Source organism: Agaribacterium sp. ZY112 (assembly GCF_041346925.1).
Taxonomy (GTDB): domain Bacteria; phylum Pseudomonadota; class Gammaproteobacteria; order Pseudomonadales; family Cellvibrionaceae; genus Agaribacterium.
The window spans coordinates 171,928-229,598 of the sequence record NZ_CP166840.1 but is presented as its reverse complement, the minus strand read 5'-3'; the positions used below and the strand labels follow the sequence as shown (position 1 = coordinate 229,598).

50 protein-coding genes (2 of these 50 only partly in view) are annotated in these 57,671 nt (G+C 46.3%); 39 read left to right on the top strand and 11 right to left on the bottom strand.

All coding sequences use genetic code 11. The annotated features are described in order from the left end of the window. The 6 genes from aroB to AB1S55_RS01020 form a co-directional block, all read left to right on the top strand. Positions 1 to 874, top strand: partial view of a 3-dehydroquinate synthase gene (aroB, locus tag AB1S55_RS01045; RefSeq protein WP_370979920.1) — the 3' portion only. Its footprint begins 218 nt before the window's first position; the window shows 874 of its 1,092 coding nt (coding positions 219-1,092); its start codon lies off the left edge, out of view; it ends in the stop codon at positions 872 to 874. A gap of 5 nt (positions 875 to 879) precedes the next feature. Beyond that, complete coding sequence (locus AB1S55_RS01040) at positions 880 to 2,268, top strand: SPOR domain-containing protein (RefSeq protein ID WP_370979919.1); 1,389 nt, start codon at positions 880 to 882, stop codon at positions 2,266 to 2,268. Between the two features lie 212 nt (positions 2,269 to 2,480). After that, positions 2,481 to 6,947, top strand: a complete 4,467-nt coding sequence (gltB, locus tag AB1S55_RS01035) for a glutamate synthase large subunit (RefSeq protein WP_370979918.1) — start codon at positions 2,481 to 2,483, stop codon at positions 6,945 to 6,947. A gap of 45 nt (positions 6,948 to 6,992) precedes the next feature. Further along, positions 6,993 to 8,411, top strand: coding sequence for an FAD-dependent oxidoreductase (locus tag AB1S55_RS01030; RefSeq protein WP_370979917.1), 1,419 nt, complete (start codon positions 6,993 to 6,995; stop codon positions 8,409 to 8,411). Positions 8,412 to 8,820: 409 nt separating this feature from the next. After that, positions 8,821 to 9,888: a uroporphyrinogen decarboxylase gene (gene hemE / locus AB1S55_RS01025; protein WP_370979916.1), complete on the top strand. Its 1,068-nt coding sequence runs from the start codon at positions 8,821 to 8,823 to the stop codon at positions 9,886 to 9,888. Positions 9,889 to 10,024: 136 nt separating this feature from the next. Continuing rightward, positions 10,025 to 11,389 carry an HD-GYP domain-containing protein gene (locus AB1S55_RS01020; protein WP_370979915.1) on the top strand — a complete coding sequence of 455 codons (1,365 nt, stop codon included), beginning with the start codon at positions 10,025 to 10,027 and terminating at the stop codon, positions 11,387 to 11,389. A 27-nt stretch (positions 11,390 to 11,416) separates the two neighbouring features. Here the strand turns inward: AB1S55_RS01020 and asd are convergent, their stop codons facing one another. From asd to rsgA, 3 genes are read right to left on the bottom strand one after another with little or no spacing between them, the layout of a single operon-like run. Continuing rightward, positions 11,417 to 12,259 (bottom strand): archaetidylserine decarboxylase, encoded by an 843-nt coding sequence (asd, locus tag AB1S55_RS01015; RefSeq protein ID WP_370979914.1) that lies wholly within the window; start codon positions 12,257 to 12,259, stop codon positions 11,417 to 11,419. Then, positions 12,259 to 13,071, bottom strand: a complete 813-nt coding sequence (locus tag AB1S55_RS01010; RefSeq protein ID WP_370979913.1) for a sulfurtransferase — start codon at positions 13,069 to 13,071, stop codon at positions 12,259 to 12,261. The genes asd and AB1S55_RS01010 overlap by 1 nt, the downstream gene beginning before the upstream one ends. Continuing rightward, the gene (rsgA, locus tag AB1S55_RS01005; RefSeq protein ID WP_370979912.1) at positions 13,068 to 14,084 is read right to left on the bottom strand and encodes a small ribosomal subunit biogenesis GTPase RsgA; all 1,017 of its coding nucleotides are present in this window, start codon (positions 14,082 to 14,084) and stop codon (positions 13,068 to 13,070) included. The genes AB1S55_RS01010 and rsgA overlap by 4 nt, the downstream gene beginning before the upstream one ends. Before the next feature lie 138 nt (positions 14,085 to 14,222). On the opposite strand from rsgA, the gene orn reads away from it, so the two are divergent. Then, on the top strand, positions 14,223 to 14,771 hold the full coding sequence (gene orn, locus AB1S55_RS01000; protein WP_370979911.1) for an oligoribonuclease: 549 nt from the start codon (positions 14,223 to 14,225) through the stop codon (positions 14,769 to 14,771). Positions 14,772 to 14,887: 116 nt separating this feature from the next. Beyond that, positions 14,888 to 15,133, top strand: coding sequence for a hypothetical protein (locus AB1S55_RS00995; RefSeq protein ID WP_370979910.1), 246 nt, complete (start codon positions 14,888 to 14,890; stop codon positions 15,131 to 15,133). Here AB1S55_RS00995 and queG read toward each other — a convergent pair. Beyond that, on the bottom strand, positions 15,117 to 16,283 hold the full coding sequence (gene queG, locus AB1S55_RS00990) for a tRNA epoxyqueuosine(34) reductase QueG (RefSeq protein WP_370979909.1): 1,167 nt from the start codon (positions 16,281 to 16,283) through the stop codon (positions 15,117 to 15,119). The genes AB1S55_RS00995 and queG overlap by 17 nt on opposite strands. A gap of 73 nt (positions 16,284 to 16,356) precedes the next feature. Between queG and AB1S55_RS00985 the strand changes: the two genes are divergently transcribed. The 14 genes from AB1S55_RS00985 (at position 16,357) to AB1S55_RS00920 (ending at position 30,367) form a co-directional block, all read left to right on the top strand. Further along, a complete protein-coding gene (locus AB1S55_RS00985; protein WP_370979908.1) occupies positions 16,357 to 17,901 on the top strand; it encodes an NAD(P)H-hydrate dehydratase in 1,545 nt (514 codons plus the stop codon). Continuing rightward, positions 17,888 to 18,367 (top strand): tRNA (adenosine(37)-N6)-threonylcarbamoyltransferase complex ATPase subunit type 1 TsaE, encoded by a 480-nt coding sequence (gene tsaE / locus AB1S55_RS00980; protein WP_370979907.1) that lies wholly within the window; start codon positions 17,888 to 17,890, stop codon positions 18,365 to 18,367. The genes AB1S55_RS00985 and tsaE overlap by 14 nt, the downstream gene beginning before the upstream one ends. Positions 18,368 to 18,416: 49 nt before the next feature. Then, positions 18,417 to 19,736, top strand: coding sequence for an N-acetylmuramoyl-L-alanine amidase (locus tag AB1S55_RS00975; RefSeq protein ID WP_370981618.1), 1,320 nt, complete (start codon positions 18,417 to 18,419; stop codon positions 19,734 to 19,736). Then, on the top strand, positions 19,733 to 21,619 hold the full coding sequence (mutL, locus tag AB1S55_RS00970) for a DNA mismatch repair endonuclease MutL (RefSeq protein ID WP_370979906.1): 1,887 nt from the start codon (positions 19,733 to 19,735) through the stop codon (positions 21,617 to 21,619). The genes AB1S55_RS00975 and mutL overlap by 4 nt, the downstream gene beginning before the upstream one ends. Continuing rightward, the gene (gene miaA / locus AB1S55_RS00965; protein WP_370979905.1) at positions 21,619 to 22,596 is read left to right on the top strand and encodes a tRNA (adenosine(37)-N6)-dimethylallyltransferase MiaA; all 978 of its coding nucleotides are present in this window, start codon (positions 21,619 to 21,621) and stop codon (positions 22,594 to 22,596) included. Before mutL ends, miaA begins: the two co-directional genes overlap by 1 nt. Positions 22,597 to 22,717: 121 nt before the next feature. Beyond that, on the top strand, positions 22,718 to 22,975 hold the full coding sequence (hfq, locus tag AB1S55_RS00960; protein WP_370979904.1) for an RNA chaperone Hfq: 258 nt from the start codon (positions 22,718 to 22,720) through the stop codon (positions 22,973 to 22,975). An 11-nt stretch (positions 22,976 to 22,986) separates the two neighbouring features. Beyond that, positions 22,987 to 24,327 carry a ribosome rescue GTPase HflX gene (gene hflX / locus AB1S55_RS00955; RefSeq protein ID WP_370979903.1) on the top strand — a complete coding sequence of 447 codons (1,341 nt, stop codon included), beginning with the start codon at positions 22,987 to 22,989 and terminating at the stop codon, positions 24,325 to 24,327. 89 nt (positions 24,328 to 24,416) lie between these two features. After that, positions 24,417 to 25,586, top strand: coding sequence for an FtsH protease activity modulator HflK (gene hflK / locus AB1S55_RS00950; RefSeq protein WP_370979902.1), 1,170 nt, complete (start codon positions 24,417 to 24,419; stop codon positions 25,584 to 25,586). A 1-nt stretch (position 25,587) separates the two neighbouring features. Then, positions 25,588 to 26,460 (top strand): protease modulator HflC, encoded by an 873-nt coding sequence (gene hflC / locus AB1S55_RS00945; RefSeq protein WP_370979901.1) that lies wholly within the window; start codon positions 25,588 to 25,590, stop codon positions 26,458 to 26,460. Between the two features lie 186 nt (positions 26,461 to 26,646). Next, positions 26,647 to 26,832 carry a DUF2065 domain-containing protein gene (locus tag AB1S55_RS00940; protein ID WP_370979900.1) on the top strand — a complete coding sequence of 62 codons (186 nt, stop codon included), beginning with the start codon at positions 26,647 to 26,649 and terminating at the stop codon, positions 26,830 to 26,832. Between the two features lie 20 nt (positions 26,833 to 26,852). Beyond that, positions 26,853 to 28,043 (top strand): ATP phosphoribosyltransferase regulatory subunit, encoded by a 1,191-nt coding sequence (locus AB1S55_RS00935; RefSeq protein WP_370979899.1) that lies wholly within the window; start codon positions 26,853 to 26,855, stop codon positions 28,041 to 28,043. 15 nt (positions 28,044 to 28,058) lie between these two features. Continuing rightward, on the top strand, positions 28,059 to 29,351 hold the full coding sequence (locus tag AB1S55_RS00930; protein ID WP_370979898.1) for an adenylosuccinate synthase: 1,293 nt from the start codon (positions 28,059 to 28,061) through the stop codon (positions 29,349 to 29,351). A gap of 131 nt (positions 29,352 to 29,482) precedes the next feature. Beyond that, complete coding sequence (locus AB1S55_RS00925; protein WP_370979897.1) at positions 29,483 to 29,827, top strand: PilZ domain-containing protein; 345 nt, start codon at positions 29,483 to 29,485, stop codon at positions 29,825 to 29,827. A gap of 111 nt (positions 29,828 to 29,938) precedes the next feature. Further along, the gene (locus AB1S55_RS00920; protein ID WP_370979896.1) at positions 29,939 to 30,367 is read left to right on the top strand and encodes an Hsp20 family protein; all 429 of its coding nucleotides are present in this window, start codon (positions 29,939 to 29,941) and stop codon (positions 30,365 to 30,367) included. 48 nt (positions 30,368 to 30,415) lie between these two features. Here the strand turns inward: AB1S55_RS00920 and AB1S55_RS00915 are convergent, their stop codons facing one another. After that, entirely contained in the window at positions 30,416 to 30,967 is a 552-nt protein-coding gene (locus tag AB1S55_RS00915) for a YfaZ family outer membrane protein (RefSeq protein WP_370979895.1), read from the bottom strand. A 202-nt stretch (positions 30,968 to 31,169) separates the two neighbouring features. Here AB1S55_RS00915 and rnr point away from each other — a divergent pair, with 202 nt between their 5' ends. The 9 genes from rnr to AB1S55_RS00870 all read left to right on the top strand — a co-directional run bounded on the left by rnr (position 31,170) and on the right by AB1S55_RS00870 (position 40,045). Then, positions 31,170 to 33,692: a ribonuclease R gene (rnr, locus tag AB1S55_RS00910; protein WP_370979894.1), complete on the top strand. Its 2,523-nt coding sequence runs from the start codon at positions 31,170 to 31,172 to the stop codon at positions 33,690 to 33,692. 2 nt (positions 33,693 to 33,694) lie between these two features. After that, positions 33,695 to 34,435 carry a 23S rRNA (guanosine(2251)-2'-O)-methyltransferase RlmB gene (gene rlmB / locus AB1S55_RS00905; RefSeq protein ID WP_370979893.1) on the top strand — a complete coding sequence of 247 codons (741 nt, stop codon included), beginning with the start codon at positions 33,695 to 33,697 and terminating at the stop codon, positions 34,433 to 34,435. A 57-nt stretch (positions 34,436 to 34,492) separates the two neighbouring features. Further along, positions 34,493 to 35,479: a 2-hydroxyacid dehydrogenase gene (locus tag AB1S55_RS00900; protein WP_370979892.1), complete on the top strand. Its 987-nt coding sequence runs from the start codon at positions 34,493 to 34,495 to the stop codon at positions 35,477 to 35,479. Positions 35,480 to 35,623: 144 nt separating this feature from the next. Continuing rightward, positions 35,624 to 36,049, top strand: a complete 426-nt coding sequence (rpsF, locus tag AB1S55_RS00895) for a 30S ribosomal protein S6 (RefSeq protein ID WP_370979891.1) — start codon at positions 35,624 to 35,626, stop codon at positions 36,047 to 36,049. A 3-nt stretch (positions 36,050 to 36,052) separates the two neighbouring features. Further along, entirely contained in the window at positions 36,053 to 36,283 is a 231-nt protein-coding gene (gene rpsR / locus AB1S55_RS00890) for a 30S ribosomal protein S18 (protein ID WP_370979890.1), read from the top strand. 32 nt (positions 36,284 to 36,315) lie between these two features. Then, positions 36,316 to 37,185, top strand: coding sequence for a hypothetical protein (locus tag AB1S55_RS00885; RefSeq protein WP_370979889.1), 870 nt, complete (start codon positions 36,316 to 36,318; stop codon positions 37,183 to 37,185). Between the two features lie 26 nt (positions 37,186 to 37,211). After that, positions 37,212 to 37,658 carry a 50S ribosomal protein L9 gene (gene rplI, locus AB1S55_RS00880; protein ID WP_370979888.1) on the top strand — a complete coding sequence of 149 codons (447 nt, stop codon included), beginning with the start codon at positions 37,212 to 37,214 and terminating at the stop codon, positions 37,656 to 37,658. Between the two features lie 155 nt (positions 37,659 to 37,813). Beyond that, positions 37,814 to 39,220: a replicative DNA helicase gene (dnaB, locus tag AB1S55_RS00875; protein WP_370979887.1), complete on the top strand. Its 1,407-nt coding sequence runs from the start codon at positions 37,814 to 37,816 to the stop codon at positions 39,218 to 39,220. A gap of 120 nt (positions 39,221 to 39,340) precedes the next feature. Next, complete coding sequence (locus tag AB1S55_RS00870; protein ID WP_370979886.1) at positions 39,341 to 40,045, top strand: DUF6445 family protein; 705 nt, start codon at positions 39,341 to 39,343, stop codon at positions 40,043 to 40,045. Between the two features lie 17 nt (positions 40,046 to 40,062). Here AB1S55_RS00870 and AB1S55_RS00865 read toward each other — a convergent pair whose 3' ends face one another. Then, positions 40,063 to 40,749: a helix-turn-helix transcriptional regulator gene (locus AB1S55_RS00865; protein WP_370979885.1), complete on the bottom strand. Its 687-nt coding sequence runs from the start codon at positions 40,747 to 40,749 to the stop codon at positions 40,063 to 40,065. A gap of 6 nt (positions 40,750 to 40,755) precedes the next feature. Beyond that, positions 40,756 to 41,370 carry a glutathione S-transferase family protein gene (locus tag AB1S55_RS00860; RefSeq protein ID WP_370979884.1) on the bottom strand — a complete coding sequence of 205 codons (615 nt, stop codon included), beginning with the start codon at positions 41,368 to 41,370 and terminating at the stop codon, positions 40,756 to 40,758. Positions 41,371 to 41,586: 216 nt separating this feature from the next. Here AB1S55_RS00860 and panC point away from each other — a divergent pair, with 216 nt between their 5' ends. The 7 genes from panC to traF all read left to right on the top strand — a co-directional run bounded on the left by panC (position 41,587) and on the right by traF (position 49,728). After that, positions 41,587 to 42,456: a pantoate--beta-alanine ligase gene (panC, locus tag AB1S55_RS00855; RefSeq protein WP_370979883.1), complete on the top strand. Its 870-nt coding sequence runs from the start codon at positions 41,587 to 41,589 to the stop codon at positions 42,454 to 42,456. 7 nt (positions 42,457 to 42,463) lie between these two features. Further along, a complete protein-coding gene (gene panD / locus AB1S55_RS00850) occupies positions 42,464 to 42,844 on the top strand; it encodes an aspartate 1-decarboxylase (protein ID WP_370979882.1) in 381 nt (126 codons plus the stop codon). A gap of 121 nt (positions 42,845 to 42,965) precedes the next feature. Further along, entirely contained in the window at positions 42,966 to 43,784 is an 819-nt protein-coding gene (locus AB1S55_RS00845; protein WP_370979881.1) for a universal stress protein, read from the top strand. 106 nt (positions 43,785 to 43,890) lie between these two features. Further along, positions 43,891 to 45,828 carry an acetate--CoA ligase gene (gene acs / locus AB1S55_RS00840; RefSeq protein WP_370979880.1) on the top strand — a complete coding sequence of 646 codons (1,938 nt, stop codon included), beginning with the start codon at positions 43,891 to 43,893 and terminating at the stop codon, positions 45,826 to 45,828. A gap of 367 nt (positions 45,829 to 46,195) precedes the next feature. Next, the gene (gene ppnN / locus AB1S55_RS00835; RefSeq protein WP_370979879.1) at positions 46,196 to 47,560 is read left to right on the top strand and encodes a nucleotide 5'-monophosphate nucleosidase PpnN; all 1,365 of its coding nucleotides are present in this window, start codon (positions 46,196 to 46,198) and stop codon (positions 47,558 to 47,560) included. 9 nt (positions 47,561 to 47,569) lie between these two features. Further along, the gene (smrA, locus tag AB1S55_RS00830) at positions 47,570 to 48,148 is read left to right on the top strand and encodes a DNA endonuclease SmrA (protein WP_370979878.1); all 579 of its coding nucleotides are present in this window, start codon (positions 47,570 to 47,572) and stop codon (positions 48,146 to 48,148) included. Between the two features lie 101 nt (positions 48,149 to 48,249). After that, entirely contained in the window at positions 48,250 to 49,728 is a 1,479-nt protein-coding gene (gene traF, locus AB1S55_RS00825; protein ID WP_370979877.1) for a conjugal transfer protein TraF, read from the top strand. A gap of 20 nt (positions 49,729 to 49,748) precedes the next feature. On the opposite strand, the gene AB1S55_RS00820 is transcribed toward traF, so the two are convergent. From AB1S55_RS00820 to AB1S55_RS00810, 3 genes are all read right to left on the bottom strand, one after another. After that, on the bottom strand, positions 49,749 to 51,053 hold the full coding sequence (locus AB1S55_RS00820; RefSeq protein WP_370979876.1) for a hypothetical protein: 1,305 nt from the start codon (positions 51,051 to 51,053) through the stop codon (positions 49,749 to 49,751). A gap of 91 nt (positions 51,054 to 51,144) precedes the next feature. After that, positions 51,145 to 52,863 (bottom strand): lysophospholipid acyltransferase family protein, encoded by a 1,719-nt coding sequence (locus tag AB1S55_RS00815; protein ID WP_370979875.1) that lies wholly within the window; start codon positions 52,861 to 52,863, stop codon positions 51,145 to 51,147. A gap of 121 nt (positions 52,864 to 52,984) precedes the next feature. Next, a complete protein-coding gene (locus AB1S55_RS00810) occupies positions 52,985 to 54,139 on the bottom strand; it encodes a hypothetical protein (protein ID WP_370979874.1) in 1,155 nt (384 codons plus the stop codon). Between the two features lie 141 nt (positions 54,140 to 54,280). Here AB1S55_RS00810 and serB point away from each other — a divergent pair, with 141 nt between their 5' ends. Further along, positions 54,281 to 55,495, top strand: a complete 1,215-nt coding sequence (gene serB / locus AB1S55_RS00805; protein WP_370979873.1) for a phosphoserine phosphatase SerB — start codon at positions 54,281 to 54,283, stop codon at positions 55,493 to 55,495. A 100-nt stretch (positions 55,496 to 55,595) separates the two neighbouring features. Here serB and pta read toward each other — a convergent pair whose 3' ends face one another. Continuing rightward, positions 55,596 to 57,671: the 3' portion of a phosphate acetyltransferase gene (gene pta / locus AB1S55_RS00800; protein WP_370979872.1), read on the bottom strand. It continues 72 nt past the right edge of the window; the window shows 2,076 of its 2,148 coding nt (coding positions 73-2,148); its start codon lies off the right edge, out of view; it ends in the stop codon at positions 55,596 to 55,598.

Below are 57,671 nucleotides of genomic sequence, written 5' to 3'. Positions count from 1 at the left end.
AAGCTATAAGAACCTCGATACCTTAAGTTTGATCTTCGATCGTCTGCTCGAGCTTCGCTTTAATCGCAATGCGACACTACTTGCCCTGGGGGGCGGAGTAGTTGGTGATATGTGTGGCTTTGCTGCAGCTTGTTATCAGCGCGGTGTCAATTTTGTTCAGGTTCCTACTACGGTTTTATCTCAAGTAGATTCCTCTGTTGGTGGGAAGACAGGGGTTAATCACCCGCTGGGCAAGAACATGATTGGGGCATTTTATCAGCCGCAAGCGGTTCTGATTGATTTGGATGTGCTTGATTCTTTGCCATCTCGCGAGTTGTCTGCAGGCTTGGCGGAAGTGATTAAATATGGGCTTATCTATGATGAGTCTTTTTTTGAGTGGCTTGAGGTTAACATGCCGAAGCTGATTGCTTTGGATAAGACTGCCTTGGAATATGCAATTGAAGAAAGTTGTGCGATTAAGGCTCGGGTTGTTGCGCAAGATGAGCGTGAAGGGGGGCTTAGGGCGATTCTCAATTTAGGGCATACATTTGGGCATGCTATCGAGGCGCATCAAGGTTACGGTAAATGGTTGCATGGTGAGGCTGTTGCGGTTGGCATGTTGATGGCGCTTGATTTAAGCGTACGTCTAGGCTGGATTGAAAGGGCTGTGCTGGTACGTGCTAGGGCTTTAAATGAGGCGGCGAATCTGCCTGTTGATGGTCCCAGTAACATGAGCCCAGATGATTACCTTGGCTATATGGCTGTTGATAAAAAGGTCTTGGATAAGAAGCTGCGTTTAGTGCTGCTGAGTGAGCTTGGTAAGGCTTTGGTGACAGAAGATTTTGATCATGACAAGCTGTTGGCGTGCTTAAATAGCTTTTGCACGGAAGTGTAAAGATCATGACCGGCGGGCATGAACAAACTGTCGAATACTTCTCAACCCCTGCGCTCGCGGGGGTTTTACAGCAATTAAAACATCTCTGTTTTTTTGGTTCAGACGTTCTTCTTGTCGAAGGCCCCACTTTTTCAGGAAAAACGGCGCTTAAGCAGGAGCTTTCAAGGCAGTTACAGTCGCAGGACTCTGAAGCGGTACTGACTCTCGCCTGCTGGTCCGCTGTGGCTGGGCTTGAGCTTGAGCATGTTGTTTTTGAGTTGCTGGATTTGTTAGGTTTGCCTAAAGCTCAGAGTGCAGGGCAGGGCTTACAGTTCTTGCGCTCCTTTATTCAGAGTATATTGAGTGAGCAGAGGCTAGTTGTCATCTTGGTGGATGATGCTCACCTGTTGTCTGATGAGGTGCTCAGCGCTTTGCTTGGTGTATTGCAAAGTAGTACAGCAGCCTATGGTTTGCGCTTTGTGCTGTTTGCCGAGCCTAAGTTCTCTCGTAGAATAGACGAGTTCATTCAGTTGGATCTTCAGGCCTATGATTTCCATTTGCCGAGTTTTTCTGTTGATGAATTACAGCGCTTTCTAGACTTTAGCTTACCTAGTTTTTCAGATGTTGCAGATAAGACGAAATTGTCTTCGATTTCGACACTTTGGTCGCATTCAAAGGGGCTTCCCGGTGTGGCTTTGTGTGTGGCAAAAAAAGAGCTTGAAAATCTACAGGTGGAGCTTGCTGGGGCAGGCGGTAAGAGAGGCTTTTTGCCGTTGATTCATATTGTCGCTCTTTCGCTATTGGTTGCATTGTTGTTGCTCCTGTTTTTATATCGAGGCGCCCAAAAAGAAGAGGGGTCAGTAGAGATTGAGATGTCACCAGGGCAGTTTGAACTTGAATCGCCAGCGCGTTTATTGGTGTCCCCAAGCCCTGAGGTGGTGAATGATTCGGCAGAGCAAGTAAGTCCTGAGCTTGTGCTTGTGGAATTAAAGCCTTCGCCGGAGCCTAGTTTAAGTCAGATTCCTACTGACATGAGTCCATCTGCGGAGCAGCTTCCAGAGCAGGCTGTGTTGGAGTTCGTCTCAGACTCTCAGCCCACAATGACTTTGAGTGATGATGAGCAGTTACTTTTGTCCTTGGATGGTAATTCTTATGTTTTACAGGTGTTTGCTGCGGGTGAGCTGGCCAATCTGAGGCGTTTTTTGGCGAAGGCGAAGACACCTAATGTCTTAAGCTATAGGCGTAAAAGGTCTGGAAAAGCCCCTTTGAATATTGTGGTTATAGGCCCTTATGAGGATTTAACAAAAGCAAAATCCGCTCTAAAATTGCTGCCTGAACACTTTCGGCAGTCTGGCGCATGGCCTAAAAAGGTTGATCTCGTACAGCGAGAGATTACCGATTTCTCTGGCTTGTAGCCTATTTCGGAGCTTTTGGTGCATCATTGGTGGCCCTGCTTCTGGCGCGCTTATCTTGCCAAAATTCCCACTTGCGGTTAATATTCAGCGCCATTTTTACACTAGCCCCTCTTCTCTGGGGCTTTTTTGTCTTGGTGGGCCGGAAGGTTCCGGTAATATAGTTAGAGCTGCATTGTCCGCAATGCACGGTGTCCAAGTAGTGCGCGTTCCCTATGATGAAAGCAACTGAAAATAAAACTGGTTTATACCGGTTAGATGAATTCAAAGATAACTGCGGTTTTGGTTTGATTGCCCATTTAAAAGGCAAGCCTAGCCACGATCTATTAGCTAAAGGTATTGAGTCATTAACATGTATGACTCATCGTGGCGGTATCGCAGCAGACGGTAAGACCGGTGATGGCTGTGGCTTGCTTATTAAAATTCCCGATAGCTTTATGCGCAGAGTCGCAAAAGATGAGCTGGGTCTTGAACTAAGCCCTAACTACGGTCTAGGTGCGTTTATGCTGCCCAAAGACCCAGTTGCTGCTGAGCTTGCTAAAAAAGTGATTGCTGAAGAGCTGGCAACGGCTGGTTTGGCTGATGTTCATTGGCGTACTGTGCCAACGGATGACAGCTGTTTGGGGCCTATTGCCCTAGAAAGCTTGCCCGATTTTTTCCACGTCTTTATCAATGCGAAAGATTTTGAGCTAAAAGACCTTAACGCTAAGTTGTTTGTCGCGCGCCGTAAGATAGAGATTCGTCTTGCGCAGGACGATAACTTTTATATCGCTAGCCTCAGCGCAACGACGTTAAGCTACAAAGGCTTGATGATGCCGGTGGACTTACCTAAGTTCTATACGGACCTTGCCGATGAGCGCTTGGAAACCGCTATTTGTGTATTCCACCAGCGTTTCTCTACCAATACCTTGCCTAAGTGGCCTCTGGCTCAGCCGTTTCGCTTAATTGCGCACAATGGTGAAATTAATACCATTATGGGCAATCGTAACTGGTCCGTGGCTCGTACAGCAAAATTCCAGACAGATATCCTACCGAACCTGCACGAAATAACACCTTTAGTGAATCGTACAGGTTCAGATAGTTCTAGCTTAGATAACATGCTTGAACTGTTAATGATTGGTGGTATGGATCTACATCGAGCAATTCGTATGTTAGTGCCCCCTGCTTGGCAGAATGTTGAGAATATGGATGCTGACCTTAAAGCGTTCTTTGAATATAACTCGATGCATGTTGAACCGTGGGATGGCCCTGCAGGCCTTGTAATGACAGATGGTCGTTACGCGGTTTGTACGCTTGATCGCAATGGTTTACGCCCTTCTCGTTGGGTTATCACTAACGATGACATCATTACCGTTGCATCTGAAATTGGTGTTTACGACTACAAGCCTGAAGATGTTGTGGCTAAAGGTCGTTTAGGGCCTGGCCAAATTCTCTCCGTTGATACTGAAACAGGAGAGCTGCACCACACCGATGATGTTGATCGTCAGCTTAAAGAAAGTAAGCCTTATCGTAAGTGGTTGGCAGAGCGAGCTTTACGCTTAGAGAATCATCTTGAGGCCGATGCGTCTGAGAACGGTTTGACTGAAGATGAAGTCGAATCAGCAATGAAGCTTTATCAGATTAGCTTTGAGGAGTGTGATCAGGTATTACGTCCTCTTGCCGAAGCGGGCCAAGAAGCGACCGGTTCAATGGGGGATGACACTCCTATGGCCGTACTTTCTAAAAAGCAACGTTCGATCTTTGATTACTTCCGCCAGCAGTTTGCTCAGGTGACTAACCCGCCAATTGACCCATTACGTGAAGCTATCGTGATGAGTCTTGAGACCTGTGTTGGGCCGGAGTTGAGTGTCTTTGATGAGACAGCAGAGCATGCTGATCGAGTGATCTTAACAAGTCCAGTACTAACGCCAGCTAAATATCGTGCATTAACCACTCTAGATCGCAAGGGTTATAAGTCAGAGAGCTTTAGTCTGCACTATGACGCTAGCAAGTTGAAGTTAAAGCAGGCGATCGAGCTATTGCTTGAGACTGTTGCTGAAAGTGTTAAAAATGGTACAAGCATTGTTGTGCTTAGTGACGCAAATCCTGATTCAGGCTTGCTACCTATTCCAGCGTTAATGGCTTGTGGTGCTGTTCATCACCACCTCATTAAAGAAGGTTTACGTTGTGACGCCAATATTGTGGTTGAGACGGGCACAGCTCGAGACTCTCACCATGTTGCAGCGCTTATCGGCTTTGGTGCTACTGCAGTTTACCCGTATTTGAGTTATTACGTTTTCAATCGCTTGATCGAAAGTGGTGAGCTTTTGATTGATGCCGGTACGGCTTATAACAACTACAAAAAAGGTATCGATAAGGGCTTATTGAAGATTCTTTCTAAGATGGGGATCTCTACCGTTGCATCCTATCGTGGTGCTCAATTATTTGAAGCGGTAGGCCTTAATGATGATGTGATTGACACTTGTTTTTCTGGCACGGCTAGCCGAGTTAGTGGTGCTAGCTTTGAGTTGTTAGAGGCTGATCAAAAAGCCTTGGCAAAAGATGCCTGGAAGAAGCGTAAAGCCATTAGCCCTGGGGGGCTGCTTAAGTATGTACACGGTCAGGAGTATCACGCTTTTAACCCAGATGTTGTTCAAGCTTTACAAAAAGCAGTGCAGAGCGGTGATTATGCCGCATGGCGTGATTATGCTGGTTTGGTCAATGACCGCCCCGTAGCTACGTTGCGTGATTTGTTAAAGTTCCGCAGTGAAGTTAAAGCCATCCCTCTTGAAGAGGTTGAGTCTGCAGAGTCTATTGTTCGCCGCTTTGACTCCGCAGCAATGAGCTTGGGTGCTTTAAGTCCTGAAGCCCATGAAGCGTTAGCGGAAGCGATGAATACGCTAGGTGGCCGCTCAAACAGTGGTGAGGGTGGTGAAGACCCTGCTCGTTTTGGTACCAACAAAATGAGTAAGATCAAGCAGATCGCTTCTGGTCGTTTTGGTGTTACGCCTCATTATTTAAGCAATGCAGAAGTGTTGCAGATTAAAGTTGCTCAAGGTGCTAAGCCTGGAGAAGGCGGTCAGCTACCAGGGCAGAAGGTAAATGAATTAATCGCAACCTTACGCTATAGCGTACCTGGCGTGACGCTCATTTCACCGCCTCCACATCACGATATTTATTCTATCGAAGATTTGGCTCAGTTGATTTATGACCTTAAGCAGGTGAACCCTAGCGCTCTAGTTAGTGTGAAGCTCGTAAGTCGCCCAGGTGTAGGTACGATCGCGGCAGGTGTTGCAAAAGCGTATGCTGACTTAATCACGATCAGTGGTTATGACGGTGGTACGGCTGCGAGCCCACTTACCTCGATTCGTTACGCAGGCTCTCCATGGGAGCTTGGTCTTGCGGAAACGCATCAGACTTTACGTGCTAATGATTTGCGCGGCAAAGTGCGTGTGCAGACGGATGGTGGTTTGAAAACGGGTTATGACGTTGTTAAAGCCGCTATGCTTGGTGCGGAAAGCTTCGGCTTTGGTACAGCACCGATGGTTGCCTTAGGTTGTAAATTCTTGCGTATTTGTCACTTGAATAACTGTGCGACAGGTGTTGCTACTCAAAACGACAAGCTGCGTGAAGAGCACTATAAAGGAACTGTTGAGATGGCCATGAACTTCTTCCGCTTTGTAGCAGAAGAGGCCCGTGAGTGGATGGCTAAATTGGGTGTGCGCTCTATTGATGAGCTTGTTGGTCGTGTTGATCTGCTTGAGCAGGTTGAAGGTAATACTGCTAAGCATCAGCGCTTAGACCTAAGCCCTATGCTCTACACCGATGAATTACTTGATAGTAAGCCTCAGACTTGTGAGCAGCCTCAAAATGACCCATTTGATCAAGGGTTAACTGCCGAGCACATGGTTGAAACCTGTTTGTCTGCAATTGAAAATAAGGCTGGTGGCGAGTTCGAATTTACAGTAAATAACTGTGACCGAAGTATCGGTGCTCGATTAAGCGGTGAGATTGCCAAGCGTCACGGTAACCAAGGTATGGCTTCTACGCCTATTAAGTTGAAGCTTAAGGGTGTTGCAGGTCAAAGCTTGGGCGTGTGGAATGCCGGTGGTTTGGATATTTACCTTGAAGGTGATGCTAACGACTATGTTGGTAAAGGCATGGCTGGCGGTAAGATTGTTTTGAGTCCTCCACAGTGTTCAAGCTTTAAAACTAACGAAACCAGCATTATTGGTAATACTTGTCTCTACGGAGCTACAGGCGGTAAGTTGTTTGCGGCCGGTCGAGCAGGTGAGCGCTGTGGTGTTCGTAACTCGGGGGCTCACGTTGTTGTTGAAGGCGCGGGTGATCACTGTTGCGAATATATGACTGGCGGTATGGTGACTGTACTGGGTTCAACTGGTGTGAACTTTGGTGCGGGCATGACCGGTGGTTTTGCTTACGTACTTGATGAAGATAATGGTTTTGTCGATCGTTATAACCACGAGTTGGTGGAAATTACTCGTATCAATACTGAAGCGCTGGAAGCGCACCGCAATCATTTGCGTTCAGTTATTGAAGAGTTTGTCAGCGAGACTGGCTCTGCTTATGGGCAGAGTATTCTTGATGATTTTGATAACTTTATCGGTAAGTTCTGGTTGGTCAAACCCAAGGCCGCTAACTTGGGAACTTTGCTAGAAAGCGTTAAGCAGCGCGGCGAATAAGCACTGCTTGCCAGCTAAAGAGTAAAAGAGAATAGGTTGATAGTTATGACTGAACGTTTGAAGAACAACTTTCAGTTTATCGATGTCGGTCGTAAAGACCCGTCTAAAAAAGACGTCGGTGTACGAAAAAAAGAGTTTGTAGAGATCTACGAGCCGTTTGATAAAGATCAGGCTGCGGAGCAGAGTCATCGTTGCTTAGAGTGCGGTAACCCGTACTGTGAGTGGAAATGTCCTGTGCACAATTACATTCCTAACTGGTTAAAGCTAGTCAGTGAAGGCAATATCATTGAAGCTGTTGAGTTGAGTCATGAGACCAATTCGCTACCTGAAGTGTGTGGCCGCGTATGTCCTCAAGACCGTTTGTGCGAAGGCGCGTGTACGCTTAATGATGGTTTTGGTGCTGTAACTATTGGTAATGCTGAGAAGTACATCACCGATACGGCCTTTGCTCTTGGCTGGGAACCAGACATGAGCAAGGTGGTGAAGACTGATAAGCGCGTTGCGGTTATTGGTGCTGGGCCTGCGGGTTTGGCTTGTGCCGATGTCTTGATTCGCAATGGTGTTACACCGGTTGTGTTTGATCGCTACCCTGAAATTGGCGGTTTGTTAACCTTTGGTATTCCTGAGTTCAAACTTGAGAAAAACGTGATGGCTAAGCGCCGTGAAGTTTTTGGCAAGATGGGCGTTGAGTTTCGTTTGGAAACCGAGATTGGTAAAGACGTTAGTATCGAAGAGTTATTGACTGACTTTGATGCTGTCTTTATGGGCATGGGTACTTACAACTATATGAAAGGCGGTTTCCCTGGTGAAGATTTGCCTGGTGTTTACGACGCCTTGCCTTTCCTTGTTTCTAATGTAAATCGCAACTTGGGTTTTGAAAAAGACCCTGCTGATTTTATTAGTGTTGAAGGCAAAAAAGTTGTAGTGCTTGGTGGTGGTGATACCGCGATGGACTGTAACCGTACCTCTATCCGCCAAGGTGCCGACACCGTAAGTTGCGCTTACCGTCGTGATGAAGCAAATATGCCTGGTTCTGTGCGTGAAGTACAAAATGCGCGCGAAGAAGGCGTTGAGTTTTTGTTTAATCGTCAGCCTATTGCCATTGTTGGTGAGAGCAAGGTTGAGGGTGTTAAAGTTGTAACGACACAACTGGGTGAGCCTGATGAGAATGGTCGCCGTCGCCCAGAGCCTATTGCCGGCTCAGAAGAGGTTCTTCCTGCTGATGTGGTGCTTGTGGCCTTTGGTTTTAAACCAAGTCCGCAGCCTTGGATGCAAGAACAGGGTATCGAAATAAACAATTGGGGCGGTGTGGTTGCACCAGAAGAGCAAGAGTTTAAGTTCCAGACCACTAATCCTAAGGTATTTGCTGGTGGTGATATGGTGCGCGGTTCTGACTTAGTTGTTACTGCGATCTGGGAAGGTCGTGAAGCGGCTCAGGGTATCCTCGATTATCTGGATGTTTAATCCCTGATTTGATTTTCTAAGCGCCCCTTTCGAGGGGCGTTTTTGTATGAGTTATTTGATAACGGTATTTCGGTCGGGTGAAGGCAAGGGCTTTCTCGGGACGCCGTGAACCCGTCCATGGGGGCTTGGCCGTGGCATCCATGCCACAGACACCCGTTCAAGCTCTTGTCTTCGCCCGACCTAGTTTTGTGCCGATTTGCAGCATCGATAGTTCGCTCTATTGTTTCGACTGTGTTGCATTTTGTTTTGGCACATAGGTAGGTGTTGTAGTGATATTGCTTTGACTGGCCATCTGCGTCATAGATGACGCGGTTGAGCCCCCAAGGATGGGTTTACGGCGAGCCAAGAAAAGTAATATCACTGCAGCGCCGGAATGTACACTTCCTGAGCAACTGGCTGTTGGATAGCAATGACTGAATTAAAAAATGATCGTTTCTTAAAAGCTCTGCTGCGTGAGCCAGTAGACCGAACTCCTGTATGGATGATGCGCCAGGCTGGGCGTTATTTGCCTGAGTATCGCGCAACTCGTGCTCAAGCGGGTGATTTTATGAGCCTGTGTAAAAATACCGAGCTCGCCTGTGAAGTGACCTTGCAGCCTCTGCGTCGATACCCGATTGATGCGGCGATTCTGTTCTCAGATATTCTCACGATTCCCGATGCAATGGGTTTAGGTTTGTATTTTGAAACAGGTGAGGGGCCAAAGTTTAAAAAACCTTTGCGTAGCGCTGAGGATATCGAAAAGCTCGAAGTGATTAAAACGGCTAAAGACCTAAGTTACGTCACTGATGCGGTTAGCATGATTCGCAAAGAGCTAAATGGTTCAGTGCCACTAATTGGTTTTAGCGGCAGTCCTTGGACTTTAGCTACGTATATGATCGAAGGCGGCTCAAGTAAAGATTTCCGCCGAGCTAAAGGCATGCTCTATGATCAGCCTGAATTAGCAGAGCTGTTATTAGATAAGCTGGCCGATTCGGTTATTGATTATCTGAATGCTCAAATTGATGCTGGCGCGCAAGCGGTGCAGATTTTTGATAGTTGGGGTGGGGCTTTGGCTCACGATGCTTATCAGCGCTTTTCTTTAAAGCCCATGAAGAAAATTATTGCAGGGTTAAAACACGAAAATGAAGGTCGAAAAGTACCAGTTATCATGTTTACCAAAGGTGGTGGACAATGGTTGGAGAGCATGGCTGATGGCGGTGCGGATGCTCTTGGTTTGGATTGGACGACAGATATAGCATTGGCACGTCAGCGTGTTGGCGATAAAGTGGCTTTACAGGGCAATATGGATCCAGCGGTATTGTATGCGAGCCCAGAAGCCATTAGAGCTGAAGTTGAGCGTATTTTAAAAGCTTATGGTCAAGGTACAGGCCATGTCTTTAATTTAGGGCATGGAATCACGCCCGATGTAAAACCAGAGAATGCGGGCGCCTTTTTTAATGCTGTTGCTGAAATGTCCGAACTATATCACACTGTATAAAAAATAGGCTAAAGCCAGCTCGACAGAAGGCTTACTGGCATTATAATAAACGATTCGGCTGGAAGAAGGCTAAGAGGATGTGTTTCTGGGGCTTTATTGCCTCTTTAGCGCCTCCTTGTTAAGACTGAGGTGGGTTTTGAAAGCAGTAAAGCAGATAAAAATTGATACCAATGAGCTAACTATTGGTATGTATGTATCTGGCCTCGACAGGCCTTGGACCCAGACGCCGTTCCCACTTCAGGGCTTTTATATTCGCGATCGCGAAGAGATCAAACAGCTTAAAGTGCATTGTAATTATGTTTATATCGATGTACTTAAAGGCTCTGCCCCCGTTAAAACCGATTTGCGAAAGCTTTCGAACATGGGGGTTAAATCTAAGAAAAATTTGCGAGCAGAGAGCTCAGCCACTGCTGTTAGTGCGAGCCCTATTCGCGTTCGCGATGATGTCTACACCGAAATTACTCCTATCGGCCGGGAAATTGGTGAAGCCAAAGCCTTGCATCAGCAGGTTTACCGCGCAGTAGGTACTGTGCTTAGCCAAGTTAATGTGGACAACCAGCAGGTACCCATTAAAGAAACTAAGCGGGCGGCTTCGGCCATGGTTGATAGCATTGTGCGAAATCCCGATGCTTTTACGTGGTTAGCAAAAGTAAGAGAGAAGGACGAGCACACCTATAGTCATGCCGTTCGTTCCGCGGTATGGGCGCTTCTATTTGGTCGTCACATAGGTTTACCCAAGCCGGAGCTTGATGTATTGGCTATGGGAGTATTGTTAAAAGATATCGGTAAAACTCGTTTACCTCGAAAGCTTATCGAGGCAACGGAGCGTACAGCAGAAGAACAGCGAGAGTATGAACAGTTTGTTGTTTATGGTCTTGATATTCTCAAGAAATTACCAGAAGTTAAACCTCGTGTTATCTCCGTTGTAAAAACGCATTGTGAACGTGTTAATGGCAGTGGCTTTCCTTCTCACTTGCGTGGTGACAAGGTGCCTCTTTTGGGGAAGATTGCAGGCATTGTGACTTTTTACGATGAAACAACCAACCCTCGGAATAAGAATCCCCTGTCGCCATCTAAAGCTGTATCCATGTTATACGAAGCTCGTGGAACAGGCTTTCAAGATGATTTAGTCGTAGAGTTTATTCGAGCTATAGGTTTGTATCCAACGGGCACCCTCGTTGAGCTTAATACGGGTGAAGTTGGTGTTGTGGTTGAGCAAAATTTTGAGCGGCGTTTAAAGCCAAGGGTGATGGTTGTATTAGATGCAACTAAGCAAGAGTTATCTACTCCACGTTTAATCGATTTGTCTGAAGATGAAAAGCAAAAAAGGGCAATGATAGACAGTGGTAAATATGTGGCAGGTGAAATTGAGTATGTTGAAATATCTCAAGATTTAAAGCCGGGCACTTACAATATTGATATCACTAATATTCGTGATGAATATATTGAAAGCACCCAAGCTAAAGGCTTACTTGCACGGCTAAAGGAAAAACTTTTTTAGTAAAGTCGCTACCTTAGGTTGGTGGTTTTATTCTGCGAGAGTCGCAATGGCCTCGCCCATTTTAATCGGGCTGGATGCCTTAAGATCTGCTTCCCAATTAAGTGTCTTTTCTGGGTATAATAAAATCACGGTTGAGCCAAGTTTAAAGCGCCCCATTTCTTCGCCTTTCTTAAGTTCAATGCCATCGTCGTAGCTTTTGTGGCTCACTCCTGACTTTGATGGGGCTATCGTACCGGCCCAAACAGTTTCTATCGAGGCAACAATCATTGCTCCGACTAAGACCATAACCATAGGGCCTTTTTCTGTATCAAAATGGCAGACTAAGCGCTCATTTCTTGAAAACACGCGCGGTACATTTTCAGCTGTGATTTGGTTAACCGAGAATAAATCACCAGGGATAAAAGTCATTTTTCTTAGCTTGCCATCTACTGGCATATGCAGGCGGTGGTAGTCTTTGGGAGATAAGTAGATGGTCGCAAACTCTCCCTCTTTATAGGTTTCAGCATCTGAGTCGCAGGCTAACAACTCTTCGCAGGAATAGGTTTGGCCTTTGGCTTGAAAAATTCGCCCTTCTTTAATAGGGCCTAATTGGCTGAAAGCGCCATCGGCAGGGCTTGTGACCTTTTGCTTTTCTTCTGCAATTGGGCGAGCGTCGGTATCAAGTGCACGACAAAAGAAATCGTTAAAGCTTGTATAGTCTTGAGTATTTTTACGTTCTGCTTGTGCGAGGCTGATACCAAACTTCCATTTAAATATATTAATAAACGTGCTTTTAATAAAACCGATTTCGCTGGCTGCAAGTTTGCCTACGACTCGAGATACAAAGTGCTGCGGCAGTAAATACTGCAGAGCGATAAAAAAGTTTGTCATTATTGTTCCACCGGTGTGTCGGGATGGTTACCCCATTCATTCCAAGCGCCGTGATAGGCTTCAATTGTTAAACCAAGTGTTTTACCTACTAAGTAAGTAAAACCTGAGCGATGATGACCTTGGCAGTGGGTGATAATTGTTTTGCTGCCGTCAATGCCTAAAGAGGCTAAGTATTCTTTAGCGTCTTTGCGAATAATGAGGCCATTATTGCTATCCATAAGCTCAGTCCATTCGCAGTTAATTGCGCCGGGCATATGTCCTGCTTTCGCGGCAAGGGCTCGTGAACCATCATATTCTGAAGGGCTGCGAGCATCCCAAATACAGATGTTTTGTTTCTCTAGCCCCTGTAAAATATTAGGGATTTCAATTAATAGGTCTTGATTGACGTCGATACTAACTGCTTTTTCTGGGCGTTGATTGATATCGGTCTCAAGTGCGAAACCTGCTTTGTTCCAAGCGTGTAGCCCGCCGTTTAGGTAGCGATAGTTGCTGTGACCGATGACATCAAGCGTCCATATAAAACGCCCGGCCCAACCGCCTCCTTCATCGTCATAGACAATAAATTGAGTGTCTGAGTCTAGGCCAAGCATTGAAAATACTTGCTCGAGTTGTTCTTTGGCGGCAATTTTCCCTGGAATAGGAGGCTGTCCCCAAAGTAGGGCCTGAAAAGGTAAGAATACCGCCCCAGGTACGTGGCCGTTTAGGTAATTTTCACGGCTACTTAAATCTACTATGCATATATTGGATGCAAGGCCTTGTTCGATTTGGCGTTGTAGTTCTTCAACGCTAATAAGAATGTCTGAAGCGCTCATCGATTTTTGATTCCACTTTGAGTTTTAATGGTTACATCATTTAGCTGTTGCAGGATAAGTTGGTAATTTGCGTAGCGTTCGCTATTAATTTTACCCTCATCCAGTGATTCTTGTACGGCACAGCCGGGCTCACCTTTGTGTTTGCAGTCTCGAAAGCGGCAGTGTTGAGCCGCATCAGCAATTTCAGAAAAGGCGTCTAAGATTTGTGAGGCGTTGGCGTGCCAGAGTCCAAACTCTCGAATACCTGGTGAGTCGATTAATTCACCGCCATCGGCAAATTGATAAAGTTGGCTGTGGGTTGTTGTATGGCGACCTTTAGCAGCCGCTTCACTGAGCTTGCCTATACGTATTTCTTTTTCTTTTGGTAGTAGGGCTTTAATAAGTGAGCTTTTCCCCACGCCACTCTGTCCAACAAAAATACTGGTGTGTTCTTTTAGTTTATCCGTCAGCAAGCTTAGGTCTTGACCTGTTTCAGCCGAGACTTCGATGCAATCAACACCTAGATGCTTATAGCGAGAAATAAGCTGTTTCAGTTTGTCTTGCTGCTCATCTAATAATTCACATTTGTTTAGTAAAAGGAGTGGCTGCAGCTGGTGCAGTTTGGCGGCTACTAAATAGCGATCGATTAAAGAACTGTGAGCTTCAGGTTCAACAGCAATGCAGATGACCAGCTGGCTGACATTGGCGGCAACGGTGCGCAATTTGCCGTAGCTGTCCGGTCGCTGTAGCTCACTTAAGCGCGTGTGAATGCTCTCTAATACTCCCGTTTCTTTGCCTTCGCGCCAAGTAACGGTATCGCCGGTAACAGGATCGAGGTTCGCGCGCAAATAACAGCGTTGGATCGTTTGTTTGCCCTGAACCAAAACTTGGGTACCGAAGTTTGCGGTTACGCGGCCTTCTTGCAGGGGGCCAAGTTCACCATCCTCAGGTAAAACGACGTTTTTAAGTTTTTTTTCTGCTCGCTGCTCGGCTATACGTCTGCGCTGTTGCAAGCTTAATTTACGTTTAGCCATGAGTGTTGTTGACTCCAAGAGCATGAATTTGCGGCTTATTCGCGGGTGTAGCGCTTGTGCTCGTGAAGATAGGAGGCATACTTGTTACTATTGCAGTGGTGGAATACCGCATTATACCCAATGGAGTAAGCTTTCGTTATGGCCCTTAGTGATACAAACCTAATTTGGATAGACCTTGAAATGACCGGGTTGTTGCCAGAGCGAGATCGAATCATCGAAATAGCAACGATTGTTACCGATAAAGATTTAAATGTTTTGGCTGAAGGCCCTGTCATTGCTGTTAATCAGAGTGAGCAGGCGCTGGCTGCAATGGATGAGTGGAACACCACTCAGCACGGTAAATCGGGTCTGACTCAGCGTGTGCGTGACAGTAAAATAAGCTGCCAACAAGCAGAGCAGGAGACGATTGCTTTCTTAGAAAAGTGGGTGCCAGCGGGTAAAAGCCCAATTTGTGGCAATTCCATTTGTCAGGATAGGCGCTTCTTAGCGCGTTGGATGCCCGATCTAGAGTCGTATTTTCACTACCGCAATTTAGATGTGAGTTCCTTGAAAATCCTTGCTCAGCTCTGGGCACCTGACGTAGCGACGGGTTTTAAAAAGCAAGGCACTCATTTGGCCATGGACGATATCAAAGAGAGCATTGCTGAGCTCAAACACTATCGTGAGCATTTATTGAATCTCGCTTAATGGCGTTTCGCATAAGTTATATTACGCGCCACTTTATATTCCTAAGTCGTTTTTGACTGTGCTCAAAACTGGTCCAAGCTAATAAAGAGAGTTCTTTATTTTGGGAGTGCCGTGTTATGACCACCAGTGAGCGTCGCAAAGGCAGTGCAGCTATTCCTCTTAATTTGGGGCAATTTTTAAACGATGAGCAGCGGCAAACTTTAAGCTATTTAGAGGGCTTTGGTTGGTCGCTCGCTTTTATACGGCGCCCTCTGTTTCAAAAGCCAATGGTGATAGTGCGCAATCCTGATTCAGATGATTTTAGTATGCTGGAAGTGGATGGCACCTTACTGGAACAGCCCGATATTATTCTTCGGCATTAGTGGGCCGATCGGGCCAGTAGGCCATCTCTTCTATTTTATTGCTGTTGCGGGCTTTGCGCTTGCGCCTTTTGCCGCTTGCTTGGCGCTCTAGCGCCCAGTTTATATGTTCGGCAACAAGTGGGCTTACTTTACCGAGAGCCTGCTTAAGTGCTTCATCGATACGAAGGTCGGGCTCGGCATTACCAAGAGCAACAGCAATATTCCTTTGCCATTTCTCATAGCCTGCGCGGCGAATGGCCGATCCTTCGGTATTTTTCAAGAATTCAGCTTCCGTCCAGTTAAAGAGCTCTAATAGCTCTTGAGCAAATAAATTGCTTCGAGGTTGGAAATCACTCTCTTTGGTGGTGGCTGCATCTTTGTTCCATGGGCAAATAAGCTGGCAGTCATCGCAGCCATAGATGCGATTCCCAAAGGCTTGTCGTAATTCCTCGGGAATGGGGCCGTCGTGTTCAATGCTTAAATATGAAATACAGCGTCTTGCATCAAGTACCCAAGGTTTAATAAACGCATCGGTTGGGCATACCTTTAAACACGCTTCACAGTCACCGCATTGATTCTTGGCTTCATGCTCGTTAATAGGCAGGGGAATATTGGTAAACAGCTCTCCCAGAAAGAACCAACTGCCATCGTCTTTATTGAGTAGAAGGCTGTGCTTGCCTGTCCAGCCAAGGCCTGCTTTTTGCGCCAAAGGCCGTTCTAGCACCGGCGCACTGTCAACAAAGGCTCGGCCTTGAGCTAGATCTGGCTCGGCATGTTCTTCTACATAATGCTCGATATTTTTAGCCAGTTTGGCTAAGCGCTTGCGCATCAATTTATGGTAATCACGGCCAAGGGCGTAACGGCTTATATATGCTTGCTTGCTGTTTTTAAGGTTGTCGATAGGCTGGGTATCTGCCGGCAGGTAGTTTAGACGTACGCTAATTACTCTGCAGCTACCAGGTACAAGCTGAGGTGGGTCTAAGCGTTTGTCTTGGTTCTCTGCCAGCCAAGCCATTTCACCGTGGTAGTTTCTTGACAGCCAGCGCTCAAAAGCGTGTTTTTCACTGCTTAAATCAAGATCACAGACACCGCACTGATTAAAGCCGAGCTCTTTGCACCAAAGATGGATTTGTTGTAGCAAATTATCATAGAGTTTAGGGCTAAGCTGCATAGTTGCCAAACGACTTTGGGGCTGATGATAGGCTGTGTATGATACTTAATGTCTAGCAGAAAGGGAGAAAACTGTGTTGCCACTAGAAGTGAATTTTCCTTTATTTAGCGCAGAGCAAGTGAAGCGTTTAGATGCGGAAGCAATTCGTTTAGGTACGCCAGGCTTTGTGTTGATGAAGAGGGCGGGGCAGGCACTGTTTGATTTAGCGTGTAAGCAGTGGCCGGCTCATAAGCAGTTTGTTGTTTTGTGTGGCGCCGGTAATAACGGTGGCGATGGTTGGCTCTTTGCTGCTTTGGCTCATGTTCAGGGCTTTCAGGTTCAGCTTTATTATTTGAAACCGCCAGAAGAGTTAACTGCTGAGGCAAAAGATGCGGCGGATTTTGCTTTGGGCAAGGGCGTTGATGCTCGTGAATTTGATTCAAGTCTTAACTTAGAAAATACAAAAGAGCTTGTTTTAGTTGATGCCTTATTGGGTATTGGTATAAACGGGCTTTTATCGGAGCGCTATAAGTCGGCGATTGCTTGGCTGAATTTGTGCGCGATCAGTGCAAATAGTGCTGGTGATGATGTGAAAGTGTTGAGTGTTGATCTTCCTTCGGGGATAAACGCAACGACGGGAGAGTGCAAAGAGTTAGCTGTTAAAGCCGATCTCTGTCTAAGTTTTATTGGTCGTAAGCAAGGTCTATATACCGCAGATGCACCCAATTACTGCACGGAGCTTCATTTTGAACAGCTTGGTGTTGCTGATTATGTGATTGAGGCTGAAACTCAAAGCCAGGCTCAGTGTCATTATTTAATGAATAGAGTTGACGCTGGGGCTTTAAAGCGAGCGCCTGTATGTCATAAAGGACGTTTTGGTCACATTGCTGTTGTGGGTGGTGGCTCAGGTATGAGTGGGGCTGCTCTGTTGGCAGCTGATGCTGCATTGCATGCAGGTAGTGGCTTAGTGAGTCTGTACAGTCAAGAAGAAACTCTGCAAGCGGCCAGACAGCGCTTACCTGAATGTATGAGCCACATAATCGATTTTGAGCCTGATCCAAAGGGCGAGTATTTTAAGCGCTGCAATGTCCTCGTGGTGGGACCGGGCTTAGGGCAAGATGAGTGGGCTCGTCATGCATTTAAGCTTGCTTTGTCGGCATCGCTTCCATTGCTGCTTGATGCTGATGCGCTTAATCTTCTTGCTGGCGCACCTGTAAAGCTAGGGCGAGCTGGTAAGAGCTGTGTTATAACGCCTCATCCTGCGGAAGCTGCGAGGCTATTAGCTACGACAGTGCAAGTCATTCAAGCAGATCGTTTTGCAGCTGCTCGAGCTTTGGTTGCACGTTATGATGCGGTTGTTGTATTAAAAGGGGCCGGTACTTTAGTTGCCTGTTCCGATAAGATTTGGCTTTGCCCTTTGGTTTGCCCTTCGTTAGCGATAGGTGGTGCCGGTGATGTACTAAGTGGTGTCATTGCGGCCCTCTTGGCTCAAGGCTTAGAGGCTGAAGAGGCTGCTCGTTTAGGGGTGTGGTTGCATGCTAGTGCGGCTAAGTACTTTGAAGGGCAAGTTGGTGTAATAGGGCTTAAAGCCGGTGAACTACCCGGCATTATTAGAAAGATGGTAAATGAACTTCTCTAGTTATTTGGATAATGAGCAAGCGACCCTAGCTTTTGCAGAGCGTTTAGCGAGCGCTTTATATAAGACTATAAAGCAGCGGGCTCAAGGTTTGACCGTATACCTAAACGGTACGCTCGGTGCAGGTAAAACCACACTAAGCCGAGGGGTGTTGCAGGGCTTGGGGCATAAAGGGGCTGTTAAAAGCCCAACTTATACTCTCGTTGAACCCTATGAATTTTCAGACTTATCGGTTTATCACTTCGATTTATATCGTATGGCTGATGCCGAAGAGCTTGAATACATGGGGATTCGGGATTATTTTGATTTACCAAGTTTGCGCTTGATTGAGTGGGCGCAGCGAGGAGAGGGGGTGCTGCCTGAGGCCGACCTTCTTATTGACTTGGTCGTGCAGCTGCCGGGACGTACTGTTACTATACAGGCCAATTCAGAAAGTGGCGCTCAGCTACTTGAACAGCTGGGCACCTAATAGCAACGATGAGAGCAACGTGAACAGGGCTTTAAGACAAAGAGTGGTGATGCGCCTACAGTGGTTGTGCATTCTTGCCTGCTTCTGCTCGGCTGAGCTCTATGCCGCAACGGTTGATGGTGTGCGTCTGTGGCGCTCCCCTGAGTCTACGCGCCTTGTTTTCGATCTTGATGCTCGTGCCGATCATAATATTTTCAAGCTGAATAATCCTAAGCGTTTAGTTATTGATATTAAGCGTGGTCAGTTTGACGCTAAAACAAAAGACCTCAAACTAGAGGGAACCCCTGTTCAGCGCATGCGCTACGGAGCCCAAAACGGGGGGGATTTACGTATTGTCTTGGATTTAAAAGAAGACGTTAAGCCTCGTAGTTTCTCACTAAAGCGAGTAGGCGATAAACCTGATCGTTTGGTTGTCGACCTTTATCCGGTTAAAAGGCATAAAGGGAAAAGTGTTGATGCTATTTTGCCGAGTGAAAAGTCTAAAAGTCGTCGTGATGTTGTTATTGCTATTGATGCGGGGCATGGGGGCGAAGATCCTGGAGCCATCGGCCCGAAAAAACTCTACGAAAAACACGTAGTGCTTAAAGTCGCTAAAAACTTAGCTAATGTTATTAATAAAGAACCTGGTTATAAAGCAGTGCTCGTACGTAGCGGTGACTACTTTCTTCCCCTTCACCGTAGGGCGGAAAAAGCACGAGAAGTGCATGCAGACTTGTTTGTCTCTATTCATGCTGATGGTTTTGATAATCCTAAAGCTCGTGGTGCTTCGGTTTTTACCTTAAGTAGGCGAGGTGCCTCAAGTAAGATGGCTAGTATCTTGGCATCGAAGGAAAATAAGTCTGACTTAATTGGTGGTGTCGATCGAATTAAACTTGGTGATAAAGAAGAGCAGCTAAAAAAAATCTTAGTGGATTTAAGTATGACCAGCTCGCTTGAGGCGAGTATGGATGTTGGCTCTCGAGTCTTAAAAGAAATGGGCAAGGTAACCCATTTGCATTCAAAACGCGTGGAGAGTGCAGGCTTTGCTGTACTTAAATCGGCCGATGTACCTTCTATCTTGGTTGAAACTGGTTTTATAACGAACCCAACCGAGGCGCGAAACCTTAACTCCTTAAATCATCGAACTAAATTAAGTAAGTCGATTTTTAAGGGCATCAATAGCTATTTTCAAAGTCGGCCCCCAGCGGGAAGTTATCTCGCATGGAAAAAAGGGGGGAATAGCTCCACTACCTATAAAATCGCAAGCGGCGATACATTGAGCGCTATTGCTAAACGCTACAATGTCAGTGTCGCCTCCATTAAAAAAGCCAATAAGCTTTCAGACTCGAGCATTCGAGTTGGTCAAACACTTTCTATTCCTGCCTTATGAGTCTTAGACGTATTAAAAAATTGAGCCCGCGACTGGCAAACCAGATCGCGGCTGGAGAGGTTGTTGAGCGCCCAGCTTCCGTTATTAAAGAATTAGTTGAAAACAGCATTGATGCTCAAGCGTCTCAGATCGATATCGAAATTGAGGCCGGTGGTACGAAGTTAATGCGTGTACGTGATAATGGCAGTGGTGTTGCTAAAGAAGACTTGCCGCTTGCTCTTAGTCGGCACGCTACCAGTAAAATTCATATTTTAGATGAGTTAGAAGCGGTTGCATCTTTGGGTTTTCGTGGCGAGGCTTTAGCGTCAATTTCTTCAGTTGCTCGACTGGTACTGACCTCGAATAATGGTGAGGAGGATAGCGCTTGGTGTGCGCGTGCCGAAGGTCGAGATATGGAGGCCGAGGTGAGCCCAGCTGCGCACCCGCAAGGAACAAGTGTCGAAGTAAGGGATTTGTTTTTTAATACTCCCGCTCGCCGAAAGTTCTTACGTACAGAAAAAACGGAATATAATCGCATTGAAGATATTCTGAAAAAGCAGGCCTTATCTCGTTTTGATTTAGGCTTCTCCTTAAAGAACAATCAGAAGGTGGTGCATAACTGGCGACCAGCTTCTGCACGTGCAGAGCAAGAAAAGCGCGTTGCTCAGATTTGCGGTAAGACCTTTATCGAAAATTCATTACATGTAGACATAGAGCATACAGGTTTACGTCTGTGGGGCTGGGTTGCCTTGCCGACTTTTTCTCGCTCTCAAGCAGACTTACAACACTTTTTTGTGAATGGTCGCGCTATTAAAGATAAATTGGTGAGCCATGCTATTCGTCAGGCTTATCAGGATGTTTTGTACCACGGTAGGCACCCAGCTTTTGTTTTATATTTGGAGCTTGATGCCTCGGTTGTTGATGTCAATGTGCACCCAACAAAACATGAGGTGCGTTTTCGAGATAGCCGTTTAGTTCATGACTTTTTGTTTCGTTCTTTACACAAGGTGCTGGCAGATGTGCGCCCCGATACAAGTTCTGAGGCTGAATCGACATCGCCTGCTATGGCCCTGGAAAATATTCCTCAGCAGGGCTCGATTGCGTTTCGGCAGCTACAAACTCAAAGTGAGTCAGGGGTTAATGTTGGGGCCTCTTCGTCACAACCGCAAATTCCAGTTAATTCTTATTCTACCGCTGCCGTTGCAGAGCAAGTTAACGCCTATCGCACCTTATTAAATAGTGAGGCAAGCGCTCCTTTTGTAGAAACTGAGGCTAGTGCTTTGCGCGCGAACTTCGAAGAGCCCGAAAAAGAAAATGAAGTGCCTCCGCTAGGATTTGCTATTGCTCAGTTAAAAGGTATTTATATTTTGGCTGAAAATGCTCAGGGTTTGATTGTGGTTGATATGCATGCAGCCCATGAGCGTATTACATACGAAAAAATGAAGCGAGCGTTTGATGAGCAAACTGTGCAGAGTCAGCCTTTATTAGTGCCACAAAGTATTGCCGTCAGTGAAAAAGAAGCTGATTGTGCCGAGGAGAATAGCACTGTTTTTTCAGAGCTGGGTTTTGTTGTTGAGCGAGCAGGGCCCGAAACGTTGGTTGTTCGTCAGCTGCCTGTGATATTGAATCAGGCCGATGTTGAGACTCTCATTCGAGATGTGCTGAGCGACCTGTGTGAATACGGCAATAGTCGACGTATTCGTGAGCATATCAATGAGCTCTTGGGTACGATGGCTTGCCATGGTTCTGTCCGTGCAAACCGTCGTTTGAGTATGGCTGAAATGAATGCCCTGCTGCGAGATATGGAAGCGACGGAGCGCAGTGGTCAGTGCAACCATGGGCGGCCAACTTGGGCGGCGATGTCACTAAGCGATCTCGATAAATTATTTATGCGAGGGCAATAATGGCGTCGTCAGCTAAGCCATTGCAAAAGCCTGTTTTGATCCTTATGGGGCCAACAGCCTCTGGTAAGACAGCGCTTGCAGTTGAGTTGGCTAAGCAGCTTGATGGGGAGATAATTAGTGTTGATAGTGCCTTGGTTTATCGTGGCTTAGATATTGGTGCCGCTAAACCCGATGCACAAGAGCGCCAAGGTGTTGTTCACCACCTCATTGATATTCGTGAGCCTCATGAACAGTACAGCGCAGCTGATTTTAGCGCTGATGCACGAGCGTGTATTGATGATATTCAGACGCGAGGCAAAGTGCCAATCTTGGCCGGTGGTACCATGCTATATTTCAAGGCCTTACTTGAAGGGCTTTCCAAAATGCCTGCGGCTGATCTTGAGCGGCGTGCCGAGATTGAAAAACAGGCGGCTGAACGGGGCTGGCCAGCTATGCATGCTGAGCTGGCTGAGGTAGATCCAGAAACGGCGGCTCGTTTGCACCCAAATCATAGTCAGCGTATAAGTCGAGCCCTCGAGGTATGGCGTTCAAGCGGCAAAGCCTTAAGCGAGTGGCAAAAAGCTGATGGCCACGGTCTGCTAGACGAGCAAAGATGTGTGCAAATTGCTATTGCCCCTGGTGATAGGGCTGTTTTGCATCAGCGCATTAAGCTGCGTTTACAGCTTATGTTTGAGCAGGGTTTTATGGAGGAGGTGCAGCAGCTGCATCAGCGGGAGGATCTGCATCTCGATCTGCCCTCTATGCGAGCGGTGGGTTACAGGCAGGCTTGGATGTATTTAGATGGCGACTACACTTACGAGCAGATGCTAGATAAGGCGCTGGTTGCAACTCGGCAATTAGCCAAGCGCCAACTAACGTGGCTTAGAGGTTGGCCAGCCGTTAATTGGCTTGATACACAAGCCGAAAACGGCGAAATGCGCACAATTGATGAAATTGTACGCCTTAGTCTGTCTATTTACGCTAAAAGCACCTTATAATGTATTTATCGGTCACTTTTTCTGACCGGCTGCTATGTTGTTTTTATTGGAAGGCCTCTCTACCAGTATTTTGGTTGTTGTAGCGCTCTTCATTTTTTGATTTCCCATAAGGAGAATAATCATGTCAAAAGGGCACTCGCTACAAGACCCTTATCTCAATGTGCTGCGTAAAGAGCGCATCCCTGTTTCTATTTACTTGGTTAATGGTATCAAGCTGCAGGGCCAGGTTGAGAGCTTTGATCAGTTTGTCGTTCTTTTGAAAAACACCGTTAGTCAAATGGTTTATAAGCACGCCATTTCTACGGTAGTCCCTTCTCGCCCTGTTCGAGTGCCTATGCTGAACCCTGAAGGTGGCGTAGACGAAGAAGTCGGAGGCTAAGCAGAAAAGCCTTGTTTTTTGATAGACCCGATTCAGGTGAGCTAGCGGTGCTAGTTCACCTGGAGCTTAGTCAAACCGCACTCAATAATGATCCGAGAGAGTTTGAAGAGCTCGTTTTATCTGCTGGCGGAGACCCCGCTGACTTTATTTCTGGCCAACGAGCCAATCCCCACCCTAAGTTTTTTGTTGGAACCGGCAAGCTTGAAGAATTACAGCAAGCGGTTATTCAACACGAAGCTGAAGTGGTTATCTTTAATCATGAATTAAGCCCAAGCCAAGAGCGCAACCTTGAAAAAGCCCTAGGCTGTCGCGTATTAGACCGCACGGGGTTGATCCTCGATATTTTTGCTCAGCGCGCGCGTACCCATGAGGGTAAGCTGCAAGTCGAGCTTGCTCAACTTGACCATATGAGTACGCGCCTTATTCGCGGCTGGACACACTTAGAGCGCCAAAAAGGCGGCATTGGTATGCGTGGCCCGGGTGAAACTCAGCTGGAAACCGATCGGCGTTTACTGCGGGTACGTATCAAGTCTATCCATAAACGTTTGGATAAGGTACGCAAGCAGCGAGAGCAAGGGCGCCGGGCTCGCTCGAGGGCCGAAATTCCGACACTATCACTAGTGGGATATACCAATGCTGGTAAGAGTACCCTGTTTAATCGTATAACGGATGCGGCTGTTTACGCTGAAGATCAGTTGTTTGCGACGCTTGACCCGACCATGCGTAGAATTGCTGTTGCCCAAGTGGGGGCTGCGGTACTTGCCGATACGGTTGGTTTTGTTAGTAACTTGCCACATAAGTTGGTTGAGAGCTTTAGGGCAACCTTGGAAGAGGCTGCTAATGCAGACTTGCTTTTGCATGTTGTTGATTACGTTGATGACGAGCGCCTAAGAAATATGGAGCAAGTTAGCGAGGTGCTCGAAGAAATTGGTGCTGGCGATCTTCCGCAGTTGATTATTTACAATAAGATTGATTTGGTTGAGGGGTTTAAGCCCAAACTAGAGCGAAATGCTCAGGGTAAACCAGCCGCGGTATGGCTGTCTGCTCAGGAAGGGCGTGGCGTTGATTTGTTGCTTGAAGCGATCAGCGACTTACTTGCTGAAGATGTTATTCATGGCAAGCTTTCTTTAAAGCCCCAGCTGGCTCGTTTTAGAGCAAAGTTATTTGAAAATAACTCTGTCTTAAATGAGGATTATCTGGATGATGGTAGTTCTGCTTTAGAAGTGCAGATTCCTTTAGCTGACTTAAACCGTATACTGGCGTCGGAAAATATGAAGGCAAGTGAGCTACAGTTTGCGGAAGCCTCGCTAATGGCCAAACTCGCTAAGCTGGATCAAGAAGAAAGTTTTTAATAAAAGGTGTTGGGTATTGTTCTTACCTGACTTGAAACTCTGGTTAGTGACCAAATATAGCTAACTTAAATAAATTGGAGATGAAGCATATGGCTTGGAATGAGCCGGGTGGAAACAATAAGGACCCCTGGGGTGGTGGCAATCGTGGCAATGATGGCCCGCCGGATCTCGATGAGGTGCTAAAAAACCTTCAAGATAAAGTAAGTTCTATTTTTGGCGGTGGCTCGGGTAATGGCTCCAGTAGCGGCCCTGTTGGTGGTGGCAGTAATAAGTTAATTATCACCATTGTGTTAATTGCTTTTGGTCTTATTTACCTTTACGCAGGTGCCAGTGTGGTGAATGAGCAGGAGCGAGCTGTTGTCTTGCGCCTAGGTGAGTATAAAGAGACAAAAGGCCCAGGTTTCCGCTGGAATCCTCGTGGTATCGATCAGGTGTTTGAGGTCAATGTGACCAAGGTTGAGCAGTGGAGTACCACTGAACAAATGCTAACCCATGACTTAAATATCGTAGATATTAATATCTCGACCCAATACGTTATTAGTGATGCGCGTGATTATGTCTTGAATGTCCGCGATCCCGATAGCAGTTTGCGTCAAGCGACCAACTCGGCTCTGCGCCATGTTGCGGGTTCCACTGCAATGCACGAGATCTTAACTGAAGGTCGTGAAGCGGTTGCATCAGAAGTGCATCAACGTCTTCAAGCCTATTTGGATAATTACCAAACCGGTATTCAGATTGTGACTGTCAACATCGAAGAGAGCCGCCCGCCTGCTGAGGTTCAAGCCGCTTTTGATGATGTTATTAAGGCTCGAGAAGATGAGGAACGTTACAAAAACGAAGCTCAAGCCTATTCAAATGGCATCATTCCAGAGGCTCGTGGTCAAGCTCAGCGCATGATTGAAGAAGCAACTGGTTATAAAGAAAAGGTTGTTGCTCAGGCTGAAGGTGAGGCTAAGCGCTTTGAATACTTGCTAACTGAATACAAAAAAGCACCAAAGGTAACTCGTGAGCGTTTATACCTTGATGCGGTACAGGAGGTTATGCAGAACAGTTCCAAGGTACTTGTTGATGTTGAAGGTGGTAACAATATGTTGTACCTGCCTTTAGATAAGATCGTTAATAGCGCGCCTAAAGCGGCGTCTGGCCCTGCAATGAGTGAAGCCAATGTAAGTGATTTGGCTGATCAGGTGGTTCAAGATCTTATTGATCGTGGTGTGCTTAGTACCTCACGTCGTTCAAGTTCACGAGGAGTTCGTTAAGATGCAAGGCAAGAGTTTAGGTTTTGTAATTTTATTGGTTATTGTTGCCGTTATTGGTTCTAACTCTCTCTATATTGTCAGTGAATATCAGCGTGGTGTTCTTTTACGTTTAGGTAAATTGAACAATGCCGATATTCAGCCTGGCCTGCATGTGAAGATTCCTGTTATTGATCAGGTGCGAATCTTTGATGCGCGTATTTTGACTGTTGATTCACGCCCTGAGCGTTTCTTAACGGTTGAGAAGAAAAGCGTTGAAGTGGACTCTTTCACTAAGTGGCGCATTCTTGATGTGGGCAAATACTACACCGCCACAAACGGTGAAGAAGATCGAGCTCAGCGTCTATTAAGCCAGCGAGTTAATGAGGGGCTTCGCAACCAGTTTGCACAGCGCACTTTGCAAGAAGTGGTGGGTGGTGAGCGTGACCTGTTGATGACCGACTTGGTTGAGCAGTTAAATGAATTCACCAAGACTTCTTTGGGGGCTGAAATTATCGATGTGCGTGTTAAGAAAATTGATTTGCCTGATGAGTTGAGTGAAGCGGTATTCCGTCGTATGCGCGCAGAGCGTGAGCGTGAGGCTCGTGATCATCGCTCTAAAGGCAAGGAGCAGGCTGAAATCATTCGTGCTGATGCAGATCGTCAAAAAGCGGTGCTTGAAGCTCAAGCTTATCGAGATGCAGAGCTGCTTCGAGGTGAGGGCGATGCAAAAGCGACGGCTATTTATGCAGACGCCTATAACAAAGACCCAGAGTTTTATGCCTTTCAGCGTAGTTTGACTGCATATCGCAACTCGTTTAGCTCGAAAGAAGACGTTATGTTGGTTGACCCTAAAAGTGATTTCTTCCGCTACTTGAATAACGCGACAGGTAAGTAGGGCGAAGGTTTGCTCTTTTAGTGTTCAAGCTCTTAAAGCGTGATAGAATAAGGAAACCGGCTCACATGGGCCGGTTTTTTTGTGCCTTGAATGTCAGAGGCATGGTTCAATCGTACTTGCTTTCAGCTTAGCTGTGCTTAATTGAGCCAGCACAATAGGGCTTAAGCCCCTAAAAATTAGACTCGTATGTGGATAGAACTGGCTAGCGCTTTTTGTTTGGTATTGGTGGTTGAAGGCATTATTCCCTTCCTCTACCCTCAGCGCTGGCGTTCCTTGGTTGCTCAGTTGGCTGGCATGGATGATCGCCAAATCCGTATTATTGGTCTGATCAGTATGCTGCTAGGTGTGGCAGTACTGATGATTATTCGCTAATTGCGTTGGTTTTTACCTTCATGAAAAAAGTAGATCGCTGGCTATTGCCAGATGCCATCGAAGAAATGCTGCCAGAACAGGCCTCTCAGGTTGAAGCCCTGCGCCGCCGTCTGGTGAACTTATTTAAAGCTTGGGGTTATGACTATGTTATTCCTCCCATGCTCGAATTTACCGATTCCTTGCTTGCCGGCTCCGACGACGATGTCGAGCTGCTAACGTTCAAACTGACCGACCAGTTAAGTGGCAAGATGTTGGGTTTGCGTGCTGATATCACCCCGCAGGTCGCTCGTATGGATGCGCATAGCTTAAAGCGTGAAGGCATCAATCGCTTATGTTATGCCGGTCATGTTTTCCACACTCGCCCTAAAGGGCCTCTGGTTTCACGCACACCTATTCAAGTGGGGGTGGAGCTGTTTGGTGAGGCTGGCGCCGATGCAGATATAGAAGTGATCGGTTTGCTGATTGCCACTCTAGAAGAAGCCGGTTTGCCTGAGCAGTACGTTGATCTTGGCCATGTGGGTGTCTTCCGAGCCTTAGCTGAGCATGCAGGCTTGAGCTGTGAGCAAGAGGGCGCACTGTTTGAGTTGATGCAGGTGAAGGCGCTTAGTGAAATTGAACGCTGGCTTGAGATCGAAGTCGCCGATGAAACTCAGCGTCAGTGGTTCCTTAAATTACCCAGCTTAGCCGGTGATAGTTCAGTTCTTGATGAGGCTCTGGCGTGTTTTGCGCATGCTCCGGCAGCCGTGCTTAGTGCAGTGAATGAATTAAAAGTCGTTGCCGACGCCCTGCAGCAGCGCTTCCCTGATGCCAAGCTCTACTTCGATCTAAGTGAATTGCGTGGTTATCACTATCTTACCGGTATCGTTTTTGGCGCATCTGCGCCGGGTGTTGGTGCATCCATTGCTAATGGCGGTCGCTACGACAGTATTGGTGAAGTCTTTGGGCGTTCACGACCTGCTACTGGTTTTGCGGTAGATTTAACCGTTGTTCGCCAGCAGGTTGACGCTGCCGCTGAGCAAGTCACAGGTATTTTTGCTCCACAGTTTGATGCCTCTGAGTACTGGGCTGAGGTGCAAGCTTTGCGTGCTTCTGGTGAGCGTGTCGTGTGTGGGCTGGGCGGTCAGCTTGAGCCTAGCGCTCATCAAAACTGTAATCGAATTTTGCAAAAGTCCGATACTGGCTTTTGCGTGACATTGTTAGAACTTTCTTAAGAGAAGAACTTGAACATGGGTAAGAATGTTGTCGTACTTGGCACTCAGTGGGGTGACGAAGGCAAAGGTAAAATCGTTGATTTGCTGACTGAGGAAATCGCTCACGTAGTGCGTTTCCAAGGTGGTCATAATGCTGGTCACACACTCGTTATTGACGGCAAAAAGACCGTTCTTCACCTTATTCCTTCTGGGGTATTACGTGAAGGTGTGACCTGCTACATCGGTAATGGTGTGGTCTTGAGTCCAGAGGCTCTACTTAAAGAGATTGCTGAGCTTGAGGAGCAGGGTATTCCTGTTCGTGAGCGTTTGAAGCTAAGCCCTTCTTGCCCGCTTATCCTGTCTTATCATGTTGCTTTGGATCAGGCGCGTGAAGTGGCTCGCGGTGCTTCCAAGATCGGTACCACAGGCCGTGGTATTGGCCCCGCCTATGAAGATAAAGTTAGCCGTCGAGGCTTGCGTCTTGATGATATGAAAGATCTTGAAGGCTTTACAGAGAAATTGCGTGAAGTACTTAGCTTCCACAACTTCTCGCTAGAGCATTATTACAAAGCCGAGCCTATCGACTTTGATACCTTGCTTGCCCAATGCATTGAAATGCGTGAGCAATTGCTGCCTATGATGAGTGATGTAACAGGCACTTTACATAGCGCGCGTGAAAATCAAGAGAGTATCTTGTTTGAGGGGGCTCAGGGCTCCTTACTTGATATTGATCACGGTACTTACCCCTATGTGACTTCGTCGAATACCACTGCTGGTGGTGCTGCAACCGGCTCAGGCTTTGGGCCTTGTTATCTTGACTATGTACTTGGTATTACGAAGGCTTATACCACTCGTGTTGGTTCTGGGCCTTTCCCTACTGAGCTTGATTGTGAAGTGGGTCAGCACTTGGGTGTTAAAGGGCATGAGTTTGGTGCTACTACAGGTCGCAAGCGTCGTACGGGTTGGTTTGACGCTTTGGCGGTTAAACATGCCGTGCAGATTAACTCTGTTACCGGTATCTGCTTAACTAAGCTTGATGTGCTTGATGGCCTAGAAGAGATTCAAATTTGTACTGGTTACCAAAACAAAGCTGGTGAAGCGATTCCTGTACCAAGCTGCAGCGAAGATTGGGATAACATTGTACCTGTCTATGAAACTATGCCTGGTTGGTCTGAAACAACGTTTGGTGTTCAGTGTCGTGAAGACTTGCCTCAAACTGCGCTTAACTATATTGCCCGTCTTGAAGAGCTTGTAGGTGTGCCTGTCGATATAATCTCAACTGGCCCAGATAGGGTTGAGACCATTGTTTTAAGGCACCCATTTGAATAGACCTTAAACCTTGCTAGAAACCCGCTTAATGCGGGTTTTTTTGTTTTTATAGGAGGATTTTTAGTTATACAGGCCCTGAGCGCCTACACTGAAGCTAGGTGTAGTATTTGTACTGGTGCTTTGGAGTCAATATGGGTGCGGAACGGCGGCGTCACCAGCGCTTCGCGATAAAATGGCAGGCGAGAGTTATGTTGATGGATCGCTCCATCTATGCTGTGCCCGTAAATGATGTGAGTAAGGGCGGCGTTTCTATTCGTTTTCCCAATATGCTGCCCTTAAACTCGCAGGTAAATATAGAAATATTGATGCCCTATCGAGGTGAGATGCATGCAATAAGAGCTAAAACTTGTGTCGCTCACCATGCTCTTCTTGAAGATAATAGCGCTAAGCTTGGTCTTAGATTTACTGAGATCGGTCGTGAGCATGCACACTTATTTAATAATGTATTGCAGGAACTTCTAAATAGCCTCGGTTAATTTTTCCTTCCGCCCTTGAAAACCTTCAATTCAATCTTATTTATATATTACGGCCCGGGCATCTAAGTATGGCGGGTAATTTTAATCGTATTGCTTCTTTGGAGAATATGTATGAATGCTATTGATTTAACACCTTTATATCGCAGCACTGTTGGTTTTGATCGTGTTGCTAATATCCTAGACTCGGCGCTTAGAACAAGCCCTAGCTCAACAGGCTATCCGCCTTATAATATTGAGGTGACGGGTGAGAATGCCTATGCAATCACTATCGCTGTCGCGGGTTTTGTTGAAGCTGAAATTGATATTAATGTTGAGAATGGAAACTTAAGTGTTTCTGGTAAAAAGCAAAAGCTGGAAGAGGGGCGTCAATACCTGTATCAGGGGATTGCAGAGCGCTCTTTTGAAAGAAAGTTTAACCTAGCCGATCACGTCAAAGTTGATGGCGCTGATTTGAAAAATGGCTTATTAACTATTTTTCTTACTCGGGAAATTCCTGAAGCAATGAAGCCTAAGAAAATTAAAATAAACAGTATTAATTAATAATAAAAAAGCCCGCAAAGCGGGCTTTTTTATTTGTGTGCAGTGGTTTTAAAAACTCATTTTTATACCGGCATGTAAGCCTTCATCAAATTCATGAGAGCCACTGTGTTTATAGTCTGCTTCAAGCTGGCGAAGGCCGCCGTATATTGCGGCATTTTCAAATAAAGCCCAGTTCACGCGTAAATTAAAATCACTTAAGTTTTTAAAGTCGTTGTTAACAGTAATGGATGGAGCAAAGAATAAATCACTGCTGATGCTAAGGCCATCTACCCCGGGGATTGCAATGTTAATGGTTCCGCCTAGGGCGAGTGCAGTGATGGCATCGTTGTCAGTATCACCGTAATAAATCTTGCCGCCTAGACCGCCTTGAATTGCCTTATTGCTGCCTATATCTCCGTAAGTCCACATGCCGGCATCCACAACATAACCTTGATCTTCGGTAATGAGGGTTTCTGCCGAATAGCGAATGTTGTTACTGGCGTGAGTGGCGTCAAAGCGAGCGTGAAAGGTATCGTTGCTCAAGTCGATGTATAGGTCGTTAGCAGCGGCTTGGCTAGCAGCTACTAATCCTGAGCATAAAATAAGTGCGTGTTTGAACATATGTGCTCCTAGGGTCGTGTTCTCAGCGTGGCTTATTGTTTTGCCGCGCATTCTAGCATTCTTGCTGCTCACATTGGCCTAGGCGTATAAATTAATATGCTGGCATTTAGGTATTTTTGATCAAATTCTACACTCTAGGCACTTATTGCTTAGAAATCCCTTACAATGTGCTTAAAGCCGCCCAATAGGATGTGCACACTTAATGACAAAACAAGACCGTTTTGCAGAGCGCGAAGCGCAAAAATACGATAACCCCATTCCAAGTCGTGAATTTATTCTTGATGTCTTAGAGAGCTCCGAGGGGCCTTTAAGCCATAAAAAGCTATGTTCGATTTTGAAGCTTGATGATGACACCGCGATTGAGGCTTTACGCCGGCGTCTAATTGCCATGGTTCGAGATGGTCAGTTAATCAGCGACCGCAAAGGTGCCTTTGGTCGCGTTGATAAAATGGATTTAGCCAAAGGTCGAGTGCTTGCTCACCGAGATGGTTATGGCTTTGTGCGCCCTGCTGATGGTGGCCCCGATGTGTACCTGACCAATCGCCAAATGCGCAAAGTATTTGATGGCGATGAGGTGTTAATACGCAAGGGGCAGACTAATTTCCGCGGGCAGGTCGAAGGGCATATTGTTGAGGTCTTGGTACGCAATACGACGGAGCTTGTTGGGCAGTTGATGCTTGATGGTGCTTATGCCTTTTTAGTGCCAGATAATCCCAAAATTTCAAATGACATCATGCTAGAGGATGATGGTGGTGCAAAACCTGGGCAGATTGTTGTTGCTGAATTGGTGCAGCAACCGGGTAAGCACCAGCGGCCCTTGGCGCGAGTAAAAGAGGTACTGGGGAATCATTTGGCGCCAGGCATGGAAATTGATGTTGCCATTCGTTCTCATGGCATTCCGCATATTTGGCCACAAGCGGTGGATAAACAGCTTGAGAGCATGAGTGCTGAAGTTAAAGAAGCTGATAAAGCAAATCGAGTCGACCTGCGTGATCTGTCCTTTGTGACGATTGATGGCGAAGATGCTCGTGATTTTGATGACGCCGTTTATTGTGAGACAAAGTCGTCAGGTGGTTGGCGTCTTTATGTAGCAATTGCCGATGTTAGTCATTATGTTGAATTAGGCTCAGCGTTAGATGAGGAAGCGCAAAAGCGTGCGACCTCCGTCTACTTTCCTCGCCAAGTTGTGCCAATGTTGCCTGAGCTACTTAGTAATGGCCTATGCTCGTTAAATCCTTTGGTCGATCGTTTGTGTATGGTCTGTGAGATGACTATTAGTGCTTCTGGTCGAGTGAGCGGTTATAAGTTTTATGAAGCGCTTATGCACAGTAAGGCTCGCCTCACTTATACCGAGGTTGGCAAAGTACTGGAGGAGCGCGCTGGTAAGGCTGGTGGTACTCCTACGCGAACAAAGTTGAAGGCTTTATTGCCAGGCTTAGATTGCCTGCATGATCTTTATTTATGTTTGCATGGGGCGCGTGCGCAGCGTGGAGCGATTGAGTTTGAAACAGTCGAGACTCGTATCGAATTTGATGAAGAGCGAAAAATCAAACAGATTGTTCCAGTTCACAGGAATGATGCTCATCGCCTAATTGAAGAATGCATGCTAGCCGCCAATGTCTGTGCGGCAAAGTTTTTAGAGCAGCATAAGCTGCCGGCTTTGTACCGAGTTCACGAGCCGCCCAAGGCGGAAAAATTAGAATTACTGCACAGTTATTTGGCTGAGCTTGGTTTGTCTATGCCGGCACGTAGGGTTGTGCAGCCAGCAGATTACCAAGACGTTATGCAGCAGGCCAAAGGTCGCAGTGATGCCCATTTAATTCAAACGGTTATGCTGCGCTCAATGAATCAAGCCGTATATCAACCGGATAATTTAGGTCATTTTGGTTTGGCCTATAAAGCATATGCTCACTTTACCTCACCTATCCGGCGCTACCCTGATTTATTAGTGCACAGAGCGATTCGCAGTGTGATCCGCTCACAGCGAGAAAGTCGTTATGTGCGCAGAGTTGATACGGCCACGCATTTAAAAACGCAAAAAATATACCCTTATGATGACGCGGCCATGGATGCTTTGGGTGAGCAGTGTTCAACCTGCGAACGTCGGGCAGATGATGCGACACGAGATGTAGTTAGCTGGCTTAAGTGTGAGTATCTTCAAGAGCGAGTTGGTGAGCATTTTGATGGGGTCATCACCGCAGTGACGGCTTTTGGCCTGTTTGTGGAATTAAAAGATCTTTATGTTGAAGGTTTAATTCATATTACGGCTTTACCGCAAGATTATTATCACCACAGTGCGGTTCAGCACCGTTTAACGGGGGAGCGCACAGGGCGCACTTTTCACTTGGGTGGAGAGCTTCGTGTGCAGGTTGCTAGGGTGAACTTGGATGATCGAAAAATTGATTTTGATCTTGTCGAAGTTGGCAAGAGTAGAAAAAAGGGGAGAGGCGCTAAGCCTAAAGGCGTTTCAGCTAAGCAGGTGGTGGAGCCTGCAGAAAAGAGAATGCCAAGAAAGCGGGCCGCAGCGGATAACACTAAACCGAAGCTAGAAGAAAAAACAAAACGTAAGCCTAAAGCGAAAAAGAGAAAAAGTGCGACCGCGAAAAAGAGCGCGGCGCCAGATCAAGGTGCTAGCAAGAATAATGCTGGGCCTAAAAAAGCGAAGAAAAAGCATTCGCAAAAAGTTAAAAAAAGTGGCGCTAAGCCTAAACCTAAAAAGAATTAAGTATGACAACTGAAACTGCATTTGGCTTTCATGCCTTACAAGTCATTGTAAAAACCGCCCCAGAGCGCATTAAGCAACTATACGCTGCGCAGGGGCGCCAAGATCAGCGTATGCAGAAGTTACTTGCCGCTTGTGAGAAGGTCGGTATCAGGCCGCGCTGGTTAGAAAAAGATGAATTAGATCGTTTGTGTGATGGTCGCCACCAGGGCGTTTTTGCTGAACTCAAGCCCGGTAGAAGTTACGGAGAGAAAGATCTCTATAAATTAATCGAGGGTTTGGGTGGCCCAGCGACGGTACTTGTCTTAGATGGTGTTACCGACCCTCATAACTTGGGTGCCTGTTTGCGAACTGCCGATGCGGCAGGTGTGGATGCGGTTGTTGTGCCTAAAGATAACAGCGCAGGTTTAACAGAGGTCGCAAGAAAGGTGGCCAGCGGCGCCGCAGATACAGTGCCTTTGGTGTCGGTCACCAACTTGGCTCGTTGTCTTAAAAAGTTACAAGAATTGGGTATGTGGATAACTGGTACGGCAGGTGAGGCAAGTGAAGAGTTGTATCAGGCTGATCTAAGTGGTTCTCGTGTGGTAGTAATGGGGGCTGAAGGTAAAGGCATGCGTCGCTTAACGCGTGAGTGTTGTGATAGCTTAGTTAAAATCCCCATGGCCGGAGAGGTCAGTAGCTTAAATGTCAGTGTTGCTACTGGTGTGATTCTTTTTGAGCTGGTGCGTCAGCGGAAAGTACTCTAACTGTTTTTCGGCTCAATTTTATTTTAGTGTTTTCGGTTCGCCCAAGGAGAGGTCGGTATGAAGGTCGCAGTATTTAATTCGAAACCCTATGACAAAGAAAGCTTTAAGAGACATCACACCGAGCATCTTTTAAGTTTCTTTAGCCCAGGCCTAAGCGAGGATACCCTGCCTATGGCGGCGGGTTTTGATGTGGTCTGTTGCTTTGTGAATGACAGAGTTAATGCGGCTGTCATCGAGGGCTTGGCTGAGCTGGGGGTGAAATTAATTGCTCTGCGTTGTGCGGGTTTTAATAATGTCGATCTAGAGGCTGCTAAGCGCTGCGGATTATTGGTGTGTCGCGTGCCTGAATATAGCCCCAACACGGTTGCTGAGCATGCCGTTGCTTTAATTCTGGATCTCAATCGCAATATCCATCGCGCGTTTAATCGTATTCGAGAGAATGACTATAGCTTGCAAGGGCTGCAAGGTTTTGAGGTTAATGGCAAAACAGTTGGGGTTATTGGTACAGGCACGATTGGTTATACTTTTGCGCGAATCATGAAGGGCTTTGGTTGCAAGGTGATTGCCTATGACCCCCAGCAAAATGATAGGTTTAAGAGTGTGGGGGACTATGTTGAGCTTGAGCAGTTGTGGGCGCAAAGTGACATCATTAGCTTGCACTGCCCTCTGGTTGCCTCAACCTATCATTTGGTCAATGTTAATAGTATTCCGTTAATGAAAGACCGTGTCATGTTAATCAACACCAGTCGAGGTGGTCTTGTTGATACGCCAGCGGTTATTGAGGGTTTGAAAAGCGGCAAGATAGGTTGGTTGGGCTTGGATGTGTATGAAGAAGAGGCGGGTTTGTTTTTTGAAAACTACAGTAACCGCATACTAACCGACGATGTGTTTGCGCGGCTTTTAACCTTCCCTAATGTGGTTGTCACTGGTCATCAGGCCTTTTTTAGTAATGAGGCATTGGAAACCATCGCTCAAACCACGCTTGCTAACATTGATGCGTTTGCCAAAGGCTGTTTGCCGGAAAAGAATACCGTTAGCTTGTAGCTTGTTTATCTGTGTTAGCACTATCTGCTTGCATTTTGATCGCCTCAGCCCTATAGTACGCCGCCCCTTTTTCTAAGGGGCTACATTCATTCACTCCTTGCTTCACCGCACGCACGGGAAGCTCGTTATCCGAAAGGAGAGTTTATGCGTCATTATGAAGTTCTATTTCTGGTCCATCCAGACCAGAGCGAGCAAGTGCCCGGTATGATCGAGCGCTACTCTGAGACCATCACTAAAGATGGTGGTAAGATCCACCGTCTTGAAGACTGGGGTCGTCGTCACCTAGCTTATAGCATCAACAAGATTCACAAAGCTCACTACGTGCTTATCAACTGTGAAACTAATAACGAAGCGTTGGAAGAGTTAACTACCAACTTCCGTTATAACGATGCTGTATTACGTCACTTGGTTATCCGTACTGATGAAGCGATTACTGAAGAGTCGCCAATCATGAAGTCGGAAAAAGAAAGCCGTGAGCGTAAAGTACGTGCAGAGCAACGTGCACAAGAGTCTGATAAGGCTCCTGCACCAGCACCTGCCGAATCAACTGAAAGCACTGAAGGAGAATAAGACATGGCTCGTTTTTTCCGTCGTCGTAAGTTCTGCCGCTTCTCCGCTGAAGGTGTTAAGCAGATCGACTTTAAAGACCTAGATACTCTGAAAGCTTATATCTCAGAGACGGGCAAAATCGTTCCTAGCCGTATCACTGGAACCAAAGCTAAGTATCAGCGTCAGCTCGCTACTGCGATCAAGCGCGCTCGTTACGTTGCTTTGCTGCCTTACACCGATAGCCACGACCGGTAATCGGCACGTAAGCAGAACAAGAGCGTAGAACTATGTTCAAGGCCTTAGCCGCATTTGTAATGCGGGGCCGCATTCAGGCCATAGTCATTGCCTTAATTGGAAGCTGGATTCCTTTTGTTTCCCAGGCGGTACTTGGTTTGGTCACTCTCAGAAAGGGGTGGCAAGAAGGATTAATAATTAGCCTTTGGGCTAGTCTGCCAGCATTTATTGCTTTATGGCTAGGTCAAGTGGCTGCACCTATGGCACTAGCAAGCATCGCCGTCTTTTTTGTCGGTTTTATGGTTTGTTTAGTGTTGCGCCAGAGTATTAACTGGCCGTTAACCTTGGCTGCAAGCTTACTGTTAAGTGGGCTTGCTGCAGTGCTGATTACGGCAATGCAACCAACGCTAGCGGCGGATGTCAGCGCTTTTTTCTCGACCTTGCTCGAGAGCGATGATACTCAGTTAACTCCGGAGCTTCAGGCTCTAACGGATGGTTGGAGTCAAATCAGCGCCAGTGGCTTAATTGCTTACTGGATAGCGGTGAGTACACTTTTGGGTGTTTTGCTTGCTCGCTGGTGGCAGGCCCTGTTGTTTAACCCCGGTGGTTTTCAGCAGGAGTTTCACGGTTTGCGCCTCAACCCTCAGTTTGCGCTGTTGTTTGTTGTGTTAACGGTTGCCATGACTGCAGGAGGAGCCCAGCTTCAGTTTTGGAGTGGTTTGTGCTCTCTGCCTTTGCTATTTGCGGGGCTGGGATTTGTGCACTGGTTTGTTGCAAAAAAAGGCTGGAATACAGGTGTGTTGGTGGGCTTATACATGGCCCTAATATTGATCCCCTTAAGCGCTCTGTTGTTGATGCTGCTGGCACTGCTTGATGCAGTGTTGGATTTAAGAAATAAGTTAAATACTAATCAAGCCTCTTAGGTCTTGGTTAATTAGAGGAAACTCCTATGGAAGTTATTCTTTTAGATAAAGTTGGTAAGCTGGGAACAGTTGGCGACAAAGTAAGCGTAAAAGCTGGTTTTGGTCGAAACTTTCTTATCCCTCAGGGTAAAGCTATTCCTGCAACTACAGCAAACGTTGCTGAGTTCGAAACACGTCGCGCTGAACTAGAAGCAGCTGCTTCTGATAAGTTGGTTGCCGCTCAAGGTCGTGCAGCTCAACTTGCAGAGCTTAACGTTGTTATCGCAGCTAACGCAGGTGATGAAGGCAAGCTATTCGGTTCTATTGGTGCTCGTGACATCGCTGAAGCAATTACTGCTGCTGGCGTTGAAGTGGCCAAAGCTGAAGTTAAGCTACCTGAAGGTACTTTACGTGAAGTGGGCGAGTACGATATTAACGTACAGCTACACGTTGAAGTGACTCAAGTTGTTAAGCTTGTTGTAGAGGCAGAGTAAGTATAAGGCGCTAGCTAGCTGGCGCTTTATACTCAACTCGTTAGAATAAGGCGCTTGTTGCCTGGCATTGCCAGTGCGGCCAGCGCCTTATTTTTTGCTGGGATCAATCAATGTGTAAACCAATGGATTGCGGCACTTATGCCTAAATATAACCTATGCCTGATAGCCCGCCAGATACAGAATATCTAGACCTACCAGAGGCCGAAGCGCCTCAGGATACGGAAACCAAGCTGCCTTATTCTCTAGAGGCTGAGCAGAGCGTGCTTGGTGGTTTGATGCGTGATGCAACGCATTTTGACTCGGTAGCTGAGGTACTGAGCGAAGAGGACTTCTTTAAGCAGCCCCATCGCCTTATTTTTGCCTGTATGCTGCATCTGATTGAGGCCGAGCAGCCCTTAGACGTCATTACTATCTCCGAGGCTTTAAGTCAGCGTGAGGAGCTTGAGCTCGTTGGAGGCATGGCTTATCTCAGTGACTTGGCGACAAATGTGCCCGTCAGTGAAAACGTCGTAGCCTACGCCAGCATTGTGCGTGAAAACGCGACCTTCAGGCAGATCATTACTACTTCTACTGAAATTACGCGCGCGAGCTTTAACCCTGCAGGCCTTAGCTCAGAAGATTTATTGGCTTTAGCCGAGCGTCGCTTTTTAGAGGTAAGTGAGGGGCGGCCAAAAGAAGGTGGTTTCTTATTCGTAAACGAGCTACTTAAAGAATCCTTACAGAAAATTGATGAGCGTACGAAAAATCAGGGCAACATAACCGGCCTTGCGACAGGTATTGATGCGCTAAATGACAAAACCTCGGGTTGGCAGCCTGGTGAATTAATTATTCTTGCTGCGCGACCTTCTATGGGTAAAACAGCACTGGCTTTGAATTTTGTTGAAGCAGCCTTGATGACTCAAGAGCAGCCTGTGCTTATCTTTAGTCTAGAAATGCCTGCGGATTCGTTGGTGATGCGGATGATGAGTGCCATCGGTCGTATTGACCAAGGTGGCATGCGCTCAGGTAAGTTGAATGAAGACGATTGGCCTAAGCTCGATTTAGCGGTACGAAAATTAAAAGATAAAAAACTCTTTATTGATGATACGCCGGGCTTAAGCCCTGGAGAAATGAAGGCGCGTACACGCCGTATTGCGCGTGAGCATGGCAACCCTGCGATGATCATGGTCGATTACTTGCAGTTGATGAGTATCAGCGGTTTTACCGAAGGTCGTACTCAGGAAATCTCTGAGATATCACGTGCGATGAAAGCCTTGGCGCGAGATTTTAAATGCCCCGTTATTTGTCTATCCCAGTTAAATCGTGGTGTGGAGCAGCGGCCCAATAAGCGTCCTATGAGTTCAGACTTGCGAGAATCAGGAGCGATTGAGCAGGATGCCGACGTGATTATGTTTATTTATCGCGATGAATATTATAACGAAGACAGCCCTGATAAAGGCATTGCTGAGGTGATTATCGGTAAGCAGCGTAATGGTGAAACGGGAACGGTTAAAGCTGCGTGGGTGGGTAAATATACTCGTTTTGAAAACCTTAGCTTGGACTATCAGGGCATGGAGCCTTAAGCCTGAGGGGCTGCTGCATTAATTAGTATAAGAGGTGTTTGCAAGTACAAGAAAACCTCAGTAAGCTCGAAAGATCAAATTGATTGTATTTATTGGCATGTTGGTGTTGTCTGGTCTTGTATGGAAATAAACCCTCGTTTAACAATGTCTCTTTTGAGTGTGGGTAGTGAAAAGACGCCAGTTATCGTTATAGATGATTTTATGACAAGCCTCGAAAGTGTACGTAATCAAGCTTTACAAGCAAGTTATGCCACTCCGCCTAGGGGCTTGTTTTACCCGGGGCTAACCTCTCCCGTGGATGGTGCATATGGTAATGCTTTATTGAGGGCGATAGCTCCGATTTTTCACCGAGAAGAGTTTAATGTACCTCGAGGCCTTACTTTATACCCTGTTGATGGTATTTTCTCTTTAATCACTACTCAGCAAGAAGACTTGAGGACGCGTCAACGTCTCCCTCATTTTGATCGGCCTAGTGAGAATGCATTTGCAGTTTTGCATTATTTAAACGAGGGGGAGTTTGGTGGTACAGCTTTTTACCGTCATAAGCCTTCTGGCTATGAGCGAGTCTCAGAATCGCGTGTCAGCATATTTGAAGAGACTTTGGGGAATTTTCTAGGTGAAAACGGTGAGCCAGAGAAAAAGTATTTTACGGATTCTAGTGAGCACTTTGAGCTATTGGATGTGGTTCCCTATAAGCAAAATAGATTAGTGATATACCCATCTAATGTATTGCATTCGGCTTATATTAAAAACCCAAGTCGTGATGTGAATAGCTCTCCAGTTGAAGGGCGTTTAACTGCTAACTTCTTTATTACTTTTGCTTAAAATGCTGTTATGAGTGATTAAGAGCAGCTTTGTTGTTGCTTTTGCCATTCAGTTTTTAGCTCTTCGGCACTGATATCATAATGTTCGTTTAGGTAGTTAATGTGATTAACCCGATCACTACGGAAGTGTCGAAAATCACTTTTAAGCTCACACCAAGCGCAGATAATTCTCGATATATCAAAATAAGCAATCATAAATGGCCATATTGTGCGTTGGCTTTTTTCGTTTTTTGCATTGAGATAGTCGATTCTGATTTTTTGCCTATTTCGGATGGCATCACGCAATTTACTCATATCGAGCTGGTCTTGTAAGACTTCGTTATAGCTTGGCGCTACGTTTTGCTCGTTGAGAATATTGGTTTGAAGGTTTTCTGGTACGACTTTTTGAAGTTTTTGAATAAGGCTCAGTGAGGCTTTGTTTAGGCTTGAGTCGCCTCGTTTCGAAACCCAGTTTACGCCTAGTAAAATAGCATCTAATTCGTCTGGGGTTAGCATCAGCGGTGGTAGTTCAAAGCCGCTTTTGAGTACATAGCCAATACCCGGTTCACCTGCAATAGGAACATGTTGGTTTTGCAGTTCGGCAATATCTCGATAAATGGTGCGTACCGATACCTCAAATTGCTCGGCGAGCTGCTTCGCTAGTACAGGTTGTTTGGCGCTTCTTAATGCTTGAATAATATTAAATAGGCGGTGGGTAGGACGCATAGATACTTAGCTGGCTAGTGGTTTCAGTGTTCTTTGAAAGCCCGGTAGCTGGCTCACCTTCTCATACCAGACTTGTAATGGGGCGGATGGCTTTAACTCACCGGCAATAAGTAGTTGATGGACATTGGTAGCAATGCTTAAGTCGGCAATGCTCATACTCTTACCTGCGACATAGCTTTGATGCCAGAGTTGTTCGGTTAGATGCTCTATAAACGGTTCGAGCTTAGCTCTTATTGAGCTTACAGTAAGCCTTTGCTTGGCACTAGGTGTTAAAAGTTGTTGCCAGAGAAGCTCTGATACCAAAGGAGATAGTTGGCACTGGTTCCAGTCTAACCACTGGTCTATCGTGGCGCGAAGCTGATGGTCTTCTGGGTACCAGTCGTTCAGTTGATGTTCTGAGCAGATAAGGCGCAAGATAGAATGAGATTCGCTTAAGAGCTGTGATGCTGTCTCCAGCGTTATTAATTGATGCTTGGGATTTAGGGCTTGTAATTCAGGCCTTAGCTGCGGGTCTTCTACTTGCCTAATAGGTGCGATGTTGTAATGGAGCTGGGCTTGTTCAAGTAATACAAATACTCTACGAGCGTGCTGTGAATAGGGGAAGTTGTGTAAGGTGTACATCTTGTTCTCCTTAGGCCGGTGTTGTTGCTTCCTTGCTCACAAGCTTAACAGCACACTACTGACACCTAATGTCAGTAGTGTTTCTAGAATATGTGCTCAGCAACTGAAGAATTAGCTATTCAGGGCCTACTTAGATCAAGCCAATGGCTGGCTAATATTGAAGCAAAGCTCAGGTAAGGATAAACTCCGCGCCATTATTTCTTTAGTGCTTCGCCTATGCATGTATTTCACCACGTAGACTCGGTGCGCAAGGCTTTGGCCAAAGCTCGCCAAAGTAAACAGCGTATCGCCTTTGTGCCCACAATGGGTAATCTTCATGATGGCCATTTGGCCCTTGTTAAGCAGGCGCAAGCAGAAGCTGACATTGTTATTGTCAGTATCTTTGTTAATCGTTTGCAGTTTGGCTTGAATGAAGACTGGGATAAGTACCCGCGTACCCTAGAGCAAGATATAGCTAGGCTTGAGGCGGTCGACTGTGACATGTTGTTTTGCCCAGATGAGCATGAGATTTACCCCAATGGCATGGGGGAGCAGACCCGTGTGGTTGTGCCAACGATGACCGATGTGCTTTGTGGAGCTTCACGACCAGGACATTTTGAAGGTGTGACAACCGTTGTTAGCAAGTTGTTTAATATTGTACAGCCTGATATAGCTGTATTCGGTTTAAAAGATTTTCAACAGTTAGCAGTTATTCGGCGCATGGTGGAAGATTTATGCATGCCAATAGAGCTACATGCGGCACCGATTGCACGCGAAGAAGATGGCTTGGCGCGCAGTTCGCGTAATCGTTACATAAGCCAAGCTGAACGCCCCAAAGTAACCGTATTGTATAAAACCCTGCTGTGGATAAAACAGCAGGTGGAAGGTGGTTCGAGCGCTTTTCGAGAATTGGAAAAACAGGCAGCAGAGCGTCTAGCTAGCGAGGGATTTCGCGTGGATTATTTTAAAATCTGCGAAGCGCACAGCCTCGAGTTGGCTGCCGATGACGATGCCGAGATTTGTGTGCTCGGTGCAATGTATACTCAGGCCGCACGTTTGATCGATAATGTGTCGTTCACACGTAAACAGATGGCCCCAACCCAATAGGAAAGCTATGGATATTAGTATGCTGAAAGGCAAACTCCACATGGCCCGCGTTACCCAAGCTGAGCTTTGGTATGACGGTTCCTGCGCTATTGATGAAAATCTTGTAAAGCTCGCAGGTTTAAGAGAATTTGAGCGCATTGATATCTACAATGTCGACAATGGCGAGCGTTTTACGACCTATGTCATTCTTGCCGAGGCCGGTTCTGGTACGATTTCAATGAATGGTGCAGCTGCACGTAAGGTGCAGGTCGGGGATCGAGTCATTATCGCCGCTTACGCTCAAATGAGCGAAGCTGAAGCCGATAGCTTTGATCCTAAGCTGGTTTATCTTGGCGAAAATAACCAAGTAGAACGTACAAGCAATACCATTGCCGTGCAGTGTGCCTAATTGGCACATTGTGTTTAAATGAAGAAATCGCGGCGCTTCTTGTTGAGGCGCAGTTTTGTTATTAGGCTTAAAGGCTGGTAACAACGCAATTAGCAACTGACTTTAAGTAAAGGAATCCGATATGGCTAAAGCTGAACGCATGTTTGTGGTGGTAGACCCTTCAAGTAATTCCCACCCGGCATTAGAGCGAGTTATTCGCACTGCTAAGTTGCGCCCAACTCTTCCGGTCGTCAAAGTATTTGTCATCGTTGATAGTGAGGCGGTTGATACTCGAGCGATTAACGATAATTTATGTCGTGACCAGAGCTGGTTTATATCGGAAATTCGTGAGCCTTTAGAAGAAGTTGGCGTTGAGTACAGCATTGAAATTAGCTGGTCGAGCGAGTGGCAAAAAAGTATTTTGATGAGCTCAAAGCAGTTTGGTACTGATCGTATCTATTTGCCGGTGCACGAGAGAACAAACAATAGCTCTCGCTACTCATTTAGTGAGTCTAAGTGGGATCTATTAAAAACGGCAGAATGCCCTGTGGTTCTAATTCAGCCACAAGCGACAGAGCAGCGTAAAGTGATCTTGGCGGCGGTTAATATTCAAGCCCTTGATGATGCTCAGCGAGAGCTGAATAAAAGTATTTTGCACTGGGGTAAAGAAGTTGCCGATATGTACGGTGCTGAGTATCACGTTGTGAACGCCTATGTTGATTCGATGAACTACCCAGACCGTGGGCGTTTAGCCAAAGAAACTGGTATAGAGTCGACTCACATTCACGTAGAAGCGGGTTATACCGATGAGAGCGTGAGCAGAGTGGCCGAACGCATCAATGCTGACTTGGTTGTGATGGGTACTTTAGGTCAAAACGGCATGATTAAGTCTCGCCGAGGTAATACCGCTGCCCGTGTTATCGCAGCTCTGAAGCAAGATATTATGGTGGTTAACCACTAAGGCGATACACTACAGTTACATCGGGGCCGGCATGACGCTAGCCCCACACCCTCTCGGCCTTTCTGGCCAACCCCTAAGAAATAAAAATAATGACGGAGACTAAGAGATGAGTCATTCCGAGCTATTCCCTGTGCCTGCAAATTTCGCTGCACAGGCGCATATAGACAAAACGCAATACGATGCGATGTATCAGCGCAGCATAGATCAGCCCGAGTTATTTTGGGCTGAGCAAGCGCAGAGTTTTCTGACATGGCAACAGCCCTGGGATGAAGTTCGCAGCTTTGATTTTCACAAAGGCGAGGCTTCATGGTTTAAAGGTGCCAAGCTCAATGTCAGTGAAAACTGCATAGATAGACACCTAGCCACCCGTTCGCAGCAAGTAGCTATTATCTGGGAGGGTGATGACCCTGACGATGATCTAGAGGTCACTTACGCAGAGCTTCATCAAGAAGTATGTAAGCTTGCGAATGTGCTAAAGGCACGCGGGGTTAAAAAGGGCGATAGGGTTTGTATTTACATGCCGATGATCGTTGAGGCAGCGTATGCCATGTTGGCGTGCACACGCATTGGTGCAGTACACAGTGTTGTGTTTGGCGGTTTCTCACCCGAGGCTTTAAAAGATCGTATTTTAGACTCTGACTGTCGGTTAGTAATAACGGCTGATGAGGGCGTACGTGGCGGCAAGGCCATTCCTCTTAAAGCGAATGTTGATGCGGCTGTGGCCCAGTGTAGCAATGTACATAGTGTGTTGGTGGTTAAGCGTACTTCGGGTGATATCAATTGGAATGACAAAATAGATTGTTGGTATCACGAGCTTGTAGAGCAAGTAAGTGCTGACTGTGCTTCTGAGCCCATGGACGCGGAAGATCCTTTGTTTATTCTTTACACCTCGGGTTCAACAGGTAAGCCCAAGGGCGTTTTACACACCACAGGTGGCTATTTGCTTCAGGCCGCGATGACTCATCTTTACACCTTTGATTATCAAGATGGAGAGGTTTATTGGTGTACTGCCGATGTGGGTTGGGTAACGGGGCACACCTATATTGTCTACGGCCCACTAGCCAACGGTGCTAAGACCTTGATGTTTGAAGGGGTGCCAACCTATCCTGATGCCGGTCGCTGTTGGCAGGTGTGTGATAAACACAAGGTCAATACTTTCTATACTGCGCCAACCGCTATTCGAGCCTTAATGGGGCAGGGAGATGACTTTGTTAAGAAAAGCTCTCGCAGTAGTTTGCGTTTATTAGGTACGGTCGGTGAGCCAATTAACCCCGAAGCTTGGCACTGGTATCACACCGTAGTTGGTGAAGCTCGTTGCCCTATTGTGGATACCTGGTGGCAAACCGAAACGGGCGGGCATATGTTAACGCCTCTGCCTGGTGCGACAGCCTTAAAGCCCGGTTCGGCAACCTTGCCTTTTTTTGGTGTTGAACCTGTGCTACTAGATGAACAGGGCTTGGAAATAGAGGGCGTTGGTGAGGGTTCACTTGCAATTAAAAGCTCTTGGCCAGGCCAAATACGTAGTGTCTACGGTGATCATCAGCGCTTGATTGATACCTACTTCAGTACCTATAAAGGTTATTACTTTACCGGTGATGGCGCCCGTCGAGATGCAGATGGTTATTATTGGATTACGGGGCGGGTAGACGATGTGCTGAATGTCAGTGGCCACCGTATGGGCACGGCGGAAATAGAAAGCGCCTTAGTTTTTCACCCTAAAATAGCAGAAGCTGCTGTAGTTGGCTGCCCGCATGCAATTAAAGGGCAGGGCATTTATGCCTATTTGATGTTGATGGATGGCGCTGAAGATGACGGAAACTTAAGTGCCGAGCTTATTGAGCTATGTAAACAAGAGATAGGCCCTATTGCCAAGCCCGATTTGCTGCACTTTGCACCGGGCCTACCTAAGACTCGCTCGGGTAAGATTATGCGTCGTATCTTAAGAAAGATTGCTGCCAATGAGATTGATACCCTTGGGGATACCTCAACGCTGGCGGATCCTGCGGTGGTTGATGCCTTAATTGAAGGGCGTCTGAATAAATAGTGTTAGTTGCGCTCTGGCTGCAGAGCGCAACTGTATTTCCCCCTACTTGTCGCTAGAGTCCGGTCTTGCCCGCAGAGTAGCTTTCTCAAGACACCGTAAACCCAATATACGCAAGCACTTTCATGTGCTTGCCCATCGGGGCGGCTAAGGGCGATATAAAGTGCTCCAGGCATTTTGTCATGGGGGCTGCACAGCGACACCCCTGTCGTGGAGCCTTGCTCAGGCTACCCTACAGCCAAGTCCTAGTACCTAAGTAAGCTTCATGGTGTATTACTCCTTGATTCTTCATTGCTCTGTAATTGTCTACTGTCTGTTGTCACATCTTTGGCGTAAACTTCAGTAGAAGAAACTGGAAAAAGGAGCGCATATGACAAATAGAATTAGCGCACGTGTAGTACCTCAAAAAGCCCTAGAAGTTCTATCTCAGATCGAAGTGACTCGCCTAGAAGCAGCCAATAAGGGTAATTGTTACGAGACTTTTCGCCGCTGTGCTTTGGCCGTATTAAATACCGGCTCGGATACCGATAGCACCAAAGAAGTTCTGGATCTTTATAAAGATTTCGACATTAAAGTAATCGCGCAAGAGCGTGGCATTAAGCTTGATGTTAAAAATGCACCGGCCAATGCCTTTGTGGATGGTGAAATGATTGCAGGTATCCAAGAGCATTTGTTCTCGGTATTGCGTGATATTGTTTATATCAATAATGAATTACAAGAAAATCGTGATATCGATTTTGGAAGCTCGGAGGGGATTACCAATGGTGTTTTTCACGTATTGAGAAACGCTGGTGTATTAAAGACCGATCAAGATCCGAATATAGTTGTATGTTGGGGGGGGCATAGTATCGGTCCTGTGGAGTACGATTACTCCAAAGAAGTGGGTTACGAGCTTGGGCTTAGGCGTATAGATATTTGCACAGGCTGCGGCCCGGGGGCCATGAAAGGTCCAATGAAAGGGGCAACCATTGCACACGCCAAACAGCGTTTTGAAGGTCGTTATATTGGTATTACTGAACCTGGGATTATTGCGGCTGAATCTCCTAATCCGATAGTTAATAAATTAATTATCATGCCTGATATAGAAAAGCGCTTAGAGGCTTTTGTTCGGGTCGGTCATGGTATCGTGGTTTTTCCTGGTGGTGTCGGAACCGCAGAAGAAATTCTGTATATATTGTCTTTGCTATTAAACCCTAAGAATCATGCCAACCCCTTTCCTTTGGTTTTTACTGGGCCAAGTTCATCCAAAGCATACTTTGAAAAAATAGATGCATTTATTGGTCTTACCTTGGGTGAAGAAGCGCAAAAACGCTACAAAATAATCATTGAAGATGCGCCTGCCGTTGCTACTTATATGAAGGAGCAAATGAGTGAGGTTCGAAATTTTCGCCGTTCAACTCACGATGCCTATTACTATAATTGGGTACTTGATACAGCTGATGATGTTCAGCAACCTTTTGAACCGACGCATAAAGCTATGTCGGAACTAAATCTGCATCTCGATCAAAGCCCCTATGACCTAGCTGTTAATTTACGTAAAGCCTTTAGTGGTATTGTTGATGGCAATGTAAAGGAGCACGGTATTCAAGCAATTGAAGAACATGGGCCTTATGAGCTAAGTGGTGATCAAGAGATAATGAAGCCTTTAGCGTCGCTGTTGCAAAGTTTTGTTGATCAAAAACGTATGAAAATACCAACTACGGAATATAGGCCGTGTTATCGAGTTGTAGAATAAGGCGATTTTATGTCTGAAGATTTTAATAGCTTATTAGGTGACGAGGCGGATGATATTCAGCCCATTAAGGTTGAGGCTAGGGTACAGTTAAAAACGTCTAAGCCAGACAAACAAACTGTCGCGCTTAGACAAGACCAAGCCTTGCATTTTACGGAAAATGAGCAAGCCTCAGATCCTTTAGCGAATTCTGAAATGATCATGGTTGAGCCGTTGTCATTGTTGGCTTTTCAGCGACCGGGAGTTCAGCACGGTGTTTATAAAAATCTGCGCCTTGGTAAATACAGTATTGATGCAACTTTAGATTTACATCGCATGACGGTGGATGAGGCAAGGCAGAATATTTATCGTTTTGTCTTAGATTGTTTGGATAATGACGTACGTACAGCTCTTATTACCCACGGTAAGGGGGAGGGACGAGCAACGCCGGCCATGCTTAAAAGCTGTGTCGCTCATTGGTTGCCTCAAATAGATGAGGTGCTTGCATTTCATACCGCGCAAAAACAACACGGTAGTTACGGTGCAACTTATGTGTTGCTAAAAAAGAGTGACAATAAAAAACAATTAAATAGAGAGCGCTTGCGAAAATAGAGCTTGTCGTGTTTTGTCTTTTGCGTATGCGTAAATCTGGCTTAGAATAGAGCATATCCTAAGCATTCAAACTTTAAACCTAAGTGTACATACCTATTAAAATGAAAAAGTCGATATTAGCTTCAGCCATTCTAAGTGCGGCATTTTTAAGTGCCTCTCATGCTTACGCCGCCTCTGTAGAAACAGGTATGGCCCCATCTACAGGTTTAACGTATTCGGGCCATACTGGCGCCAATAATTTATATAACCCTGCTTCAGGAGCACTGCAGCGTACACAGATGAAATCGAGTGATGCTTTTGATTCTAGTTTTAATATTGAGTTTGGCGCTGAATTTGGCAACATCGATGAGCTATTCGATAAAATAGATCAACTATCAAAAAGCCTCACCGAAGGTAATGGTGGTGATGGCGGTAGCAACGGTGGTGGTAATGACGGAGATGGAGGCAATGGCGGTGGTAGTATTGCTCCCGATTTGCCGGACATTGATATAGATAATCCAGAGCTTGAAGCTTTATTAACCTCGGTTGCTGCAAATATTGCAACTATTGCCGGTGTGGTTGGAATTGTTGGTTCAGAAGGTTATACCGTTGTGGATGGCGGTTTTGAAATTCCCGTTTTAATCAATAAAGATATTTGGGGCGGCAGTCTTGCTTTTAAGTTTAGCTCGCAGGTTCAGGTTGCTGCAATTGGTGTCGCGCAACCTATCAACTTCTCTAAGGAGCAAGCTCGCGCTACATTACAACAGTTAAGAGATTTAGACTCTAGCTCGGGAAGTACTACTTATGATTTAAGTGGAGGCGCAATGCTGACTGTAGACCCCTCTGCTGGCCGAGTCAGTTTAAAGATGAATAATGACAGTACCTTGTTAACAAAAGGTGCGCGTGCATTACAGTTAAGGGCTGCGTACTCACGCATGATTTCTGAATCAGATAAAGGTCGTTTATACGTTGGTGTGGAACCGGCGATTGTGCATTTAGGGCGTTCTAACTTAGCCACTCGTATTGGTGATATTAAAGATTCAAAAGAGTTGCTCGAAGATATTAGTGATGCGGATTACGTTTATAACACCGGTGTGACTGCGGACTTAGGTGTATTCTGGGATGCAGATATTTATCGCTTAGGTGCGGAGTTATCTAATTTGTATGAGGCCGAGTTTGAGTTTGACCAAAACAACAGTTCGAGTATTAATGATAGCGGTGTTCAGCGCCAATTAAATCAAGAGCGTGATTTTAAGCTTGAGCGTCAGTTGCGTTTAGAGGGTTCCGTTTTTACACCTAATCGTCGTTGGGTGGCTAGTACTTCGATAGATACCAACTCGACAGTTGATATGATGTACAAAGAGAATCAGTGGTTTTACCTAAATGGTTCTTATCAGCCACAAAACACGTGGTTGCCCTCAGTGCGCCTAGGTTATTCTGAAAACCTTGTCGGTTCTGAGATTCGTATGGTCGGTGCGGGTACCACCTTATTTAAATACTTTAATCTAGATTTATCGACCTCTTTGGATCAGGTAACTATCGACGATACCAGTCTTCCCCGTGGTTACGATATTAAGGCGGGGGTGAAGGTCAGTTTTTAATTTTAGAAACTGTTATCCCGCTAGAAACTTTGCCCAACCATAAGCCACATACCGGCTTGTTCATTGGATACAGCAAAGTCTAAGCGGCCAACCATGGTTGAAAAGTAAGCTCGTAAACCTACTCCAATATCTTGATGCATGTCTTGGAGTAGCCTTGTATTAAAGTCGCTGTGAACTCTTCCCGATTCAGCAAAAGCGACGACCTGCAGCCAGTCTAGATTAAAACGGCGTAATAATTTCCAGCTGTCTGCAGGGTTCCAATCTAAAGTGTGCCGATACTCTGCCGCCAAATATAAAGCCGCCTTATCGCTAAAACGGTTACTGTCAAAACCACGCATTCTGTCAAAACCGCCTAGAGTGGCGCCTTCTCCATAAATGGGAGTATTGCTTAAATAGCTTTCGTCACCCTCTGTATGAACTTGCCATGAAGGTGAATAACCAGCCCAAGCGGTTACTGCGAGGACGCGTTGTTTTGCTCCCAGGCCTTGTCCTAAGTACATGTATTGGCTGTGCTCGGCCTCAATAAAATCCCAGGTGCTTTGTTTAAGTGGGCTGTTGTCACTGGTGTAAGCAATGAACTGTTTGGTACCGGTTGACGGGTTGGCAGGAAAATCACTGTTGTCATAGTGAAAGCCTAGTTGCCAAGAGGCTGACTTTGCGTCAAGCCGCCCTAATTCGGATTCGTATATTTGTTCTCGCCACAGGCGCCTTAATAAAGCGACACTGACACCTGATGTAAGCGGGTTCCAGTGTCCCTTGCGTGAGCTGTCTGAACTTAATAAACCGCCACGTGTTTTATATTCCATCCAGCCCTGTTTTTTAGCTGAGCCAATGGGCAAGACAAACTCGAGGCGTACATCCATCCAGTTGTTTTGTCCTTGGCTTTCAATAAAAAGCTCATTGCTGGAATCGTTTGAACCTGGGCGTGCCTGCTCTGACGGCCAGCGGGTTTCTTGCGGAAGTGCGTAAGCTTTTAATTTTGGATAGTCGCCGTACATGCCTAATGCACTCAAATAAAGGCGGTCAGTGTAAGGCAGGCGAAAATCATTAAGCATAACGGCGTAGGCTTCGGAATCACCACCAAAAACAGTTGCAGCAACGGTCATTTGCGGTTGATAAAAGCCTTTACGTACATAACCAAGGCCTAAGTTGGTTCCCATGCTTTCCGTGCTAAAAGCATAAGGAATCCATAGCTGGTGACCAAAACCTTCGTCTTTTTCTTCGCGCTCTATTGCAAACTTGGTGCTGGCTGGGCTTGCTAGCGTTATTGATGTGTTTATTAAAGCCAGCGCTAAAAGTGTGAATATGCTTATATGTCTGGGCATTGGATGCGAGCTTTAAGAATAGAAATCGCACTTTATCATGCTTGTTTCTTTGATCAAAAAGCCTGCGCTGTTTTTCTTAAATCGGTATGAATCAGTTGTTTCCCAAATAGCGTTTTGCTTTATTCGCTTTAAGCTTCGTAATATCACACATACATAAACCGTCTAAGCAGTCACCGAAGTCAGGGTCGACACTAAATACTAAGGCTTGAAAACCGCCTTCTTCAAACAAGGCTGCGTATTGTTTAAATAATACCGGCAGTTTTAGCTGTCGTTCTTGAAACTGTTTTTGCATGTGTTCGAAGGCGCTTATGCGATCCATGTTTTCAAACATGGCGTTAAACGCTTGCCAGTGATCACTTTCTATTTGATAAGGGTGGTGGGCACTTGCTAAAGCGTGTTTACTACTGTGATAACGCTGATAAAAGAACGCTAACATATCCATTAGTTCTTTGGGGTAGTCGGCACTCATGCTGACAGGCCCAATTAAATAACGAATGTGTTGTGATTTTGATAGATAGGCGCCGATGCCTTGCCAAAGGTAATCGAGGCTGGCTTTGCCCCAATAATTTGGGTTTACAAAACTGCGGCCTAGCTCAATCCCTTGCTTGGCGTAGTCTTCGAACTCACTGCTGTAGCGGTATAGCGACGCTGTATATAAACCCTCGATGCCTTTATCTTTAATTATTTTTTCACCTTCACCTATGCGGTAAGCGCCAGCAATTTCTAGGTTTTCTTGATCCCACAAGACAAGGTGTTTGTAATGGTAGTCATAAGTATCTATGTCTGCGCGGCGACCTGTACCTTCTCCAACTAAACGAAAAGCAAGTTCTCGCAGCCGGCCTATTTCCTTTAATAACACGCTGTCTTTATTGCAGGATGCTAGGTAGATACGATTGCCGTCACGTGTTTGTCCAATCAGCTCATTCTTTTTTAATTCTGCTTGAATGGCTTTTCTATCTTGGGGGTGGGCGATGGTTCTAAGGGTTTCAAACGTTGGGTTTTTCTTTTTTTTGCCCAGTTTATATAAATGCCGGTGTAGCCGCTTTACTAAGGTTCTATCGGTTAATGCCTCGCTTTCCAGTGATTTTCTGGCAATCAGTTCACCAACAGAAAAGTGAATGCTGTGGCTGTGTTTGTTAAACATTTCACGCGCTAATAAAGCGGTGCCTAGTGGTTTAAATAGCATTGATGCGCCATAAAATAATGCTGAGTTATGGGCATGTACACGTATAGGCAAAATAGGTGAGTTTGTACGGCGGGCAAAGTTTAAAAAACCAGGTAACCATTTGGGGTCGCGTATGCCTTTAGGCCTTGCTCGGCTAACTTCACCAGCGGGAAAGACAATAACAGCTTCGTCGTTCTTGAGCGCGGTCACTGTGTTTTTATAGGCTCTTCGGGCCGAATTTGAGCCCATATTATCCAAGGGGATAATGAGATCTTTTAATGCGTGAAAACTGCTGAGCATGTCGTTGGCAAGGATGCGAACATCAGGGCGAACTTCGCTAACAAGCCTTAGCAGGGCAAGGCCATCTAAAGAGCCAATGGGGTGGTTGGCAATAATAACGACTCGGCCACTGGCGGGGATATTTCGGCGTTGATTGGCATTGACGCTGTAGCTGAAATTAAAATAATCGAATATCTCATCAATAAAGTCGATGCCTGAGATACCGGGGCGATCATCAAGAAACTGGTTGATTTCTTTTTCTCTAATCAGCTTGCGCAAAAAAGCTAAGGTCGGTTTGCGGATAAATGCATTTTTGTTAGCAAAGGCGGGAAACTTATTGTGAATAGCTGCTTCAATGTTGATCATGGCGTACCTGCTACAATGCAATCGCTGGGCAGCGGTAGTGCTGCCATTTTAGCTGCAGGCTAGCTCGTTAAGATGACACTTAGATGACCTTGTGGTGATGCTTATATGACAGCTAATTTTATTAAGCGCGTTGAGCGCTTGGTTGTTGTTTTAAACTGTGCATTTGTTTTTGCAAGAGTTGAGCGTAGGGCGGTAGAAATTCCGCGATAAGTTGGCATTGAGCGCTCTCATCACCGTATTGTAAGAGTGCGACTCGGCCGTTTAGGTCTTGGTGGCTAAGGGTTGATTCATCTACGGCTAGACCAACAAAGGGCATGGTTGCACTTTCGAGCTTGTGGTCATCAAGGCTAATTTGTGCACTTAAGTCGAGCGGGACACGGTCGAGTATGCCGCATAAATCGAGTAGTAGCTTTGCGCAGCATGCCGCATTAAACAAAGCCTGTTCTTGTTCATTGGCTTTTACTTCAATTAGGTAACGGTCGCTGTGCCAGCGCCAGTTACAAGCGCCATAAAGAGCGCCTATTGTGTTTAAACGCTTTTCTAATAACTTAAAAGTTGAGCGAAATACACTGCCGTTTAACTGATTTTGCAATACCGCGACATTCTTAATGCGCAATGCCACAAAGGCACTTTGGTTTTGCTCAATGATATGAGACACGTTTGTTTGCTCAAATATTTCGTCATCTTCATTTTGCTCTACTGCTTGTGACGCTTTTTGGCTGTCTATATCTTTACTAATCGTGTCTGTTGGTGGAGGGCTGACCATGACGGGTTTGGGGACCCATACGAAATTGCGTGAGCGATAAATATTATTAGCGGCATAAATAAGGCAAAAGCTTGCGAATAAACCTAGCAGAGTTGAAAGCGCACTGCTGGGTTGGTTTGGCAGTACATAAAGCTCTACGGCTCCGGCGATGCTGTCTTGCAGGGTAATAGCTTGCTCAAAGCGCAAATGACCTTCAGGGAGGTCATAAGAGGCTGGTCCTGCCTGCACTAAAATTTGGTTTTCTGCGCTGTGTACGGCAACACGAAGGACCCTAGGTTGTGTCGCCATAGCCTGTACAATCGCTCCGAGGCTCACTAAATCATTGGCAAAGGCTGGAGCAATGGCTTCGCGTGCTGTTGCATTAGCTAAGGCTTGACCGTAAATCTTACTTTGATCAAGTTCGCTCTGTTGCCACTGTAGGTTTATAGACAAGAGGCCTGCGATCAAGCCAAAACCTAGGCCTAAGGCAAGTATGCTGGGGCGAGAAAAAGGGCTTTGAAGTTTAATCAAGATGTATCCGTTCTATGCTAGCTTGGTGGTAGAGATTTGCCATGCTTGAATCGTTATTTAAGAACCTTGCTCTGCGCTTCACTGCGCTGGCGCGATATCCGCTATAATGGCCTACTTGCTTACTAATTAGAAGTCACCACTGTGCGCGAACTGTTATTAATATCTTTGTCTGGTCGAGATAAGCCAGCTTTGACCTCCCAAATTACCTCTTTATTGGCCGAGGCTAATGCCGTCATCTTGGATATTGGCCAAGCAGTCATACATGAAAACTTAAATCTGGGCATGTTGGTCGAGTTACCCGATGCCGATCACAGTGGTGATGTGGTTAAGAAGGTGCTCTTTTGTGCGCATGAGCTTGATATGCAAGTGCGTTTTCAGCCTGTAGACGAAGATTCTTATGAAGAGTGGACGGGGTTACAGGGGAAGCGCCGCCATATCATCACTTTGTTAGCAAGGCAGATCAGCGCTGAACAAATTGGAGAGCTGACTCGTATCATTGCCGAGCACAACCTAAATATCGACAACATCAGCCGTTTAAGTGGGCGAGTCCCTATTGATGCTCATAGCGGCAGCGCCTGTGTGGAGTTTACCGCTCGCGGTCATGTTGAAGATCAAGCGGAGTTACGTGCTCAGTTTGCCGAGCTGGCTAGTCGCCTTGATGTTGATATTGCTTTCCAAGAAGACAATATGTTCCGTCGCACACGTCGTTTAGTGTGTTTTGATATGGACAGCACTTTAATTGAAACAGAAGTGATTGATGAGCTGGCAAAAGCGGCCGGTGTTGGCGATCAGGTGATTGCCATTACTGAAGCTGCAATGCGCGGTGAACTGGATTTTCAGCAGAGCTTCCGCGAGCGAGTAGCTTTGTTAAAAGGCTTGGATGAAAGCGTGCTTGAAGGCATTGCCGAGCGTTTACCTGTTACCGAGGGCGCTGAGCGTTTAATTAGTACTTTAAGTAAGCTTGGTTATAAAACGGCTATTTTGTCTGGTGGGTTTAATTATTTTGGCCGTTATCTGCAAAACAAACTCGGCATTGATTATGTCTATGCAAACGATCTCGATATTGTCGACGGTAAAGTTACCGGTGAGGTGAATACGCAAATTGTCGATGGGCAGCGCAAAGCGGATTTATTGCGCGAACTCGCTGATAAAGAGCAAATTAGTTTAAAGCAGGTGGTCGCAGTTGGAGACGGCGCTAACGATTTGCCAATGTTGAGTATTGCGGGTTTAGGCATTGCTTTCCGTGCGAAACCATTGGTGAGGGCCGAGGCTAAAAATGCAATATCGAATTTAGGTTTGGATGCGATTTTATATTTAATGGGTTTTCGCGATAGAGAGATAAGCCACTCAAAATAGAGTCGTATAAAGCTTCAGTAGTTACTTGTTTTATATTTATAAAAAAGCCCCGAGTCAGTAATGGCTCGGGGCTTTTTTGTGGCACTAACACTAAGCCTGATTAGGCTTCAGCTTCTGCCTTGCGGCGCTGACCGGCCTGTACTGCGGTTAATGCGATGGTATAGACAATGTCATCTACCAATGCGCCGCGGCTAAGGTCGTTCACCGGTTTATTTAAACCCTGCAGCATTGGGCCAATACTGCCAACTTGGGCTGAACGCTGTACAGCTTTGTAGGTGGTATTACCCGTATTTAAGTCAGGGAAGATAAACACGGTTGCTTGACCGGCAACTAAGCTTTCAGGCGCTTTGCTTTTAGCTACACTGGCAACGGTTGCGGCATCGTATTGCAGAGGTCCGTCGATCAGTAGGTCAGGGCGTTTGGCTTTCGCAATTTTGGTTGCTTCGCGCACTTTTTCCACGTCGGTTCCTATGCCACTGGCGCCGGTGCTGTAGCTGATCATCGCGATCTTAGGCTCAATGCCAAAGGCGGCTGCCGAGTCACCACTTTGAATGGCGATATCGGCAAGTTCTTCTGCACTTGGATCTGGGTTAACTGCGCAGTCACCGTAGACAACCACTTGATCAGGTAGGCACATAAAGAAGACCGATGAGGCGATCTTGGCATCTGGACTGGTTTTAATTAACTGTAGTGCAGGGCGAATGGTGTTTGCCGTGGTGTTCACAGCACCGCTGACTAGGCCATCAACCTCCCCGATTTTTAGCATCACCGTGCCGATCATGATGGGGTCTTCTAATATAGAAAGCGCCATCGGAGGAGTAAGACCTTTGTGTTTACGCGCTTCAACAAGTGCATCAACGTAATCTTCGCGAATAGCTTTAGGGTCTTTTAGCTCGATGTCGTCAGGTAGCTCGATGCTATGCATTTCAGCTATGTGACGAATTTGATCTGGGTTGCCAAGCAAGACACAGCGCGCAATTTTCTTGCGGTGACAGGTAGTCGCTGCGCGAATGGTACGAGGCTCTTCGCCCTCTGGTAGCACAATACGACAGTTTTCTTCGCGGGCGCGTTCAACTAAATTGTGACGGAAAGCCGCAGGGCTTAAACGCACATGGGTATTGGTGCGCACACGCTCAGCTAGCCAGCTTGCGTCAATGCGTTCAGCGACATAGTCCATCACTCGGTTAATACGCGGAATGTCATCACGTGGTACGTTGATGCTCATTTGGTCGAGTTTACGCGCCGTATGAATGGTGTTGTAGTTTGTTAATAAGACAGGCAGTCGCGCTTCAAAGGCGGCGTGGCACAGCTGTAAAATCTCATCCGACGGGCGCAAATTACCTGTTAATAACAAGCCTGCTAGAGGTACGCCGTTAACAACGGCCATGCCGGCAGCTATCAGCAAATCATGACGATCGCCAGGAACAATCACCAAGGTGTTAGCTTTAAGTGAGTTCAAGCTATTGGCAATGGTTCTGGCCAAGATGCTGACCGATTTCACTCGGCGCTCCATGCGCGCTTTGGGATTTAAGCTTTCTGCACCTAAGTGGGCGGCGATATCGGATACACGCGGCGCCATAGCCGATGGATACCAAGGCACTTCGCCAATGCAGCGAAAGGTGGGTTTATCAAAAATCACTAAGTTTTTGGCAATGCTTTCCACGGTTTGTGGCACTTCAACATCGTCGACAACCTGAATGGGAGAGGCGTACTCTTCAGGCGCACCAACCTTGTTTAATACGCAGCCAAGTACTTTTTGTTCGTCAGTTCCGCCGTAATAGTTGGCGGTCATATCGATATGGCGATTTAAGTCAGCAAAGCTTTGGTGGTTCTGTGCGGCAACTAAAATGACATGACTGTCTAAGGTGCGAGCCAAGGTGGCATTTATACGAGCAATAAACGGAGCGTTATCTTGTGGTACTAAGCCTTCAACAACTAATACATCGACGTCTTTTGCGGTGTTTTGGCAGAGCTGGACGACGTCTTCCATCAAGTCTTCCATTTCGTTACCGGCCATACGCTGTTGCGCTTCGCTCAGTAGAATGGGAGTCGGAATATCCATTTGCTGTGTTTCATTTAAAAACAGCAAGGAGGGGTCAAGAACATCGGGGTTGTCAGCGTGTTGGGCGATGGGTTTACAAAACCCCACCTTTAAGCCGACCTGATCTAAGGCGCG

Bases quoted from the DNA above. Each gene is read 5' to 3' on its own strand.
- hfq (WP_370979904.1), top strand. From the start codon at position 22,718: ATGTCAAAAGGGCACTCGCTACAAGACCCTTATCTCAATGTGCTGCGT.
- rpsF (WP_370979891.1), top strand. From the start codon at position 35,624: ATGCGTCATTATGAAGTTCTATTTCTGGTCCATCCAGACCAGAGCGAG.
- panD (WP_370979882.1), top strand. From the start codon at position 42,464: ATGGATATTAGTATGCTGAAAGGCAAACTCCACATGGCCCGCGTTACC.
- rpsR (WP_370979890.1), top strand. From the start codon at position 36,053: ATGGCTCGTTTTTTCCGTCGTCGTAAGTTCTGCCGCTTCTCCGCTGAA.
- rsgA (WP_370979912.1), bottom strand. From the start codon at position 14,084: ATGGCTAAACGTAAATTAAGCTTGCAACAGCGCAGACGTATAGCCGAG.
- AB1S55_RS00920 (WP_370979896.1), top strand. From the start codon at position 29,939: ATGAATGCTATTGATTTAACACCTTTATATCGCAGCACTGTTGGTTTT.
- AB1S55_RS00815 (WP_370979875.1), bottom strand. From the start codon at position 52,863: ATGATCAACATTGAAGCAGCTATTCACAATAAGTTTCCCGCCTTTGCT.
- AB1S55_RS00995 (WP_370979910.1), top strand. From the start codon at position 14,888: ATGACCACCAGTGAGCGTCGCAAAGGCAGTGCAGCTATTCCTCTTAAT.
- gltB (WP_370979918.1), top strand. From the start codon at position 2,481: ATGATGAAAGCAACTGAAAATAAAACTGGTTTATACCGGTTAGATGAA.
- AB1S55_RS00900 (WP_370979892.1), top strand. From the start codon at position 34,493: ATGAAGGTCGCAGTATTTAATTCGAAACCCTATGACAAAGAAAGCTTT.
- asd (WP_370979914.1), bottom strand. From the start codon at position 12,259: ATGACAAACTTTTTTATCGCTCTGCAGTATTTACTGCCGCAGCACTTT.
- dnaB (WP_370979887.1), top strand. From the start codon at position 37,814: ATGCCTGATAGCCCGCCAGATACAGAATATCTAGACCTACCAGAGGCC.
- AB1S55_RS00975 (WP_370981618.1), top strand. From the start codon at position 18,417: ATGCGCCTACAGTGGTTGTGCATTCTTGCCTGCTTCTGCTCGGCTGAG.
- hflK (WP_370979902.1), top strand. From the start codon at position 24,417: ATGGCTTGGAATGAGCCGGGTGGAAACAATAAGGACCCCTGGGGTGGT.
- AB1S55_RS00820 (WP_370979876.1), bottom strand. From the start codon at position 51,053: ATGCCCAGACATATAAGCATATTCACACTTTTAGCGCTGGCTTTAATA.
- ppnN (WP_370979879.1), top strand. From the start codon at position 46,196: ATGACAAATAGAATTAGCGCACGTGTAGTACCTCAAAAAGCCCTAGAA.
- panC (WP_370979883.1), top strand. From the start codon at position 41,587: ATGCATGTATTTCACCACGTAGACTCGGTGCGCAAGGCTTTGGCCAAA.
- AB1S55_RS00930 (WP_370979898.1), top strand. From the start codon at position 28,059: ATGGGTAAGAATGTTGTCGTACTTGGCACTCAGTGGGGTGACGAAGGC.
- AB1S55_RS01030 (WP_370979917.1), top strand. From the start codon at position 6,993: ATGACTGAACGTTTGAAGAACAACTTTCAGTTTATCGATGTCGGTCGT.
- mutL (WP_370979906.1), top strand. From the start codon at position 19,733: ATGAGTCTTAGACGTATTAAAAAATTGAGCCCGCGACTGGCAAACCAG.
- rlmB (WP_370979893.1), top strand. From the start codon at position 33,695: ATGACAACTGAAACTGCATTTGGCTTTCATGCCTTACAAGTCATTGTA.
- rnr (WP_370979894.1), top strand. From the start codon at position 31,170: ATGACAAAACAAGACCGTTTTGCAGAGCGCGAAGCGCAAAAATACGAT.
- acs (WP_370979880.1), top strand. From the start codon at position 43,891: ATGAGTCATTCCGAGCTATTCCCTGTGCCTGCAAATTTCGCTGCACAG.
- AB1S55_RS00925 (WP_370979897.1), top strand. From the start codon at position 29,483: ATGGGTGCGGAACGGCGGCGTCACCAGCGCTTCGCGATAAAATGGCAG.
- hflC (WP_370979901.1), top strand. From the start codon at position 25,588: ATGCAAGGCAAGAGTTTAGGTTTTGTAATTTTATTGGTTATTGTTGCC.
- AB1S55_RS01010 (WP_370979913.1), bottom strand. From the start codon at position 13,071: ATGAGCGCTTCAGACATTCTTATTAGCGTTGAAGAACTACAACGCCAA.
- traF (WP_370979877.1), top strand. From the start codon at position 48,250: ATGAAAAAGTCGATATTAGCTTCAGCCATTCTAAGTGCGGCATTTTTA.
- smrA (WP_370979878.1), top strand. From the start codon at position 47,570: ATGTCTGAAGATTTTAATAGCTTATTAGGTGACGAGGCGGATGATATT.
- AB1S55_RS01040 (WP_370979919.1), top strand. From the start codon at position 880: ATGACCGGCGGGCATGAACAAACTGTCGAATACTTCTCAACCCCTGCG.
- AB1S55_RS00915 (WP_370979895.1), bottom strand. From the start codon at position 30,967: ATGTTCAAACACGCACTTATTTTATGCTCAGGATTAGTAGCTGCTAGC.
- AB1S55_RS00865 (WP_370979885.1), bottom strand. From the start codon at position 40,749: ATGCGTCCTACCCACCGCCTATTTAATATTATTCAAGCATTAAGAAGC.
- AB1S55_RS00885 (WP_370979889.1), top strand. From the start codon at position 36,316: ATGTTCAAGGCCTTAGCCGCATTTGTAATGCGGGGCCGCATTCAGGCC.
- AB1S55_RS00860 (WP_370979884.1), bottom strand. From the start codon at position 41,370: ATGTACACCTTACACAACTTCCCCTATTCACAGCACGCTCGTAGAGTA.
- miaA (WP_370979905.1), top strand. From the start codon at position 21,619: ATGGCGTCGTCAGCTAAGCCATTGCAAAAGCCTGTTTTGATCCTTATG.
- queG (WP_370979909.1), bottom strand. From the start codon at position 16,283: ATGCAGCTTAGCCCTAAACTCTATGATAATTTGCTACAACAAATCCAT.
- AB1S55_RS00935 (WP_370979899.1), top strand. From the start codon at position 26,853: ATGAAAAAAGTAGATCGCTGGCTATTGCCAGATGCCATCGAAGAAATG.
- AB1S55_RS00940 (WP_370979900.1), top strand. From the start codon at position 26,647: ATGTGGATAGAACTGGCTAGCGCTTTTTGTTTGGTATTGGTGGTTGAA.
- AB1S55_RS00845 (WP_370979881.1), top strand. From the start codon at position 42,966: ATGGCTAAAGCTGAACGCATGTTTGTGGTGGTAGACCCTTCAAGTAAT.
- orn (WP_370979911.1), top strand. From the start codon at position 14,223: ATGGCCCTTAGTGATACAAACCTAATTTGGATAGACCTTGAAATGACC.
- rplI (WP_370979888.1), top strand. From the start codon at position 37,212: ATGGAAGTTATTCTTTTAGATAAAGTTGGTAAGCTGGGAACAGTTGGC.
- tsaE (WP_370979907.1), top strand. From the start codon at position 17,888: ATGAACTTCTCTAGTTATTTGGATAATGAGCAAGCGACCCTAGCTTTT.
- AB1S55_RS00870 (WP_370979886.1), top strand. From the start codon at position 39,341: ATGGAAATAAACCCTCGTTTAACAATGTCTCTTTTGAGTGTGGGTAGT.
- hemE (WP_370979916.1), top strand. From the start codon at position 8,821: ATGACTGAATTAAAAAATGATCGTTTCTTAAAAGCTCTGCTGCGTGAG.